The following is a 56,471-nucleotide window of genomic DNA, read 5'->3' as shown; positions in this document are numbered from 1 at the left end:
CGCCCGCGAACGGACCGGCCGCGGACAGGACGTGTACGTGTCGATCCTCGACTCCATGGTGTCGCTCCTGACGTGGAGCGCCGGCATGTACTTCGAGACCGGCACGCCGCCCGGCGTCGCCGGCAACCACCATCCGCTCGCCTCTCCCTTCGGCGTGTACCAGGCTAAAGACGGGCCCTTCAATCTGTGCGCCGGGAACGAGGTCATCTGGCGGCGGCTGTGCGAGGCGATCGGCCGGCCCGATCTCCCGGACGACCCGCGCTTTGCGACCGGCAACGACCGCGTGGCGAACCGTCCCGCCCTCAACGACATCCTGACCGAGGTGTTCCGGGCCCGGACGAGCGCCGACTGGGTGCGCTACCTCAATGAGCGGGACGTGGCGTGCGGACCGATCTACAACCTCGCGGAGGTCTTCTCCGATCCCCAAGTCTTGCACAACGGCATGCTGCAGGAGCGGCCGCACCCCGTGCACGGAACCGTCAAACTGCTCGGCATCCCGATCAAACTCTCCGAGACACCCGGCGAGATTCGCCGCGTGCCGCCGTTGCTCGGCGAGCACACCGATGACGTTCTGCGGCAGGCGGGGTACGCCCCGGCCGAGATCGCGGGGCTCCGGGAGGCCGGGGTCGTCGGGCACCGCCCCGCCGCCGGGTGACCGCCGCCGGATGAGCATCACCCCCGAGGCCCCGCCCGGCACGGGCACCGGTCCTCTGCGGGGCCTGCGGGTCCTCGATTTCGGCAACATGATCGCCGGTCCGTTCTGCGCGCGGATCCTCGCGGACTTCGGCGCCGACGTCATCAAGGTCGAACAGCCGGGCCGAGGGGATCCGGTTCGGGGGTGGCGGAGTCAGTACCGCGGGCACTCACTTCTATGGAAGACCATGAACCGCAACAAGCGTGCCGTGACCCTCGATCTCCACGCGCCGGACGGGCAGGCGATCGCGCGGCGCCTGTACGCCGTCGCGGACATCGTCGTGGAGAACTTTCGTCCCGGCGTGCTCGAGCGATGGGGGCTGGGATACGCGCAGGCCCAGGCTCTGAATTCCGGCCTCATCATGGTGCGCATCAGCGGGTACGGGCAGACCGGTCCGTATCGCGATCGGGCGGGATTCGGCGGGGTGGCCGAAGCGCTCTCCGGTGTTCGCTTCCTGACCGGCTATCCCGACCGGCCGCCGACGCGCGTGGGCTTTGCCCTTGCCGACACGGTCGCCGGTCTGTACGGCGCATTCGCGGCGATGGCGGCGGTGCGCGAACGGACCGTGAGCGGGCGGGGTCAGGAGATCGATGTCGCCCTGACCGAAGCCACGTTCAGCCTGCTCGACGACCTCGTCGCCGCGTATCAAAAACTGGGGCAGGTCGCCGGGCGGCACGGGACGGGGTTGCCCGGCGTGGCGCCGAGCAGCATCTATCCGACACGCGACGGACAGTACATCGTGATCGGGGCCAACAACGACAACGTTTTTCGCCGGCTCGCCGCGTTGATGCACCGCGAGGAATGGCTCGCCGATCCGGACCTCGCCCACGACCAGGGCCGCGGGCGACGGCAGGCCGAGCTTGACGCAGCGGTGGGGGCGTGGACGGCGCAGCACGATCTCGGACCCCTGAACGACCTCCTCGCCGCGCACGGCGTGCCGGCCGGCCCGGTGTATGACATCGCGGGCGTCGCTGCGGACCCGCAGTTCCGCGCGCGAGGCGCCGTGGTGGAGATCGACGATCCCGACGTGGGGCCGCTCGCCCAGCCGGGCGTGGTGCCCGTCTTCAGCCGGACTCCGGGCCGGATCGTCTGGACCGGTCCGCGTCAAGGCGAGCACAACGCCGAGGTGTACGGCGGCCTGCTCGGCCTGAGCGGGGCGGACCTCGAGGGCCTCCGGGCCCGCGGAGTGATTTGATGCGTGTTCCGCCGGCCGCCACGATCGTCGAAGTCGGGCCCCGCGACGGCTTCCAGCTCGTCGGCCGGGTGATCCCAACCGAGACAAAACTCCGCGTCATCCGGGCCCTCTACGACGCCGGACTCCGGGAGATCGAAGTCACGTCGTTTGTCTCGCCGACGGCCGTCCCGCAGTTCGCCGATGCCGACGAGGTCGCCCGTGCGGCCCTCGAGTTGCCCGCCCTGCGCGCGTCCGCCCTTGTGCCCAACCTGCGGGGGCTGGAACGCGCGCTCGCCGCCGGCATCCGGCACGTGACCGTCGTGATCGGGGCGACCGACGCGTTCAATACGGCGAACGTGCGGATGACGGTGGAACAGTCGCTCGAGCAGTTGTCCGCCATCGCGCGCACCGCCGGGACCGTTCCGGGCGCGTCGGTCGAGGCCGGGATCGCCGTGGCGTTCGGCTGCCCCTACAGCGGCGAGGTACCCTGGGCCGCGGTGGAACGGATCGTCGCGCACGCGATCGGCCTCGGGATCATCGCCATCAGCCTGGGCGACACGATCGGTGTTGCGACACCCGTGCAGGTCTCGGAAGCCGTGACGCGCCTTGCGGGCCGCCATCCCGGCGCGCGCCTCACGCTGCACCTTCACGACACACGCGGCATGGGTCTCGCCAACGTGCTGGCAGGGCTGGACGCCGGCGTCACGACGTTCGACGCCGCCATCGGCGGCCTCGGCGGCTGTCCGTTCGCCCCGGGGGCCACGGGCAACATCGCCACGGACGATACCAACCACATGCTGCTCGGGATGGGAATTCACACCGGGATCGATCAGGAGGCCCTGCTCGCCTGCGGGCGGCTGGTGGCCGAGACGGTGACCCGCGACCTGGCGAGTCACGCGCTGCGGGTCCACCTCGGCCGCGGTCACGACTAAGGTGCCCTTGGCGAGATCCCGAGCTCCGGTTTGGCAGGATTTCCCTCGCCTCTCTCGAATGGGCGGGGGATATTTAACGCCGGATAACTTACGCAGCATTCATCGGAGCAGCCAATGGCGCAAACGTTGCGGGACTGGTACCGTTACCTCGAGCGGCAGATGCACGTTTCCCTCCCGACGGCACCCTCCGACACTCCGGGTTCGCTTGGTCCGGGGCGGCTGAGGGGTGCTGTGAAAGGACACCGCGAGGCCGTGCCGCCCGGCGCCCCCGAGCCGGCCGACGTTCTGGTCGGCGCGGCGGTGGCCGCGGGGCGGGTTGACCGCCGGCAGCCCTCCAGGGCGGCCCTAGACGCGGAAGCGCATGCGGAGGCGGTGCGGCGGAGGCTCAGGGCAGGGCTCGACCAGGGCGCCCTGCCGATGGAGCTCGGTCCCCGCGCGCGCGGGCGCGGCGGCCGCCGGCCGATCACAGAGAGCCGGGAAGAAATTATCCGGCGGCTGCTCGATCCCGAACTTACGCTTCACGAGGCGGCTGCCGTGCTGAACTTGAGCAAGGCGACGATCCGGCGGTACACCGACCAGGGCAAGGTGCCCTGTCTTCGGACCGAAGGAGGACAGCGGCGCTTTCGGCTGTCGGCGCTGCTGGCCTTCCTCGACGAGCAGGCGCGGGCGCGCGGCGAGGCGGACGGCGCGTAGGTGCACGTCGGGCTCTTTACCGACTCGTATCTCCCTCGCACCAGCGGCGTGGTGCGGGCCGTGGCGGAATCGGCGCAGCAACTCCGCGCGCGCGGCCACCGCGTGTCCATCATCGCGCCGGCGTACCCGGGATATCAGGACCGTGACCCGGAGGTCGTGCGGGTGCCGTCCGTCACGCCCCCGGGCCACCCGGATTTTCCGCTGGCCGTCCCGTACCCAAGCCGGTCGCTGCGCACGGTGCGGAGCCTCGGGCTCGACCTCGTCCACAGCCAGTCGCCGTTTCTGGTCGGCGGGATGGGATGGTGGGTGGCGCGGGGGCTCGGCCGGCCCGTCCTGTTCACCTACCATACGCGATACGCGGACTACGCGCACTACACCCCCGTGCTCGGCGATCTCGCGCGGCCGTTGGTGAGCGCCTACACCATCGCGTACTGCAACCGGTGCGACTGCGTGCTGGCGCCCGTGCCGTCGATCGCCGCGTTGCTGCGCGAGTCGGGGGTGCGGACGCGCATTGCGGTCGTGCCGAGCATGGGCATCGACGTCGCGGCGTTCACGCCGGGCGCGGCGTCCGACGGGCGGTCCTCCGCCGCCGACACGCGGTCCGCCTCGGCGATCCGCGCGCGGTTCGGCCTGCCCCCCGGGGCGTCGCTCCTCGTCTTCGTCGGCCGGCTCGCCCGGGAAAAGAACGTTCCGCTGCTGCTCGCCGCGCTCGAGACGCTGCCCGCGGACGTCTGGCTGCTGCTCGTCGGCGACGGTCCGGAGCGTGCGCTCCTCGATGCCGAGGCGCGGCGTCGCGGCATCGGCGCGCGGACCGTCTTCGCCGGTACGCAGACGCCAGCCGCGGTGGCGGACGTCCTCGCGGCCGCCGACCTCTTCGTCTTTCCGTCGATGACCGAGACGCTGGGGCTCGCGGTGCTGGAGGCAATGGCGGCGGGGTGCGCGATCGTGGCGGTGCAGGCGCCCGCGTCGTCGGATCTGCTGCGCGACGGGGTGACCGGCCGCCTCGTGCCGCCGGACGCGCGCGCGTTCGCGGATGCCGTCCGGGACCTGCTGGCCGCGCCCGCCCGGCGGGGCGCCATCGGCCGGGCGGCCCGTGAGGGGGCCGCCGACTACGACCGCGGCCGCGTGACCGATCGGCTCGTGGCCGTGTACCAGGATCTGCTCGCGCATCCGGGCACGCCTGACCCGGTGCCCACGGGAGGACGCACGTGCGGCTGAAGCGCCTCGAACTCGCAGGGTTCAAGACGTTCGCCGATCGGACCGCGCTCGAGTTCTCGCCGCGCCTGACGGCGGTCGTCGGGCCGAACGGCAGCGGCAAGAGCAACATCTTCGACGCGATCCGCTGGGCGCTCGGGGAGGGGAGCCTGCGCGCCCTCCGCGGCATCCGCAACGAAGACGTCATCTTCGCCGGCAGCGAGCGCCGCCGGCCCCTCTCCATGGCGGACGTGACGCTCGTGCTCGACAACGGCGACGGGACGCTCATGATGCCGCTCGACGATGGGGACGACGGGACGCCGACGCCGCTGGCGTTCGCCGAGGTGACGGTGGCGCGCCGGGCGATGCGCGCGGCGGACAGCCGCTATTTCATCAATACGCTTCCGTGCCGGCTGCGGGATATTCAGACAATGTTTCTCGGAACCGGGCTCGGCGGGCACACCTACGCGCTGGTCACGCAGGGCGAGGTCGACCGGATGCTCGATGCGACGCCGGAAGAGCGGCGGATGATCCTCGAGGAGGCCGCGGGACTCGCCAAGTTCAAGCGCCGGCGCCACGACGCGGAGCGGCGGATGGCCGCCGCCGAGCAGTTGCTGCTGCGCGTCGCGGACATTCTGGCCGAGCAGGACGCGCGGGTCGACCACCTGGCGGCGCAGGCCGAAGCCGCGCGGCAGTACCAGGCCTATACGCGCGAACTGCGCGGACTGGAGCTTGCGATTCAGGTCGAGGAGGTTCGGCGGCTCGCACGCGCCCAGAAGCGCGTACGGGACCAGCTCGAGCAGCTGGCGGGCCGACGGCGGGAGCTTGACCAGGCGCTCGCGGCCTTCGCCGCCGAACGGACGGCGCTGGACCGGCGCGCGGTGGACGCCGGTCGCGAGTGGGACGACGCGCAGCGGTCGCTCGTGCGGCTGACCGAGCGGCGGGCCGCGGAGGACGCGGCGGTCGGGCTGCTCGTCGAGCGCGGCCGCGGCGTGGCGGCGCAACGGGCCCGGGCTGAGGCAGAGATCGCCCGCCATCGCGCCGAGGCGGACGGCCTCGCCGGCGAACGCGCCGGCCTGGATCTGCAGACCCAGGCGCTGGCCGTAGAGGAAGAACGGCGCCGCGCGGACGTGGCGGCGGCGCACGCGGCGCTGCGCAGCCTGGAGGACGACGCGGCCCGAGACGAGGCGCGCGTCGCCCAGGCCCGGGAGGAGGCGCGGGTGCTTGGGGATGCACGCGCCCGTGTCCAGACCGATCTGGCCGCCGCCGAGGCGCGGGTGGCCGCGTATCTCGACCGCGCCGCGGCGATCGCGGCCCGGCTCGGCCACCTTCACCGGCAGGCGGCCGAGGTCGCCGCCCGCCGGGACACGCTCGGGGCCGAGCTCGAGCAGATCGCGGGCGCCCTCGAGGCCCGGCGGCGCGCGCTCCGCGCGCTGCGCGACGAGCACGAGCAGGGCGAGGCCCATCGCGACGCGCTCGCGGCCGAGCTCCGCCGCGTGGAGATCGAGCGGGAAACGGTGCGCTCCCGGCTCGGATTTCTCGAGGAAGCGCACGCGCAGTTCCGGGGGTACGATGCGGGGGCGCGGGATCTTCTGCTGGCGCACCATCGGAACCCCGCGGCGTTCCCGGCGTTGCGCGGTACCGTCGCCGAGCGCCTGCACGCGTCCCGCGAGCTTCGTCCGGCCGTGGAGGCCGCGTTGGGACCGACGCTTTCGGCGCTGATCGTCGAGACCGTCGCAGGCGCGCGCGCGCTGCGCCGGGCGCTCGGCGAGGACGCCGGAGAGATCGCGTTTCTCCCGACAGCACTCCTCCGGCCGGGGACTCCGCCGCCGCTGCCGGATCCGGCGCAGGCGGATCCCGGGTTTCGGGGCCGTCTGCTGGACCAGGTGGACGTGACGGGCGAGGACGCCGAGGCCATCCGGACGCTGATGGCGGACGTCGTCGTGGCGGCCGACCTGGACGCCGCCGTGCGAATCCGGGACGCCGGGTTCGCCGGCCGGATCGTGACCGTGACCGGCGACGCCGTCTTGCCGGCGGGAGTCGTGACGACCGGCCGTCGCGCACTGGGACACACGGGTGCCGTGGGGCGGGCGGACGAGATCGCCGACGGCCGTGCCGCCGTCGAGCGGCTCGAGGCCGCCGTGCGCGAGTGCGCCGAACGGATCGACACGGCCGCAACACGGCTGCGTGCCACGGCCTCCGCCGTCGCCGGCGCCGGTGATGCGATCGAGCAGGAGACCGGCCGGCGCGGCGAGGCCGAGCGCCGGCTGACGCTGCTCGACGCGGAGCGCGGCCGGATCGACGAAGAGCTGGCCGCGCTCGTCGCGGAAGCGCGCGCGGCCGAAGACGCCGTCCGGGATCAGGAACACGGGCGCGATCGGTTCGCGGCGGAGGCGGCGGCGCTCGAGCAGCGCATCGCGGGATTGGACGGTGAAGCCGCCGGCCTCGCGGCCCGGCTGCACGACCACACCCTCGCGGTCCGCGCGGCCCGCGACGCCCTTGCCGACGGGCGCGTTGCCATCACCGAGCTGGAGGGCCGCCGCGCCGGCGTGCAGGCGCGCATCGCCGAGGTGGATCGAAGCGTCGCGGCGCTCGACGTCCGCCGCCGCGCTCTGGAGGGGGAAGTGAGCGGGCTCGACGCCGAGGCCGCCGCGCTGGCGGCCGAGGAAGCCGCCGCCCGCGACCGGTGCGCGGCCCTCGCCGAGGACGGCGCCCGGCTCGAAGGCGCGCTGGCAGCTCTCGACGGGGAGCGCGCCGCGGTGGCCGCCCGGCGCGCCGAGGTGGAGCACGAGCACGCCGCGGCCGCGGGGCGTGCGGAGGGGCTGGCCGAGGACGCCCACCGCGTCGAGCTTCGGCAGGCGCAGGTGGACGCGGAGATCGGCAGTGCACGCCGCCGGATCGAAGAAGAGTTCGGCCTGCCGTTCGACCGCGCGGCGGCCGCCGTGCCGGAGACGGTCGAGCGCGACGAGACGCTCGGGCGCATCGACGCGCTGCGCGGCCTGATCGCCGCCCTCGGGCCGGTCAACCTCATCGCGATCGACGAGCACCGCGCGGCGGCGGCCCGGGCTGAGGCGCTGCGCGGGCAGCAGCAGGACGTCGTGGGGGCGCTGGCGGCGCTGCGCGGCCTGATCGGCGACCTCGAAGCGGTCATCCGGGAGCGGTTCGACGAGACGTTCCGCGCGGTGAACGAGGAGTTCGGCGGGCTGTTCGTGCGTCTGTTCGGCGGCGGCCGCGGGGGGCTCGACCTGGTCGCAGTCGAGGGCAGCGACGAGCCGGGCATCGACGTCGTCGTGCAGCCCCCGGGAAAGAATCTGCGGAGCCTGGGCGCGCTCAGCGGCGGAGAGCGCGTCCTGGTGGCGCTCGCGCTCATCTTCGCGATGCTGCGGATCCGGCCCAGCCCGTTCTGCGTCTTCGACGAAGTCGAGGCGGCGCTCGACGAGGCCAACACGCGCAAGGTGGCCGAGATCCTCCAGGAACTGGCGGCACAGACCCAGATCATCATCATCACGCACAACAAGGCGACCATGGAAGCGTGCGACGTGCTGTTCGGCGTGACGATGGAAGAGCCGGGCGTCTCCCGCATCGTCTCGGTGCGGCTGGAGGAGGGAGCGGCGCGCGAGCAGCAGCCGGTAGGGTAGCAGATCGTGCAGTTGGTCCGGACGGCACTGGAGCATGGTGGGGCTGACCGACGCGCCCAGATGAGGAGCAGATCGTGCAGTTGATCTCGGCGGCACTGGAGCACGGCGGGGCTGCCCGACGCGTTCTGACCTGATGGCACGCGGCGGGTGGTTCGGCCGGTTCCGCGAGGGCTTGGCGAAGACGCGCCAGGCCCTCGCGGCGCAGCTCGACGGCCTGCTCGGCCGCGAAGTGGACGAGTCGTTCTATGCGGATCTCGAGGAAGCCCTGCTCGGGGCCGACCTCGGCGTCCACACGACCGAGACCGTCGTCGCGCGGCTCCGGGATCGTGCCCGCTCCGGCGAGCTCGGCGCGGCCGCACGGACCGCGGAGGGGCTCAGGCAGGCGCTCGTCGACGTCGTGCTCGCGACGCTCGGAGACCCGGCGCCGCTGCGTCTCGACCCGCCGCCGGCCGGCATCGTGGTGCTCGGGGTGAACGGGGCCGGCAAAACGACGACGATCGGCAAGCTGGCCCACCGGCTGCGCGCGGACGGCCGCCGCGTGCTCGTCGCCGCCGCCGACACGTTCCGGGCGGCCGCGATCGATCAGTTGGAGGTGTGGACGGAGCGCGCCGGCGTGGACCTGGTGCGGCACGCCGAGGGCTCCGATCCGGCCGCCGTGGTGTACGACGCGGCGCAGGCCGCCCGGGCGCGCCACACCGACGTGCTGATCGTGGACACGGCGGGCCGGCTCCACACCAAGACGAACCTCATGGACGAGCTCAAGAAGCTCGACCGCGTGCTGCGGCGTGAGCTGCCGGGGGCCTCCGTCGAGTCGCTTCTCGTGCTGGATGCCACGACCGGCCAGAACGGCATCGCGCAGGCGCGGCAGTTCGCCGCGGCGCTGCCGGTGACGGGCGTGGTGCTGACCAAGCTCGACGGCACGGCCCGCGGCGGGATCGCCGTGGCGATCGCCGACGAGCTGCGGCTGCCGGTCAAGCTGGTCGGGTTCGGGGAAGGCATGGACGACCTCCAGCCGTTCGATCCCCGCGCGTTCGTCGAGGCGTTGCTCGAAGCTTAAGCTCCGGCGCTTCCGTCCCGCGCCCGCGGGATGTGCTATAATGGCGTCAAGGACTATGCCTTTACACAAGATACCTCCCCGCGTCCGCACCCTCGATGATCGGACCGCCGTGATCGGGCTGTTCGACGCGTACGCCGGTCTGCTCACGGCGCGGCAGCAGTTGCTGGTGCGGATGTACTATCACGAGGACCTCTCGCTCGGGGAGATCGCCGGGCGCCTGCGGGTCAGCCGGCAGGCGGTGTTCGACGGCCTCCGGCGCGCGACAACCGAGATGCGGCACCTCGAAGCGCGGCTGCGGGTGCTCGCCGGTCACCGGCGGAACGGCCGCAGCCGCACCACGGCGGCGGTCCGGCTGGACGCGGTCGAGCACGAAGCCGCCCGCCTCGCCGCCGCGGGCGCCGACACCGCCCCGTTGCTGCGGGCGTTGCGGGCGCTGCGGGAGATCGTGTGACCGCGGCGGCGTCGCCCCGCTTGCGCGGGACTAGCCGGCGGGATGCGCCGACGTCGCCCCGCTTGCGCGGGACTAGCCGGCGGGATGCGCCGGCGTCGCCCCGCTTGCGCGGGACTAGCCGGCGGGATGCGCCGGCGTCGCACTACTTCTCCCCGGCGCCGCCGGACCCCCCGGGACGGCCGCGCGTGGTCCGGTTTCAGGACCGCGGACGCGAATACCGGTTTCATACCGCCGCCGGGGTGTTCTCGCGCGGCGGCGTCGATCGCGGGACGCGCCTGATGCTCGAGGCCGTGGATCCGGGCGACGCCGCGACGGTGCTGGATCTCGGCTGCGGCTACGGCCCGGTCGGCGTGGTCATCGCCGCCCGCGCGCCGCGGGCGCGCGTCGTGCTCGTGGACATCAACCCGCGCGCCGCGGCGCTCGCCGCCGCGAACGTGCGCGAGAACGGCGTGCGGAACGCCGAGGTGCGGACGGGGGACGGGTGCGCCCCGGTCGATGCGATGCGCTTCGATCTCGTCCTCCTCAACCCGCCGATCCGGGCCGGCCGGAGCGCCGTCGTGCGGCTTGTGCGGGATGCGCGCGCGCATCTGGCGCCCGCCGGCCGCTTCTATCTGGTCGCCCGCACGAGCCAGGGGGCGCGGAGTCTCGCGCGGTGCATGAACGAGGTCTTCGAACGCGTGAGCGAGATCGAGCGCGGCGGGGGATTTCGGGTCTACGAGGGCCGCGATGTTTGAACAGCTGCAGACGCGGCTCGGCGGCATTCTCAATCGCCTGCGCGGACGGGGGGCGCTCTCGGAGGCGGACGTCGATCAGGCGCTTCGGGAGATCCGGCTCGTGCTGCTCGAGGCGGACGTCAACGTGAAGCTCGCGCGTGACTTCATCGGTCGCGTGCGCGAGGCGGCGGTGGGGCAGGAGGTCTGGAAGAGCCTCACGCCGGGACAGCAGGTCGTGCAGATCGTCCACGACGAGCTCGTGCGGCTCCTCGGCGAGACGCACCGCCCGCTCGCCCCGGCGCCGCACCCTCCGACCGTGATTCTCCTCGCCGGCCTGCACGGTACCGGCAAGACCACGACGGCCGGCAAGCTGGCCGTGCACCTGGCGAAGCGGGGGCGGCACCCGGTCCTGGCCGCGGCGGATCTCTCGCGGCCGGCCGCCGTGCGCCAGCTCGAGATCGTCGGCGAGCGCGCCGGCGTGCCGGTCGTGGCCCCCCAGCCCGGGGAGGACGCCGTCGCGGTCGCGCGCCGGGCACTCGCCGTGTGCCGGGACCGGGTGGCCGACACGCTCATCGTCGACAGCGCCGGCCGGCTGCACGTCGACGGCGACCTGGTGGCCGAACTCGCGCGCATCCGCGAGGCGGTGTCCCCCCACTACACGCTCCTCGTGCTCGACGCCATGGCCGGCCAGGACGCCGTCCGGATGGCGGAGGGGTTTCACCGGGCGGTGCCGCTCGACGGCGTGATTCTGACGAAGCTCGACGGCGACGCGCGCGGCGGCGCCGCGCTGTCCGTGGTGGCGACGCTCGGCGTCCCCATTCTCTACGTCGGGACCGGCGAGCGGCTCGAGGCGCTCGAGGCGTTCCATCCGGACCGGATGGCCTCCCGGATTCTCGGCATGGGCGACGTCCTCACCCTGATCGAGAAGGCGCAGGAACAGGTGACGGTGGACGAGGCGCGGGAGATGGAGCGCAAGCTGCGCCGCGCCGACTTCACGCTCGAGGATTTCACCAAGCAGCTCCGTCAGGTGCGGGCTATGGGGCCGCTGGATCAGGTGCTGGGCATGATCCCGGGGCTGAACGCCCGCCGGGCGGGGGATGCGGCCGGCGAGGTTGACGAGCGCCAGCTGACGCGGATCGAGGCGATGATCAACTCGATGACCCCGGGCGAACGCCGGCACCCGGAGGTGATCGACGGCAGCCGCCGGCGGCGCATCGCGCGGGGCAGCGGCACCTCCGTTCAGGAGGTCAACCGGTTGCTGCGGCAGTTCACGGAGGCGAAGAAGATGTTGAAACAGCTCGAGAGCATGGGCCGGCGCGCCGGAAGGCTCGGCAGGCTGCCGACGCCGCCGGCCCCGTAACCCGAGGAGAGGGAGGGAGCCATGAGCGTCAAGATCCGGTTAACCCGCCGTGGAGCGAAGGGGCAGCCGTTCTACCGGCTGGTGGTCGCCGATTCCCGCAGCCCGCGCGGCGGCAAATATCTCGACAGCGTCGGGTTCTACAATCCGCGGACCGAGCCGTCGACGATGCAGGTGAACACCGAGAAGGTCCTGGCGTGGCTGCGCAAGGGGGCCCGGCCGTCGGACGCCGCCCGCGTCATTCTCGAGCGGACCGGCGTGCTCCGCCAGTGGGAAGAGAGCCGGGCCAAGGCGCCGCGGTGAAGGCGCTCGTCGAACTCGTGGCGCGGTCCCTCGTCGATCATCCCGACGCGGTCGACGTGCAGGTCGTCGACGGTCCGCAGACGGCCACGATCGAGGTCCGGGTGGCCGCGGACGACGTCGGCAAGCTGATCGGGCGGGGCGGCCGGATCATCAAGGCGATTCGCACATTGGCGCGCGCGTCCGCGACGGGAAGCGGCAAGCGTGTGAACGTGGAGATTCTGCGCCCCTAACGAAGAGGAGGACAGTGATGCCGTCGATTACGGTGCAGCGGCCGATCCTCATCAAGACGATCGTGACCGACGCCTTCAAACGGTTGTACGTCGCCGATCTCGAAGACGCCATCAAGCGCGTCGACGCGGTGGTCCAGCAGATCGACGTGCAGGCCCGGCGCTTCGAACTCGAGCGGCAGGTCTCGCCGCAGTCGCGCGCCGTCCGGCAGCAGCTCGACCTCGAGCGGGCGCGGCAGGACGCGGCGCGCGCGGAGCTGACCGCCCGGCTGCGCGAAGCGCAGGACCTCAAGCTCAACGAAGAGTTCACGCAGGGCACGATCGAAGGGGTCGCCGAGGTCAACGTCGGCGACAACCTGTTCGACAAGATCTCGCGCGCGGAGATCATCGTGAAAGACGGAATCGTGATGGAGATCCGGGAGGGCGCGCCGGCCACGTCGGCCGCGTCGACGTTGATCACGCCCGGCGGCGGGTGATCCCGCCGCGCGACCTCATCGTGGTCGGCGAGGTCACGCGGCCGCACGGCCTGCACGGAGCGATCCGGGTACTGCCGGTCACGGACTTCCCCGAGCGCCTGCCGCGCCTCCGGCGCGTCGCGGTCGTGCAGGGGGGCGCCGCGCGGATGCTCGCGGTGGAGTCCGCTGAGCCGGCCGGCCGCTTCGTGGCCATGAAGCTGGCCGGGATCGACACGGTCGAGGAGGCCGCCGCCCTGCGCGGCGCGACGATCGAGATCCCGGCCGCGGAGGCGGCGCCGCTGCCGCCCGGCGAATTCTATGTCTTTCAGATTGTGGGCCTGCGGGCCCGCACCCCCGGCGGCGAGGTGCTGGGGGAGGTCGTCGACGTCCTCCGGACCGGCAGCAACGACGTCTACGTCATCCGGACGTCCGGCGGGGGCGAGGTCCTCGTGCCGGCAGTGGAAGGCGTGATCGAGGCCGTCGACCTCGCGGCCGGTGAGCTCGTGGTGCGGCCGCCGGAGTGGCTGTGATGCGCATCGACGTGGTCACGATCTTTCCGGACGTGTTTCCGGGGCCGCTCGACGTCGGGGTGATCGGCCGCGGCCGGCAGCGCGGCCTCCTGGACCTCGTCGTCTGGGACCTTCGCCGGTTTGCGGACGACCGGCACCGGACCGTGGACGAGCCGCCGTACGGCGGCGGCGCGGGCATGGTGATGAAGGCCGAGCCGTTTTTGCGGGCCGCGGACGCGATTCGCGCCGCCTCGCCCTCGGCGCGGGGGCCGGTGCTGCTCACGAGCCCGCAGGGGCGGCGGTTCACCCAGGCTCGGGCCCGGGCGCTCGCCTCGTCCCCCCAGCTCACGATCCTGTGCGGGCGCTACGAGGGGGTGGACGAACGCGTGGCCGCGATCCTCGGCGCGGAGGAAATCAGCATCGGCGACTACGTCCTGAGCGGCGGCGAACTGCCGGCGATGGTGATCGTCGAGGCCGTGGGCCGGTTGGTCCCGGGCGTCGTCGGCGAGGAGGCGTCGGTCCGCGAGGACTCGTTCTCCGCGGGCCTGCTGGACCATCCTCACTACACCCGTCCGGCCGACCTTGCCGGGCACCCCGTCCCGCAGGTCCTGTTGAGCGGACACCACGAGGAAATTCGCCGGTGGCGGCGCCGCGAGGCGCTGCGCCGCACCTTCGCCCGCCGCCCGGATCTGGTCGACGAGGCGGCACTGGACGACGAGGCGCGCGCGTGGCTCGTGGAGTTGCGGGCGGAGCGATCGCAAGGTACCGGCGACGGCGCGGGTGACGAGGGGTGACGGTACGAACGCACGCGTGCTATAATGCGCTGTCACTTCGTCTGGGGGTCGTGGGATGGAGAGGCTCGACGCGATCGAACGGCAGCAACTGAAGCCGGGGTTGCCGCCGTTCGGCGCCGGCGACACCGTGCGGGTCCACATGAAGGTCGCGGAGGGCGGGCGGGACCGCCTCCAGGCCTTTGAGGGCACCGTGATCGGGCGCCGCGGCGGCGGGCTGCGGGCCGCGTTCACGGTCCGCCGCGTTTCCCACGGCGTCGGCGTCGAGCGAACCTTTCCGCTGCATTCTCCCCGCATCGAGAAGATCGAGATCCTCCGCAAAGGGCGCGTACGCCGCGCCAAGCTCTACTACCTGCGGGAGAAGATCGGCCGGGAGAGCCGGATCAAGGAGAAGCGCTAGGCGTGGCGTCCCTCAGCATCCCCTCGATGATTCTGGGGGTGTCGGCGTTATTGGTGGCCTCCCGGGTGATCGTCAAGCGCACGTACCGGATTCCGCCGGTCGTCCGCACCTCGATTGTCGAAACTCTCGATGCCTGCATCTTCGCCGCCGTGCTCAGCTTGGTCATCATCACCTTTGTCGTCCAGGCCTTCTACATTCCGTCGGGCTCCATGGAGCCGACGCTCATGATCAACGACCGGATCCTGGTCGCCAAGTTCCTGTACCGCTTGGAGCCCGTCGCCCGCGGGGACGTGATCGTCTTCCGCTACCCGCTCAACCCGCAGCGCGACTTCGTCAAGCGGATCATCGGATTGCCGGGCGATCGGGCGCTGCTCAAAGAAGGCGTCGTCTACATCAATGGTGAACGCATTTCGGAGAAGAGCTACACCATCAAGCCGGATTTCGGCAACTACGGGCCGGTGATCGTCCCGCGCGGTGAGTACTTTGTTCTCGGCGACAACCGGAACAACAGCGAAGACAGCCGGTTCTTCGGCTACGTGCCGCGTGCCAATATCATCGGCAAAGCGATTTTCATCTACTGGCCGCCGCAGCGCATCGGCTTCGTCCACTGAGCCGGTAGGTACGTCCGCGCGGCCGTCGGGACGCGGCGCGTGCGGCTGATCGACCTCCGGCAGCTCACGGTGGCCGACGTCGTCCGGCGTCTCGACGAGTACCGCGTTCCTCCCGAATCCCTGCTCCGTAGCCTGGCCCGCGACCGGCGCGCCCTCGTGCGCCGTCTGGCCGTGCGGGCCCGGGAGGCGGCCGCCGCGGCCCGGGCCGAGGCGGCGCGGCTGCGCGGCCTCTACCGCGAGGAGCGTCGGCGCGTCCGCGCCGGCTACGTGGTGGCCGGCATCGACGAGGTGGGGTGCGGCCCCCTGGCCGGGCCGGTCTTGGCCGCTGCGGTTGTGCTGCGGCCGGCGCCGCCGATCCGCGGCCTCGACGACAGCAAGCGGCTGCGCGCCGGGGAACGCGAGGCCCTCGCCGCGGAGATTCGCGCGCACGCGACGGCGTTCGCCGTGGCCGAGGCGTCGGTCGCCGAGATCGACCGGTTCAACATCATCGGCGCGACGCGGCTCGCGATGCAGCGGGCGGTCGCCCAACTGGCGGCGCCTCCGAGTTTTCTCCTCATCGACGGCCGGCACGTCCTGCCGGGCGGAGTCCCGCAGTCCGCGATCGTCAAAGGCGACGGGTCGTGCGCCTGCATCGCCGCCGCGTCGATCGTGGCCAAGGTGGCGCGCGATCGGCTCATGCTGGAGCTGGACCGGCAGTATCCCGAATACGGCTTCGCCCGGCACAAGGGCTATGCGACGGCCGAGCATCTCGCCGCGCTGGATCGCCACGGCCCGTCGCCGGTTCACCGGCGTGCGTTCCTTCCCGAGCGCCAGCTCCCGTTGTTCGAGCCCGTACTCCTCGGAGGGCCCTGACGGCCGGCCACGCGTTGGAGCCGCATTCAGGTGCCGGTCTCCCCGCGCGACCGGGAATCCGCCCGCTGCGCGGCCGCATCGGCGAGGACGCCGCCGCGGCCGCGCTGGCCGCGCGCGGCTACCGCGTCCTGGCGCGGAATGTCCGGATGGGGCGCGGGGAGATCGATCTCGTGTGCGAGCACGACGGCGACGTCGTCTTCGTCGAGGTCAAGGCCCGGCGCGGCGCCGCTTTCGGGACACCGGCGGAAGCGGTCACCGCGCGGAAACAGCGCGCGCTCGTCGCGCTGGCCTCGCGGTACTTGGTCCGCACGGGGCGGGGGGACCGCCCGTGCCGGTTCGACGTAGTCGAGGTGTGGCTGGACGCCGGCAACCGGCCGATCCGCGCCGACGTCCTGCGGGACGCGTTTCAGGGCTAAGCAGGACTTCCGAAAACCGGCCGAGAAGTGCCACGCCGCAAGCGGAGTACCGAGCTCGTTATCGCCGGTCCGAAATCGCACCTTTCGTCGTCGCACCGGACGCACCAGTGGAGGCAGCCGTCATGAGCCGCGATGAGCTCTTCTGCGCCCTTCAAGCCCACGGAGCATTCTCCCTGATTCAGGCCATTCAGGACGTCGCCGCCGGGCGGCGGCGACGCGTCCACGTCGATCCGGTCGCCGGCGAGCCCGCGCTTACCCGCGAGGCGGTGGAATTGCTGCGGAGCCTCGGCGCCGACGTGGAGATTCCCGTGCCCGCGCTGCACTCCCGGTTGCGCCGCGCGGGTTGACGCCGGGCCCGGCGATGAGAGACGAATTGATCCGGCGTGAGACGCCGAGCGGCACGGTCCGCGTCGTGGTCGCGTACGCGCGCGTCCGTGGGGGCGGGTGGCTGTGGATCGCGCGGCGCACGCCCTCCGGCCCGATCGTCGGTCAGGGCCGCGGGACGAGCTACGAGATCGTGCGGGCGGCGGTCGAGGAGTGGCTGGAGCAGGAGGCCGAGGCGCTGACCCGATAGCCATCTCGCCTCGTGTCCACTCACTTCCGCGGGATCGGGCCACGTAACGCTCCAATCGGGAATCGGGGTTTTGCGCGGTCCGCAGGAGACCGTTCGGAGACCACCCTTTCGGCCGCTTAGATGCGTCGACAGTGCTTCGGTTGAGGTCTAGTACGAGTTGTCCTCTGCTGCCGTCAGAGGCCGTTCACCCTGATGTCTCTGCCTCCAGGGTCTTCACACAACGTCGCATCTTCGTATACAGTTCGGGGCCAAACGCCATCATATTGTGCTCCTTGATAGCGTGCTCAGCACAGAGTTGGATGACCTCTTCCAAGCTTGAACCCCGGGCCTGAAAGTTGCAATCAACGCCGGCGTCACGGCAATTGATGAGATACACCTTCGCCATATCGATCCTCCCCCCAGGGCAGACTCACCCACGTTCGACTCACCCAAACGACGGCCGCGAACGCCCGAACTCGTCTTAATGATAATGTCCGATTCGAGGCCACTTCAGTCGAGCGCGCCCCGTCAGACGGGGCGGGCCCGGGAGCCCGCCCCCGTCGGCGCGCCGCCAGGCCGCCGTGTCTTATGCGGCCGCGGGCTTGATGTTCTGGTTCACGCGGAACACGTTCTCGGGATCGTACTGCCGCTTCACAGCCGCCAAGCGCGCATAATTGCCACGGTAGGTCGCCTGGATGCGGTCCTCGCCCTCGTCCATCATGAAGTTGACGTAGGCGCCGCCGGCCGAGTACGGATGGATGGCGTTCCAGTAGTCTCGGCTCCACCGGGTGATGATGTCCTTCTTCGCCGGATCCGGATCGACGCCGATGATGACCATCGCGAACTTCGCGTCGCGGTACGCCCACGCGGTGTCGTGCGCGCCGACCCGCGCCGCCGCGCCGTCGATCGGGTACATGTGCATGCTCGACAACATCGTCGGCATCGCCGCCCCGTGCTCGACGTGCTTCGGGATCGACGCCGTGGCGATCTCGTTGAGGAAGTCCGCCTTCCAATACCATTGCAGCCCGGGCGGGTACAGCGGGTCGAAGAGCGTCTGGAGCGCCGGGAGCGGCACCGGGCCGACGTGCTCGAGGGCCGGCGTCTTGAACCGCCGCACGGGCGCGAGCAGCGCCGACTCCAGCCGCTCCGCCGGGCCCGTATAGCACCACAGCACGCCGCACATCTTCTTGAGGTGCAGTGCCTCGGGAAAGAGCGGCACGGGCGGGATCGTGAGGAAGGCGAAGAATCCCGCCACGTCGTCGGGGGCCCCCGCCATGAACTCCCGGTACCACGCGAGCACCTCGGACGCATCCTCGACCGGCCAGAGTGTCGGCCCGGCGCAGACGGTGCTGATCGGCTGCAAGCGGAACAGAAACGACGTGACGATGCCGAAGTTCCCGCCGCCGCCGCGGATTGCCCAGAAGAGGTCCGGATGGGACTCCGGCCCCACAGTCACCGACCGCCCGTCGGCCAGCACCATGTCGGCCTCGAGCAGGTTGTCGATCGAGAGCCCGCACTTGCGCGTCAGGTGGCCGAGCCCGCCGCCGAGCGTCAGCCCGCCGACACCGGTGGTCGAGATGATTCCGGCCGGCACCGCCATCCCGTAGGCGTGGGTCGCATGGTCGACGTCCCCAAGCGTCGTCCCGCCGCCGACGCGCACCGTGCGGGCCGCCGGGTCGACCCGAGCATATCGGATCGGGGCGAGGTCGATCACGAGTCCGTCGTCCACGACGCCGAGGCCCGCGGCGCTGTGCCCGCCGCAGCGCACGGAAATCGGCAGGCCCTGCTCCCGCCCAAAACGCAGGGCCGTGATCACGTCGCCGGCGTCTGTGCACCGGGCGACTAACACGGGATGCCGGTCGATCATACCATTGTGTACCTTCCGAGCCGCCTCGTAGGCCGCGTCATCGCGACCGATTAGTTCACCCCGCAAGCTGGCCTTGAGCGTTGCCACCGCTGCCCGCTCTGGCATGATGCCCTCCCCTACGGCGTAATGAGATTTGGCCGCGCCCGCTCCGCGGCCTGCCTTGAGACCCACAACACGACGAGTCCGTAGTCGCCCGTTTCGTTGTCGGCGAAGAATTCGCATCGGTCGCAGCCCTGTTGTGCTCGGATCGCGGGTACGACTTTATCGACGATTGCCTTTGCCGCAGTGCGTTGTCCAGCGCCCAAGCTGAACTGGACGAGCCTGAGGTTCATGATGATCACCTCCTAATGTCGGGTGTGCATGCTGCGTGACCACCAATTCGTTCTACGTGCGGACGGGCAGGCGGCATTACCCGCCCGTCGCATGCCAGATCATCCGTCGTTGTCACTTCGCCTTCGGCAGGGGCAGAATGGTCACGCTCGGCTGCCCGGTTGGCATGCTTTGGCGGGACGGATCCCAAAGCAGGTAGATCTTTCCGTAGGTGTCCACGATTGAGTTGACGACCTTCTCCGCCTGGTCCGGAGACATGTCGAGGACCGCCGCCGAGACGAGGGGAATTTCGACTCGGTGGTAGTGCCACTGCGCCTTTTCCGCCGCGGAGAACTTCGCGTAGGTCGCGGAAGGGACGATCGTCTCGACCCCGACGAGCCGGGCGTCCGGCGCCCCGCTGTCGTAGAGCTGGCACTCGATCAGGCCGCCGGCGACCTGCTTGCAGAAGTGGTGCGCCAGCATATCAGGTTTTCCTGGGAAGTGCATCTTCGCGGTGATGTGCAGGGTCCAACCGTCGCTGGGTCGCGGGCCGCCTCCCCCGGCCGCGGCCTCCGGGCCGAGACGGCCCGAGCTGAGGGTCGCCACCGTCGCGGCGGTGGTAAACGCGAGCACGACCGGAACGGTGCGCCATCCGATGTGCTTCATCCGTTCTCCCCCTCTCGTTTTGGCTACGCGGTCCGCTCGACCGGCGCGCCGACTAGACTCCCCCACTCCGTCCACGAGCCGTCGTAGTTACGGACGCGGGGGTACCCGAGTAGGTACGTGAGCGTGAACCAGGTCAACGACGAGCGCTCGCCGATCCGGCAGTACGCGATGATCTCGTTGTCCGGGTGGACGCCGCGGCTTTCGTACAGGCGGCGAAGGTCCTCCGCCTCCTTGAAGGTGCCGTCCTCGCGCACGTTTTGGCCCCAGGGAATGTTGTGCGCGCCCGGGATGTGGCCGCCGCGCTGCGCCCCCTCCTGCGGGTACGCCGGCATCGCGATGAGTTCTCCGGTGAACTCTTGGGGCGACCGCACGTCGACGAGCGCAACGCCGTCCACGCCGATGCGTGCCTGCACCTGATCTCGAAATGCCCGGATGTTGAGGTCGGGCTCCTTAGCGCGGAAGGTCGCCCGCGGGTGGGCGGGCGGGTCGGTGCTCAGGGGCCGGCCCTCCGCGATCCACTTCGCACGGCCGCCGTTGAGAATGCGGACCCGATCGACCCCGAACATCTTGCACAGCCAGAACGTGTACGCGGCGAACCAGTTGTTCTTGTCGCCGTAGAGCACCAGCGTGCTGTTGTTGTCGATCCCAAAGGTCCCGAGCAACTGCTCGAATTGCTCTTTGGAGATCCAGTCCCGGCGGACTCGGTCTTGCAGCTGCGTCTGCCAGTTAAAGTGAACGGCGCCCGGGATGTGACCCTGATCGTACAGCGTGACGTTCTCGGAGATTTCGACCACCCGCACTGCGGGATCGCGTAGGTGGTCGCCGAGCCAACTTGTCTCGACCAACACTTCCGGTTGCGCGTAGCCCCTCGGCATGAGCCGCTGCCCTCCTTCCGTCCGGCGAAGTGCCTGCGCGATTCGCCGTTAGGCTATAGGAGAACAGGGTCCGGCGTCACCGTGAGAAGTACGCGTTTTCGAGGTTGTCGGTACGTGTTTTCCGGCGTAGGTACCGTGGCGCGCTGGAGCCCCGCTCCGAGCGGTCAGGCGGAAGGCGGGCGAAAGCCGTGGTCAACCGCCCAGACGGCCACCTGCGCGCGCGTGCTGAGGCCGAGCTTGTTGAGGATGCTCTGCACGTGGCCCTCGGCCGTCCGCCCCGAGATCACGAGGGTCGTGGCAATCTCCCGGTTCGTCGAGCCACGAGCCAGGAGCCGGACTACCTCACGTTCGCGGGTCGTCAAAGGGTCGTCGCTTGGTCCGTTCGGGCGCCGCGGCCGGCCGACCGCCATCTCCGACCCTGCCGGTCCCACCGCGAACTCGACGGCCTGGTCGAGCGTCATCGCCTGTCCCGAATTCCGCGCGGCCTCAAACGCTTGGTCGCTCAAGGAAGCACGAGTGCGGGCCAGGTAGTGTTCAACCTGTAACCAGAAGTCTCGGTCCCGACGGGACCGGAGATATTCTTGGATGGGCAGCGCGGCGGCGAACAGGATGGCGGCTCGTTCGTGGGCACCCTGCGCACAGGCGACGCACGCCAACCCCTCAAGGCACTGAAAGGCGACCCATCCATTCTGGGCCGGCGTGCGCAGGCGGATGGCTCTGCCGAAGGCCGCCGCGGCGCCGTCGAACGCGCCGTTGCACAGCAAGGTGATGCCCATGTTGCGAAGCGCCACGGACACGCGCCACCGATCGCCGAGTTGCTCAAAGAGCCGCGTGCTTTCGGCGCAGAGATCGGCCGCCCGCGCGTAGTAGCCTCGCTTCCGCACATTTGCCGACAGTTGCGTGAGGGCGAATGCCAGCAGCCATTGATCGCCAAGTTCTTGCGCACGAGCGACGGCCTCTTCGAGCAAGGCGATCGCCCGGTCCGGTTTCCCGATCTCGGGCGCCAAAATGCCTTCCGCGATATGTGCGATCATCGAACACTCCCTGTCACGCATGAGCTCGGCACTGACGCTCAGGCCCTCGGTCAACTCGCAGGCCCGGCTGAGGTCTCCTTGGGCCAGCGAAAACAGAATGACGCCCCACTTCGCCCTGAACACCTGGAGCGGCGTCGCCGCCCCACCGGCCGCGAGGGCATCCTCGACCCATTGCCGGCCCTCACTCCAGTGTTCGCTCATGAACCAGAACCAGGTGAGGGCGCCGGCCAACCGCAGTACTGCGGCCGCATCTCTAACCGCCTTGCTCCATCCGAGCGCCGCCCGGAGGTTGTCGTGCTCGATCTCGAGGCGGCTGAGCCACATGTCCTGCTCGGGGCCGCGCAACTTCGTGGTCGCGCGCTCGGCGAAGTCGAGATACCAGTCTCGATGCTGACGCTGAATAACCTCAGCGTCTCCGGACTCGTCGAGCCGCTCGCGGCCGTACTGGCGCACACTCTCCAGCAGGCGATACCGCGCGTGCCGGTCCCGTTCATCCACAATGACGAGTGACTTATCGACCAGGCGACCCACGAGGTTCAGAACGTCTGGGCCTGCGATGCCGGCCGCCGCGCAGACCTGTTCGGCCGCTTCCAACGTGAACCCGCCCGTGAAGACAGAGAGCCGCCTGAACAGCGTCCGTTCATGTTCCGTCAGCAGATCGTGGCTCCAGTCCAGGGTCGCCCGGAGGGTTTGGTGACGCGGGAGGGTCTTCTTCGACCGGGCCGTCAACAGCCGGAACCGATCGTCGAGCCGCGCCGCGATCTGCTCGACCGACAATACCACTACACGGGCGGCGGCAAACTCGATGGCCAGGGGCATACCATCCAGCCGCTGGCAGATCTGCACGATCGCCGCGGCGTTGTCGCTCGTGAGCGCGAAGCCCGGCTGATTGAGGGCCGCCCGTTCGGTGAACAGACGGACCGCGTCGTACTGCGCAAGGTCTGTCACGGGCGGCGCTTCGTGCACCTCCGGCACCCGCAGCGGCGGGACTCGGTACGTCGCCTCGCCATCGACGCCCAGCACCTCACGGCTGGTTGCCAAGATGCGAAGGCCAGGGCTGTGGCGCAGCAGGCGATTCGCCAGCATCTGACACCCATCGCCGAGATGCTCACAGTTGTCCAGCACGAGCAGCAGCGTCTTTGTTCGCAAGTACTCCGCCAGCGTGTCGGCCAGCGGTTGGGTGGGCTGTTCCGGGGCGTCGAGGGCCAGCGCGACGCTGTTCGGAACGAGCGCCCCATCGGTCACCGAGGCCAAATCGACGAACCACACGCCGTCAGGGTACCCGCCGAGGACACCGGCGGCTAGCCGGAGGGCGAGTCTCGTCTTACCCGAACCGCCCGCGCCGGTGAGGGTCAGAAGTCGGGTGGACGCGAGCAAACGTGCGATCTCCGCGATCTCGCGCTCTCGTCCGATAAACGTGGTGAGTTCGGCCGGGAGGTTGTGGAGGCGCCGGGACGGGGCTTGGGCCGCCTGACGCGCCGGCCGGGAGGATCGCCCCGGCCGCCTAGCCCTCCGCCGCTTAGTGCCCTGTCTCCGCGAGCGAGGCGCCACTCCATCCCCCCGATGGCACCGGCTCGTACCGATTGAAGGCGCCTTCGGTGGGCTCCCGATGCCAACCTTCGAGCGGCTTACCAGGAACATGTGCTCTTCGGTACGGCTACTATCCGCTGCGCGCGGTAGCGGCTTCCCGAACCGGCGTGCCCGATGTCTGCGATATTGACCGGGATTTCCGTTTTTGGCCCTCGACTCCTTCCATTTGCGGAGCCCGGCCAGGTTCTTCGTCCGGACTCTATCACGTGGCCCATGCGAAGGCCTGTTCGGGTCCCCCTGAACCCCCCAAAGCTCAGCGCGGTCGCGCTGACAGCCGATTTCTCGGACACCATGCTCCTCGGCCTCCTTGCCGCTGACGGTGGTTGCAACGATGGCGTCTGCTACCCTGCGGGCCCCGGTAGCGTGGCCAGCCGCTGCACGATCGTCCCGAGCAGCCGCCGCGTCAGGTGCCCTTCCGCCAGCAGCAACCTATCCGCGCTGTCCCTGGACTTCCTCCGGCGGTCGGTCCCACATGAGTCGGCAGGTTCGCGATATCGGCGGCCCGAACTTCTCGGGACCGTCCGCGGAGGTGCGTCATGGGTTATCTCAGCCGCCGTGTCTACGAGGATCGTCTCGCCCGCATTCGTCGCGACCTTGAGGAAGCCGATCTCGCGGCGCTCGCGGTCCTGACGCCGGAGAACTTCCTCTATGTTTCCGGCCACTTTCTCGACGTGCAGCCATGGGAGCGGCCGGTGGCCGCGATCGTGCCGCGCGACGGCGGGCCGTTCCTCGTGATGCACGAGCTGTCGACGAATCACGTCCGCTACGCCGACGAGCACCGCTCGATATGGATTCCGGAGGTGCACTTCTACGCGGAGCACTATCGCCTCCAGCATCGGACGCATGTCACGCCGCAGTGGCCGCAGATGGTGGCGGATCTGCTGCGGCGGAAGGGGATCCGGCGCGGCCGGCTCGGCGTCGACAGTACGGCCGGACCGATTGTGCGCGTCCCGGATCTCCTGCCGGGCCTGACGCTCGCCGACGCCGGGCGGATTCTCCGCGAGATGCGGCTTGTGAAGTGCGAGGAAGAACTGGCGTTGATTCGCCAGGGCGCCGAACTGAGCGACTGGGGGCAGGCGCGATATCGCGAGCACCTGGCGCCCGGCCGGCCGCTCGCGGAGATCGACACGCTCGTCCTTCACGAGCTCGCGCAGGAGGCGGTCCGCCGGTTCCCCGACTACAAAGTCGAACTCCGCGTCGCCGGACTCACCGGACCCAACGCCGCGTGTCCGCACGGCGTCAGCGGTGACTACGGCCAGATGGTCGAGCGCGGGCACGGGATCGTGAACATCATCATTCCCCGGCTCAATGGCTACGTTTGCGAAAACGAGCGAACATTCTTCGTTGGCTCACCGACTCCCGAGCAGGCCGCGGCGTTCGACGCGGCGGTCGAGGCCCAGGACGCGGCGGCGACCGCGTTCGTCGAGGGCGCGACGGCGGCCGACGTGGACGCCGCCGCCCAAGGCGTCTTCGAGCGGCGCGGGTTCGGCGACCGGGTCATCCACCGTACCGGGCACGGGATCGGCCTCGCCGGCCACGAGTATCCCGACGACATCGCCTTCAGCTACCGTCCGCTTACGGAGAACGAGGTGTGGAGCTGCGAGCCCGGCATCTACCTCTACGGTGTCGGCGGCTTCCGGCACGACGACACGGTCATCGTGAAACGCGGCCGGCCGGAGATCACGACGAAGTTCCCGCGTGACCTCGAGTCTCAGACGGTGCCGGTGAGGGGAGGGCGATAGGATATGCGGCGGTTCGTTGCGCTCGCGCTCGGCCTGGCGATGCTGGCCGGTCCCTGGTTGGGGGCACCCTCCGGCGCCGGCGCGCAGCCCAAGACGCAGATCACGATCGGCATCGGCGCGGAGCCGTTGACGCTCATGGGCGCCACGGTGGTGGACTGGACCACCAACGCGCAGATCGAGAACGTGTACGACCTCTTGTTCACGCGTGATCCCAAGACGGAGAAGATCCTGCCGTGGCTGGCGACGGGGTATCGGGTGATCGACGACCGGACGTGGGAGTTCATGCTGCGGCAGGGTGTGCGCTTCCACGACGGCGAGCCGTTCACGGCCGACGCCGTGAAGTTCACGCTCGAGTACATCCTCGACCCCAAGAACAAGACACATTACCTGCCGCGCTTCAAACCGGTCGATCGTGTGGACGTCGTCAACGACCACACCGTCCGAATCCATACCTCGGAGCCCATGCCGGTGCTGCTGAGTTACCTCTCGCTGCCCGGACTGTTCATCCTGGCGCCGGAGTATGTGCGCAAGGTCGGCGTCGACTACGCGTCGGCACACCCGGCCGGCACCGGGCCGTACAGGTTCAAGGAATGGGTCCGGGGCGAGCGGCTGGTCCTTGAACGGAATCCGAATTACTGGGCCGGGACGCCCAAGATCCAGACGGTCGTCTTCCAGGTGATCCCGGAGTTCAGCGCGCGACTCGCGGCGCTCCTGTCGGGTCAGATCGACGTGATGAAGGACGTGCCCCCGCAGGCCGTCGACACCGTCAACCGAAGCGGACGGGCGCAGGTGCGCTCGACGGTGAGCTCCCGGATCAACTACCTCGCGCTGGAAACGCTGCACCCGGGTCCGATGCAGAATCCGAAGGTGCGGCAGGCAATGATCTACGCCGTGAATGTCGATGAGCTTATCAAGACCGTGCTGGGAGGCCAGGCCACCCGGATCTGCGGGTACGTCAGCCGCTTTGATTCGGGATACGATCCGGCGATCAGGTGCACCGGCTACGACCCCAACAAGGCGGCGCAGATGCTTCAGGAGGCGGGGTACGATCCGAAGAAACTCGCCCTGACGCTCGATACACCGAGCGGGCGGTACCCGCTCGACAAGGAAGTGTCCGAGGCGATCGCGGCGCAGCTCGGCAAGTTGGGGATCACCGTGCACGTGCAGGTGAACGAGTGGCGCAGCCACCTCGACAAGATCATCAACCGCAAGGCGGGGGACATGTTCTTCCTCGGCTGGGGACCGGACCTCGAGCCGAGCGGAACGGTCGGGCAGCTCTTCGTTGGGAGTCTCACCTACAGCAGTTTCGGCGATCCGCGGATCGAGGACATGATCCACAAGGCCGAGGTCACGGTCGAGCCTAAGGCCAACGCGGCCGCGTTCCGCAAAGTCCAGGAAGCCCTGGTGCCGCTCGCGCCGTGGGTGCCGTTGTGGCAGCAGCACGACCTCTACGGCGTCGCCAACTGGATCGCGTGGCGGCCGCGGCCGGACGAGAAGGTCTGGATGTGGGAGGCCGCGCCAAAGTAGCGCGGACCGTGGGCCCGCGAGGCGCCTCCCCGTTCGGGGCTCGGCTTACGGCGTGACCCGGGACGCCCCGCCGTAGGCGGCGATGTCGCGCTATCTGCTTGGCCGGATTGGTCAGGCGGTTGTGGCGGTGTTTCTGGCCCTGACGGCCGTGTTCTTTCTCGTTCGCATCACCGGGGACCCGGTGATTCTATTCCTGCCGCTCGACGTGCAGCCCAAAGACATCGCACAGTTCCGCCATCTCCTGGGCTTCGACCGCCCGCTGGGGGCGCAGTACGTGGAGTTTCTCGGCCGGGCGATGCACGGGGACTTCGGCGCGTCGCTCCGGTATCGGGCGCCGGCCTTGAGCCTCGTCCTCGAGCGGCTGCCCGCGACAGCCGAACTCGCCCTGGTGTCGCTCGCGGTCGTCGCGTCCGTGGCCGTGCCCGTCGGTATCGTCTCCGCCAGGTACCGAGGGACCGCGGTGGACCACCTCGGGATCGCCCTGACCGCCGCCGGGCAGGCGATTCCGGGATTTTGGCTGGGGTTGATGCTGATCTGGGTCTTCGGCGTCTGGCTTCGCTGGCTGCCCGTCAGCGGGTTCGGAGGATGGCCGCATTTTGTGCTGCCGACGCTCACGCTGACGGCGTTCTACGCCGCCCAGATCGCGCGCATCACGCGCTCGTCGGTTCTGGACGCGCTGGGGCAGGACTACGTCCGTACCGCCCGAGCCAAGGGCCTGCAGGAGCCGGGCGTGATGCTCCGCCACGTGATCAAGAATGCGGCAATCCCGATCGTGACGGTCTTCGGCCTCAACGCCGGTCAGCTGCTGGGCGGCGCGGTGGTCACCGAGACGATCTTCGCGTGGCCGGGGATGGGCGCCTACATCTTAAACGCGCTGCTCGGCCGTGACTTCCCGGTGGTCATGGTGGGGGTCTTCTGCACGTCGGTGATCTACGTGACGATGAACCTGGCCGTGGACCTCGCCTACCTCTGGATCGACCCGCGCGTCCGATATCAATGATGCACGTCAAGCGGGCGCCGGCGTTCGGGCATGCGTGAGGCCGCCACGGCGATGCTGGTCCGGTCCGCCGCGGTGGTCACGCCGCGGTCGTCCTCCGTCCGCGCCCTCCTGCGCAGCCGAACGGGTCTCGCCGGTGTGCTCATCGTGGCCGCGATCATCCTCGCGGCCGCCTCGGCACCGTGGCTGGCGCCGTCCAGCCCGACCGCGCCCGTGTTCGGCGCGATCCTGCGCCCGCCGGGACCGGCGCATCCGTTCGGTACAGACCAACTGGGGCGCGACGTGCTGTCGAGGGTCATCTACGGAGCGCGCGTCGCGCTGGCCGTGGGCCTCGTGACCGTCCTGGCTGCCGGCCTGATCGGATGTACCCTCGGCCTCGTCTCCGGCTACGCCGGCGGCTGGGCCGACGCGACGATTACACGGATCGCGGACGTCCAGTTGAGTTTTCCCTTCATTCTGCTCGCGCTGGTGGTCAACGCGGTCATCGGCGCCGGCCTGCGCAACATCATCGTGAGCCTCGTGATCGCCGGCTGGCCGCTCTACGTCCGCGTCGTGCGCGGCGAGGTGCTCGCATTGCGCCACCGCGAGTACGTGCAGGCCGCGGTGGCGGTCGGCGCGCGGCCCGTCCGCCTGCTGTGGCGCCACGTCCTGCCGAACGTGCTGACGCCGATCGTCGTGATCAGCACGCTGCAGGTCTCTCAGTTCATCATCGCGGAAGCGACGATCAGTTTTCTCGGCTTCGGGGTCCAGCCGCCCACCCCGGCCTGGGGCAGCATGATCAGCGACGGGCGCAACTACATTTTCTTTGCGTGGTGGCTCACGGCGTTTCCGGGAGCGGCGCTCGCCGTGACCGCGCTCGGCGTGAACCTCACCGGCGACTGGCTGCGGGACGTGCTGGATCCGCGGCTGCGAAGCTGACCCGAAGGAATTCCCCGCGGCGGCCGGAAAGGTACCTGGAGCCGCGCCTGCGTCCGGCCCACACGTCTTCGAGGGTCCGTACCGCGTGTTGTGAAGATGCCCGCCGATGGCGCCGTGCGCCGGAATCCGCCCAGGAGGGAGTGCCGGGATGGACCCGTGGAAGAACGATAATCAGTGGTTTGTCAGCCCGTACAATTACGCGCCCGCCGTCACCTCGTCGGTGAAGTTTGCCGACCGCATCGAGTTGCACGACATCACGCTGCGGGACGGTGAGCAGCAGGCGGGCGTGGTCTTCACGCGAGACGACAAGATCCGGATCGCCGAGGCGCTCGCGGACGTCGGGGTCCACCGGATCGAGGCCGGCATGCCCTCGGTCAGCAAGGACGATGCCGCGGCGATCAAGGACATCGTCCGGCGCAGGCTCGGGCCGAAGATCTTCGCGTTCTGCCGTTGCATGGTGAGCGACGTCAAACAGGCCGTGGACTGCGGCGTCGACGGCATCGTCATCGAGATCCCGTCGTCGCAGCACATCATCACCTACGCGTACGGCTGGCCGCTCGAACGGGCGATCGACCTCAGCATCGAGGCGACCCAGTACGCCAAGTCCCAGGGGTTGTACACCGTGTTCTTTCCGATCGACGGAACCCGGGCCGAAGCCGACTGGTTTCTGAACCTGATCGAGCGGGTGGCGCGCGAAGGACACATGGACGCGCTCGGTCTCGTGGACACGTTCGGCGGGTGCTCGCCGCACGCGATCGCGGAGTTCACGCGCCGGGTCCAATCGCGCATCACAAAGCCTCTGGAAACGCATTTTCACGACGATTTCGGGATGGCGGCCGCCAACACGATCACGTCGCTGGCCATGGGCGTGCCGGTCGCCCACGTCACCGTGTCGTCGCTCGGCGAGCGGGCGGGCAACGCGGCGCTCGAAGACGTCGCGATGGCGCTGCGCGTCCTGTACGGCGTCGACCTCGGCATCCGGTACGACAAGCTGTACGGCCTCAGCCGGCTCGTGCAGAAACTCGCGCGGTTTCAGCTGCCGAGCAACCGGCCGATCGTCGGGGACATGCTCTTCAAGGTGGAATCCGGGATCATCAGCTCCTGGCTGTCGCGGTGCAAGGCGGAGCAGCCGGTCGAGCTGTTCCCGTTCCACTGGAGCATGGTGGGGCAGGCGGAAGCCGACGTCGTCACCGGCAAAGGGAACGGCCGCGACTCGATCGCCTATCGTCTCCGGGCGTGGGGACGCGACATCGCAAGCGACGACCCGCGCATCGATGCGATCCTGGCCGGCGTGAAAGACGCCTCGCTCCGGAAGCACGCGCTGCTGGACGATCGCGAGTTTCGGGCCATCGTGTCCAAGGTCCTCAAGCTGGGGAACGGGCGCCGGCCCCCGAGAGGGAGGAAGGCCCCGGCCCGGCGGGCGGGCGCCGCGGCCGGCCGGCGCGCCGGTGCGGTCCGCCGCCACCGATCGGGCGGGCGCAGAGTGCGCACCGCGACACGCTAGGGACGCGGAGCATCGAGGCGAAGTCCGAGGGCGGGAAGCCCGGCTTCCCGCCCTCGACCGCACTGGGAACCTCGGCGTCCCGTCGCTCGCGATCCAACTCCTCGTCCCCTTCAGGGTCTGCGCGTCGTCGCCCATCATCGCGTCCCCCTCCGGAGGATGCCGGCGCGGCGGGCCGTCTCCTTCGGCGGCTTTCACGTTGACCGCGCCTTCCGCGATCTCGGTCAGCACCCGGCCATCTCGTAGTGCTCGACGCGCTGCGCCGCGGAGATGATGCCGGCGTCCTTGACCGATTCATCCGCCGGCCCGCGCAGCATCTGCGAACCTTCCTCGAGGATGCCCGCCATGCCCCTGCACTTGGCACCGCCGGCCGCCTCGCCGATGTCCGCGAAGACCTGATCGAGCCGTTCGACGTGCCCCTTCGTCTGATCGAAGTGCTGCCGGAGCGCCTGCTGCAATTCCTCAGACGATACCTCGCGGATCATCTTGGGCAGTGCCTTGAGGATTTGCTGCTCGGCGTTGTAGAGGTCTTTGATCTCTTTGACAAAGAGGTCCTCGAGCGATTGCATGTGCATCTCGTCGTGTTGGTGCGGCGCTGATCTGGCGGACGTCGACTGACGCCTCGTCCTCGCCGGCATGGCGAAGCCTCCTTCGGTGGCCCGTGGTGTGAGGTGCGACGACGCCCCGCCTGCGCGGCGTCCATCGCACGCCCAGTAGAGGCATACCGCGGGGGCCGCCGCGCTACACCCCGGGTTGCGGTGTTTTGGACTGGGCACCCCATGGCCGGGCCCGCGGATCGGCGGGGACGGCCGGGTCGGAAAAGGGGGGAGAATCATGGTATGGATTCATCGCGAGGAAATGAGCGGCATGATCGAGGAAGCCAACCGCGACGCCGAGCGGCTCGTAGATGAGATCAAGGCGGAGCGCGTGATCGCGTCCTCGCGGTAGCCGAGGGGGCAGGCCGCCCGTGGCCCGGGTGCTGCGTACCGTTCACATCGACGCGCCGACCCGCGAGGTATTCGCGCTGGCCGCGGATCCGGCGCGGATCGCCGACCTCGATCCTCGGATCGGGCTGGTGCAGGTCGAGCGCGACGCCTTTGGACCCCGGCGCGTCCGGCTCGAGTTCGGGCCCGGCGGCACGGCGTCGCCGGCCGAGATCGTCGCCGACGTGACGCTCTACGTGGCCGGCCGCGACTTCGCCGTCGAGTCGCCGGCCGGGGCGGGCGGACCGAAGTTTCGACTGCACCTCTCGTGCCGTGATGCGGACGGGGGGACCGACCTGACCTATGAAGCGGAGGTCCGGCTCCCCGGGCTGGGCGGCCGTCTGGCCGACCCGCTGCTCGGCGCCGCCCTGGCCCAGCAGATCGGCGGAATGCTTGCGCGGGTCGAGCGGGAGGTGACCCTGGGCCGCGGCGCGTGAGCGCAGCCGCGCCGCCGATCGATCGGACTTCGTGCGTTCGGAGGGCGGCTGGCGCGCCGCCCGCCGGCGCGGTGGAAAGACGGCTGCCGCCGACGTCGAGTGTCTTCGACCCGCAGAGGGTTTTCCAGTCCGTATATCGAACCGTATTGTAGGAATCGTGACGAAATTCGTCGAGAAACACCCATGGAGCGCCAGCCGTGCCTCGCCGGAGTCGTAACCTCGACGACACCGACCGGCAGATCGTTACTCTGTTGCAGGATCAGGCGCGGGCATCCAATCTGTCCATCGCCCGGCGGCTCGGAGTCTCCGAAGCCACCGTCAGGAAGCGCGTGGCGCGTCTCCTCCGCGGCCGGCAAATCGACTTTGTCCTCGCGGTGAACCCGGGACTCTTCGGATATGAACGGATCGCGTTCATCGGAGTCCAGGTCGACATCGACAAGGCTGTCGGCGCGGCAGAAGCCCTTTGTCGTCTGGACGCAGTCAACTTTCTGGCCTATACAAGCGGCACCTACGATTTTCTGATTATCGGCCAGTTTCGCTCCGACGAGGAACTCGTCGATTTCCTGACACAGCAGGTCGGCAAGATCCCCGGCGTGCGGCGGACGGAAACGACCTTCATCCTCAAAGTTACGAAACGGTCGGCCTTGTGGGGACTTCCAGGACCCGCAACGCGCGATCTCCCCGGGGGGCGTGTGCCGGAGCGTTCCGAGTCGCACCGCGTGAAAAGTTCGCGATGAGCGGGCCGCTTCGCATTTTCATCACCGAGCCGAGAGACCACCCGGCGATCGCGAAACTTCGCGAGATTGGCGAAGTCCGGCAAGGACCATCGAATCGGCGGATGGACGATACCGAACTTGCGCAGGAGTTGCGCGATACCCATGCGGTGCTGATCACGTCCCGAGACCGGGTCACAGGGCCCATGATCGAGCAGGCCGGCGCGCTGCGCGTGGTCGCCAAGTTCGGCGCTCGGCCGGAGAACGTTGATTGGGATACGGCGCGCCGCCGCGGAGTCCGCATTCTCTGGGCGCCGGAAGCCAACTCCGACAGCGTCGCCGAGTATACGGTGCTGCTGATCCTCGCGCACCTTCGCCAGCTCGTGCCGGCCGTGCGGCATGTCCGTGAGGGGGGCTGGCGCGACACATTGGCTTTCGGCCGCGAGTTGCGCGGCCGGACGGTCGGACTGATCGGACTCGGTAATGTCGGCGCCCGGGTGGCGCGGTGTCTCGGCGGTTTCGGCGTCACGCTTCTCGGAAGCGATCCCGTAGTGCCGGCCGACCGCGCCGCGGCGGCGGGCGTGCGGCTCGTGGCCCTATCGGAGTTGTTGGCACAGTCGGATATCGTGTGCCTCCACGCCATGGTCACGCCGGAAACACGTCGTATGATCGACGCGGCGGCGTTGCGGCGCATGAAGCCGCACGCGCTACTTGTGAATACGGCGCGCGGCGCGCTCGTCGATGAGGATGCCCTCCTCGAGGCGCTGGCCGGGGGACGCATCGGGGGCGCCTGCGTCGATGTCTTCGCCGGCGAACCCGTCACCGAGGGGAATCCGCTGCTGGCGGCGCCGCGGACGATCGTCTCGCCGCACATCGCGGCGCATACGGTAGAAGCCCAGGACCGCGAGGTGACACAGACGATCGAGGATGTCGTCCGCGTCCTCACAGGACGCGAACCGGTCCACTCGCCGGGCGCCTAGCGCGTCCGGACGGGCGCTGCCGGCACGTGCACCATTCATAGACCGTCACACGGAGGAGGAACCGCCATGTACCGTCCCACCGGGATCGTCGCATCGCTGGTCACCAACTTTACGCCGTCGGGGACCTTGGATCCCAAAGGCATCGCGACGACAGTGGACTTTTTGGCGCGGCAGGGCGTCCATGCCGTTTGCGTCTGCGGCGGCACCGGTGAAGCGCTCTCCTTGACCGATGCGGAACACGCCGCGGCCGTCGAGGCGGCGGTGGAAGGCGCCGCGGGGCGCTGCCGTGTTGTTGCCGGCGCGCTGTACATCGATCCGGCACGAATCGCCGCCGCCGGGCGGGCCGCGGCCCGCGCGGGAGCGGACGCGGTGATGATCATCGCGCCGTATTTCGTCCGGCCGTCCTCAGACGACATCTACGCGCACGTTGCGGACCTCGCCGATCGCGTCGAGCTGCCGTTGATTGTGTTCAATTCGCCGGGCCGGGCCGGACTCGACATGGACGTCCGCCTCCTGATCCGCATCGCCGCGCGGATTCCCAAGGTGGTGGGCTTCAAAGAAGCGAGCGGCGATCTCGCCAAATTCGCCCGCGTCGTACGCGAAGTCCCGTCCGATTTCTGCGTCTTGCAGGGGTTGGACGACCTGGTGCTGCCGTCCCTCGCCTTGGGCGGCGCCGGCGCGCTCATCACGCTGGGCGCGGTCATCCCAAGGGTCTTCGTCAAGCTGTACGATGCCGTCCGGCGTAACGATCTCGCGGCCGCTCGGGCGCTGCAGCTGGCGGCGTTGCCGATCGCCGACGCCGTGTACGAGACCCCGAACCCGAGCGGCACCAAGCGGCTGCTCGACTTGCTGGGACGGCCCGGCGGTCCCGTCCGGCCTCCGCTGCGGACGGCGCAGCCCGGTGAGGACGTGCATCTCGCGCGCCTGCTGCCGATGATCGAGCAGCTCGAACCTGAAGCCGTTGCAGGCGCCGTCGGGCAGCCCCGGAGGTAACGCATGAGCAGCCTCTCTCAACACGACCGGCCGCAGAGCGCGCACATGGTCGTACCGCTGGCCGATCGCGTGCGCTCGCTCGAGGCCGGTCGAGCCGGAGTCCTCATGGACATGCTGCGGGGGCGGCCCGACGGCATCGGCCTCGGACGGGGTGATCCGGATCTCCCGACGCCGGCGCACGTCGTCGCCGCGGGGCGGGAGGCGCTGGAAAAGGGCCTGACCAAGTACACCGCGCTTCGCGGGATCCCCGAGCTCCGGCGTGCGGTTGCCGACAAACTGCGACGCGACAACGGCATCGACGTCGATCCCGACACCGAGGTCGTCATCACCACGGGGACGCAGGAGGCGGTGTTCGTCACCCTGTGCGCGCTGCTAAACCCCGGCGACGAGATCGTGATGGCGGACCCCTACTACAACTCGTATGCGACGATGCTCCACTACCTCGGCGCGCGGCTTGTCGGGGTTCCCACGTCGCCGGTGGACGGATTCCAGATTGATCCTGCGGAGTTCGAGAAGCGCATCACGCCGCGGACCAAGGCGATCGTGCTGCTGACGCCCAACAACCCGACCGGGACCGTCTACCCGCGTGACCGGCTCGAGGGGCTCGCGCGCGTGGCCGCGCGGCATGGCCTCTACCTGGTTTCCGACGAGCTGTACGAGACGCTCGTCTTTGACGGCCAGCCGTTCAGCATCGCCTCGATGCCCGAAATGCGCGGCCGCACAATCACCATCAACGGCTTCTCCAAAGCGTACTCGATGACCGGCTGGCGCGTCGGGTACATCGCCGGTCCGCGCGAAGTGGTCGACGCGTTGGTGACCGTCCGGCATACGCTGACGATCTGCGCCCCCAGCATCTCGCAATACGCGGCGGTCGCCGCGCTGACGGGGCCGCAGGACCTTCTCGCGGAGCGGCGCGAGATTTTCCAGCGACGGCGGGACTTCGCGATGGCCCGGCTCGCGGAGGCGGGGATCCCGTGCGTGCGGCCCGGCGGCACGTTCTACGTCTTCGTCGACATTCGCCCCTCGGGGCTGTCCTCTGAGGACTACGCCTTCGCGGTGATGGAGCGGGAAGGCGTGTTCGTGTATCCGGGCGGCTACTTCGGCGCCGAGGGTGAGGGGTTCGAGCGCATCTCGATGGTGGTGCCCGAGCCGGTACTTCGCGACGCCGTGCATCGCATGGCCCGCGTTTTCCGGAGGTCCCGCTAGCGGCCATGCAGTTCGCGCGCTTGCCACGGTATCGCCTGGCGTCGCTGCCGACGCCGCTCGAGGAAGCGCCCGGACTGCGGCGGGCGCTCGGGACGGCCTGTCCCAGAATCTTCATCAAGCGTGATGACCTCACCGGCCTCGGCATGGGCGGGAACAAGGTCCGTAAGCTCGAGTACCATCTCGGCGAGGCGCTGGCCCAGGGGTGCGACGTGCTCGTCACATCCGGCGCGATCCAGTCCAACCATTGCCGGATTACGGCCGCGGCCGCCCGCCGTGCCGGACTCGACGCCGTCTTGGTCCTGCGGCCGGGTGAATCCGAAGCGGTGCAGGGAAACCTGCTCCTGGACCGCGTGCTCGGGGCCCGAGTGCACATTGCCCGGGCTCCCACGGCCGCGGCGGTCGACGGCATGCTCGCCGAGCAGGTGGATGCGCTGCGCGGCGAAGGCCGGCGTCCCTACCTCGTGCCGAAAGGCGCATCGACGCCGCTGGGGGCGGCGGCGTACGCCGAGGCGTTCATGGAACTTCTGACGCAGACGACCGCGCTTGGGGTCGCCGTGGACGCGATCGTCTTTTGCACGGGATCCGGCGGCACCCACGCCGGGCTGCTGGGCGGGGCGCGGCTCTTCCAGAGCGGCGTCGACATCGTGGGGGTCGCGGATGGGGCCACCCGCCAAGAGTTGCTCCCCGTCGTCTTGCGGTTGATCACAGGCATGGCGGAGCGCTGCCAGTTCGCGGTCTCCGTCGAGCCGGACGCCGTCGTCGTGCTTGAGGAATACGGCGGCACGTATGGGGTGCCCACCCCGGCATGCGTCGAGGCGATCCGGCTGGCCGCGCGGACCGAAGGCCTCATTCTCGATCCTGTCTATACCGGAAAAGCGATGGCCGGTTTGAGCGATCTCGTCCGGCGCGGCCGGTGGACGGCCGACCAGACCATCGTATTCTGGCACACCGGTGGACAGCCGGCGCTCTTTGCTTTCGCGGATGTCGTGGGGGCCGCCGGATGAATCTGCCGTCCATGGCTGCGGGCGCCCTCACGATCGTCCGGACGTGTGCAGCGGTCGCGCCCGGTGAAGACGTGCTGATCGTGACCGACGTCGCGGTTCCGCCCGAGGTGGCCGAGGCGTTGGCGTTTGCCGCCGCGGCGGCCGGCGGGACCCCGAGCACGCTGACCATGCCCCGCCCGGACCGCCCGGGGGCGGAACCGCCGCGGCTCGTCGCCGAGGCGATGAAGCACGCCGACGTCGTGTTGGCGCCGACGAGTCTCAGCATCTTTCACACCGAAGCGGCCCGAAACGCGTGCGCGGCCGGAGCGCGGATGCTGGCGATCAGCGAGTGCCGGGCCGAGACGCTCGCCGGCGGCGGGATCACGGCCGACTTCGCGGTGCAGGCCGGTGTGGCCGAGCGCCTCGCCCGCCGGCTCGTGGGCAAGGACTTGGTGCTGTGCACGCCGGCCGGCACACGGTTGCGGACGAAGCTCGACGACCGCGCGGCCGTCGCCAACACCGGACTCGTCACCCGGCCCGGCGCGCGGTCCGGGGTGCCGACGATCGAGGCGTACGTCGCGCCGCTTGAGGGCACCGCCGAGGGCGTGGCGGTCATCGACGCGAGCATCGGTATCCTCGGGCTGGTCTCGGCGCCGGTGACGATCACGTTCCGCGCCGGGCGCGCCGTCGCGTTCGACGGCCGCTCGCAGGCGCACGCGCTGCGCGACTTGGTGGAGCGGGTCGGCAGCGCGGACGCGTTCATGCTGAGCGAAGTGGGCATCGGCCTCAACCCCCAGGCACGCGTCGTCGGCCGCATCATCGAAGATGAAGGGACGTACGGCACATGCCACATCGCCCTCGGCAGCAACGTCCACTTCGGCGGACGCCTCGACGTGCCGTTTCATCTGGACATGGTGATGTGGACCCCGGATATTCTTGTCGACGGCCGCGCGCTCATGGAGGGGGGACGGTTGGTGGAGGAGGCAACGAGATGAGACGGACGATCAATACGCCGGAGGCGTACCGGTCGAAATCCCCGTTGGCCCAGGCGATCGTGGACGAGGGCCTTGTCTTCGTCTCCGGGATGCCCCCGGTCGACCGTGAGGGGCAAACTGTCGGCGCCGACATTACGACGCAGACCCACCAGGTGATGCAGAATCTGAAGACGATCCTTGAAGCGGCGGGCGTGTCGATGAGCGAGGTCGTCCGGACCACGGTGTTTTTCACGCACCGGGAAGATTATGCCGCGTTGGACGCGGCATACCACGAGTACTTCCCGGCCGGATTCCCGTCCCGCTCGGCGCTCATTGTCGCGGGGCTCGTACGCCCGGAGTGGCGCATCGAAATCGATGCGATCGCCACGGTGACGGCCGCCGGAAGGAGTCGCCCCGATGCGTGATCGGCTTGCCGCCGGGCTGGCCCGCCGCCCGCACGCTCCGGTCGGAATCTTCCCGACGCCGCTGCAGCACATGGCGCAACTCTCCGGCCGTCTCAGCCGGCCCGTCTATTTTAAGCGCGAGGATCTCGCGGGGCTCGCGATCGGGGGAAGCAAGATTCGCATTTTGCGCCACACCGCGGGCGACGCGCTGAACCGCGGGGCGAACCTCTTTGTCGCGGGTGGCTACGTGCAGTCCAATCATCCGACGCAGGTGGCGTCGGTCGGATGCGCCCTCGGCATAGCCACTGAGCTCGTCCTCGACACGACGAAGGGCTGGGAAATGGAAGGCAACATGCTCCTCGCGACGCTCATGGGAGTCAGGGTGCACTACGTCCGCGAGGGCAGTTATGAGGCGGTTCGCGATGCCTGCCGGCGCCACGTCGCCCGCCTGAACAGCCGCGGGCGCCGCGCGCATCTGCTGACGCTGACCCCGGAGATCCACGCGCTGAGCGCGCTCGCCTACGCGGAAGGCTTCCTCGAGCTTGCCGGGCAACTCGAGACGGCCGGCGTCCGCGAGGCGGACGTATTTGTCGGTTCCGGCGGTCCGACGTACGCCGGGTTGCTGCTGGGCGCGTGCGCGCACGGCGGCCGCATTCGGGTGCACGGCGCGCCGCCGCACGGCCTTGGCGCCGGGGCGGAAGAGAAGGTGCTCGGCGTCGCGCGCGCCGCGATGCAGCTCCTGGACCTCGAGGTGCCGGTTGGTCCCGCCGACGTATCGCTCTTGGGTCGGGGAGAGGGTGTCTACGGCTATACATATCCGCCATCCGTCAAAGCGATCTGGACGATCGCGCAGGCCGAAGGCGTCTTTCTCGACCCCGTGTACACGGGCACGGGCATGGCGGAGATGCTCCGGTGGGCGAAGGACCGCGGAGGCGAGACACCGCTGGTGTTTCTCCACACCGGGGGCGTGACGACCCTCTTTGCGTATGAGCGTGAGTTGCTGGGCGGACGTCATCTCGCACGCGTTCCCGCGCGGCGCATTTCCCGTCTCGGGATGCCCAACGGGCGCCGGGCGCGGCCGGTGCGGACCTAGGACGGAGCACACCGCAGGCCGGCGCGTCAGCCGGCTCAAGGGGAGGGGGAGACGGATGGACGAACGGGTGCAACAACTGGTTATCGAGTTCAAGGCCGGGCGCTACACGCGCCGGCAGTTCGTACAAAAGGTCCTGGGGCTTGGGGTCGCAACCGCGGCCCTCCCGGCCCTCTTCGAGATGGCCGGGGAGACGTTCGGGCAGCCGTCGACGCTGCCCGCCGCCGAGGCCGCGGGCCAGCGGGCCCTCGTCGTCGGCATCCCTGAGAACATCACGAACCCCGATCCGGTGATCCTCGGCAGCGCCGGATACGGCGACATCAAAGTCGTGAACAACAACATCAACGAGCCGATCGTCCGCTTCAAGACCGGGACGGTCCAGCTGGAGCCTTGTCTGGCGACGTCGTGGGACATCTCCCCCGATGGCCTCGTCTACACGTTCCACCTGCGGCCCGCCACGTTCCATGACGGCACACCGGTGACGGCCGCGGCCGTCAAGCTCAACTACGATCGCCAGATCGACGAGAAAAACCCCTATCACTTCCAGGGGATCACCTACACCGAGATCGTCTTCACCGACGTCGGCAAGATCGAGGCGCTCAACGACCGCACACTGCAGATCACGCAGAAGCGTCCCTCGGTCACGCTGCTCTCCGACTTGGCGCTCTTCGCCGAGGGGATCGTTAGCCCGGCGGCCCTGCAGAAGTACGGCAAGGACTACGCGATGCACCCCATGGGGAGCGGGCCGTACAAGTTCGAGCGGTGGACGAAGGGCGTGCAGTTCGTGCAGACGGCCTACGACCGCTACTGGGGCGGCCGGCCCTCGATCGACCGTGTCATTTGGAAGACGGTCGCGGACAACACCGTCAGGTTGGAGCAGCTCCGCACGGGCGAGCTCGACGTCTCGACGGAGCTGGACTTCAAGGACGTCGCGAGTTTGCGGAGCGACAAGCGGCTCAAGGTCATCAACGGCAACTTTCTCGACACGCAGTACCTGATCCTGAACCAGCACAAGCCGCCGTTCGACAAGAAGGAAGCGCGGCAGGCGGTCCAATTGGCGGTCAACAAAGCCAACATCGCCAAGGTCGTCTTCTACGGCAACTATACGGTCGGCGCCGGACCGGTGCCCCCCGGACTGCTCGCGTACGACGCCGGCCTCGCGAAGGTCTACCCGCATGACACGGCCCGCGCCAAAGCGCTGTTGGAGAAGGCGGGGGCAAACAACATGGCGATTACGCTGCTGCACAAGACCGAAGGCTTCTGGCCGGAAGAGGCGCAGCTGATTCAAGCGGACCTTCAGGCGGCGGGGTTGAAGGTGACCCTGCAAGGAGTCGAGGAAGCGAGTTTCTACTCGAAGATCAACGCCAGCGAGCATCAGCTCGCGTTGAACGACTGGGTCATGGACACGAGCGATCCGGACGACATCATGTGGTCCATCTTCAGCACCAAGCGGGCGCGGCAGCGCATGGGCTATGAGAACCCGGAGGTCGACAAGCTGAACAAGGACGCCCAGGTGGAACGGAACGTCGACAAGCGCCGGGAGATGTATCTCCGGGCGCAGCGGATGATCTTGGACGATGGGCCGTTCGTCACACTTGGCTATGCGCAGCGCGCCATGGGCGCCAAGGCCAACGTCACCGGCCTTCTCGTCGGGCCGCTCGGCGATGTCGTCATCCGGGGCGTGAAGATCGGCTGACGCGAGATATGGCGGCTCCCGGGCCGGTCGCCCGGGAGCCGCCGGTGCGATCGGTGCTGTCTCGACGGGAGGGGATGACCGTCGGTGGTTCGCTATCTGGCGCGGCGGGTCTTGGTCTTTGTGCCGAGCCTTCTGCTTGTCTCGATCATCACGTTCGTCATGGTGAGAACGGCCGGGGGCGACCCGGCGTCGCTCAAACTGGGTTTGCATGCCTCCCCCGAATCGCTGGCGCGCATGCGGCGCGAGATGGGACTTGCCGACCCGTGGCCGGTGCAGTACGGGCACTGGCTCGCCGACGCCGTGCGCGGCAACCTGGGCCGATCGTACCTGACCGGTTCGAACGTCACATACGAGCTGCTGAACCGCTTCCCGGCCACCCTCGAGCTCACGCTCGCATCCATGATCGTCGCCGTGCCGGTCGGCGTGGCCATCGGCACGGTGTCGGCGGTACGGTCCCACACGGTCGTGGACAACCTCAGCATGATGGGCGGCCTCGTTGGGATTTCGATCCCGACGTTTTGGCTCGGGGTGATGCTCATCGTGATCTTCGCGGTCTGGCTCGGGCTGGTGCCCGTGGCGGGCAGCGTCGACGTCCATATGGGCGTCTACCCGATCACCGGGTTCTCGCTGATCGACGGCTTCGTCGAAGAAGGATGGCCCGGACTCTGGGACGCGGCGCGGCATCTCATCCTGCCCGCCGTGACGCTGGCCGGCTGGCCCACGGCCATTCTCGCCCGGCACATGCGGAGCAGTCTGCTCGAGGTGCTGCACCAAGACTACACTCGCACCGCGCGCGCCAAAGGACTGCGATTTCTCCGCCTGGTATGGCGGCACGCGTTTCCGAACGCGCTCATTCCGGTCGTGACGATCGCCGCGCTGGAAACCGGGTATCTGCTCGGGGGCGCCGTGATCACGGAGACGGTATTTGCCTGGCCCGGCATCGGCAACTTGACGATCCAGGCCCTCGCCGCGCGCGACTACATGCTCGTGCAGGGCACCGTCCTGCTGTTCGCGGTAGTGTTCGCCGCGCTCAACATTCTTGCCGACGTGACGTATGCTTTCCTCGACCCGCGGATTCGATACTAGCGCGCCGGGCGCCGCGCTCCGGGGCACGGGCCGGTCCCGACGGTTGTCCCGCCGGATCGCGCGCTGGGGCGTGAGCGGCGCCGTCGGCGTGCTCTTGCTCATGCTCCTCGTGCTCGTCGCGGCGATCGGCCCCCTGCTGGTCGGAAACCCGATGCAGATGGACGTGCCGAGTCGCCTGCTACCGCCGTCGGCCGCGCACGCGATGGGGACCGACGAGTTCGGCCGGGACATCCTCACCCGCGTGGTGCACGGCGCGCGGATCTCACTCGGTGCGGGGGTCGGCGTGGTGTTCGTTGGCCTGGGCATCGGTCTGACGATGGGCGTGGTCGCGGCGTACCGCGGCGGGACGCTCGGGCTCGCGGTGATGAGTTTGGTCGATATCATGCTGGCCCTGCCGGGCGTGCTGCTCGCGATCGTGATCGCCGCGCTCCTGTCACCGCGCCTCGGGACGGCGATTGTCGCCGTCGGGCTGGTCACGATCCCTTACTACGCTCGGCTGGTGTGGAGCGTCACGCAGACGGTCCGGCTCCGGGAGTACGTCGAGGCCGCGCGTGCGGCGGGGGCCTCGGATGGCCGCATCATCGTACGGCATGTGCTCCCGGGCGTCCTGCCGCCCGCGCTGGTGCAGGCGACGTTGGGCGTGGGGAACGGCATTCTGTCGGTGTCGGCGCTCAGCTTCCTGGGGGTCGGTGCGCAGCCGCCGACCCCGGAATGGGGGCTGATGCTAAGCGAGGCGCAGCGGTTCATCCTGCTCGCGCCCTACATGGGCATCTTCCCCGGTCTCGGGATCATGGTGGCCGTCCTCAGCTTCAATCTGATCGGCGATGCCCTGCGGGACCTGCTCGATCCCGTGCTGGCGCAGGCCGTGCGGCGATAAGGGCCTCACGGACACCCGAATCAACATGGTGGTGACCAAGCGAAGCGAAAGTGCCGCCGGGTGGGCGGTCGTAGGCCTCGGAATTCATGCGGTTGAACGCATGCTGCCGGCCTTCCGGCGGGCGCATCTGGCCCGGCTGGTGGGCGTGCATTCGCGCCGGCCGGACGTTACGCGGGAGGTCGCCCGAACGTACGGAGTGCGTGGGTACTCTACCCTCGACGGCGTGCTCGAAGATCCGGACGTTCAGGCCGTGTATCTGGCGACACCGAACGACCTGCACAGGGACCAGACCGTCCGCGCCGCCGCCGCCCGGAAGCACGTACTGGTCGAGAAGCCGATGGCGCTGTCGGTCGAGGACGCGACGGCGATGGTTCGGGCGTGTGCCGGCGCCGACGTGAAGTTATACGTCGGGTTTCACCTGCGGTTTCATCCGGCGCACCAACGCACCCGGGCGCTCGTCGCCGGAGGCGAGATCGGCGACGTAGTATGGGCCGGCGCCCGATGGGTCAGTCAGCGGGCGCCCGATCGGGGGTGGCGTCTCGAGCCCGGCCGCTCGGGCGGCACGCTCCTGACGGCGCGGGGTGTGCACCTGCTCGACCTCGTCCGTTTCGTGTGTGCGACGGAGTTCGTGTCGGTCAGCGGGTGCAGCGACGGGTTTCGGCCGGAGAAACCGCCGGATGATACGACCGCGGGGATGGGCAGGCTTGCCTCGGGCGGCCTGGCCCACGTCGTGTGTTCGCGGCTCGTGCCCGGCGGCGGAAATGACCTCGAGATCTACGGGACCCGCGGGACCATCGTCTGCCGCTCCACCATCGCGGCCGAGCCGGCGGGCACATTGCTCGTGGCGACAGGGGGGGCGGAGCAGACCCACACATACGAACGATGTGACGTGCTCGTCGATGAGCTTGACGGGGTGAGTGCCGCCGTCGCCGGCGCCGGAGCCGACGAGGTCGGCGCGAGCGGGGAAGACGGTGCGCGCGTCGCGGCGGTAACGAGCGGGCTGATCGAGTCGGTGCAGTCGGGAAGGACGGTCACACTACGCTATCCTGTGTGAAGCGAGGACAACCGTGCCGGAGATTATCGCGGACAGTATCGATCGGTTGACGTGCGTGGAGATGCGAAGTCCCGGGATCGATCGGGGCATCATCGAGCCCCTCTACCGGGCGGCCCGCGAGGCTCAGGGAGGAGCGCCGCTGAGCCTTCGGGCGGCGCGTCTGCTTCAGGAGCGGGTGACGGCAAAGGATGCCGTCGTGATCATCACCGGCGCCGGCGCGCCGCCGTATCTCCCGTACGGTGAAACCGACGGACCGCCGGGTGCCGCGGCGCTGGCCCGCGCGATCGGGCGCGGATTCGGAGCCCGGACGGTGGTGCTGACCGAGCCGCAGTACATGCCGGGGGTCCGTGCGGCCGCCGCGGCGGCGGGACTGCCGGTGTTGGACGACGCCTGGGCGATGCAGCGGCCCGGCGCCGTAGTGCTGCGACCGTACCCTGTGGGGGACGAAGAGGGACGGCGCGAGGCGGATGCCGTGCTCTCGCAATACACACCTGCGGTGGTCATCGCCATCGAAAAGCTGGGACCGAACGCGAAGGGCGTCATTCACAGTCTTCGCGGCATCGATGGGACCGCGCACACAGGCAAAGCACACCATCTCATTCAGGCGGCGCGGTCTCGAGAGATCGCGACGATGGGCTTCGGCGACGGGGGAAACGAACTTGGCTGCGGCCTCATTTACGAGACGGTCCGGCGCGTCCTCGAATACGGGGCTAAGTGCCAGTGCCCCTGCGGCGGGGGTATGGCCACGGTCGTAAAGACCGATGTGTTGGTGATTTCGAATACCAGCAATTGGGGGGCGTACGGCACCGCGGCGTGCCTGGCGCTGCTGCTGGGCGATCCCACGCTGCTCCCGGGGCCGGACGAAGAACGCCGGGTGGTCGAGCAATGTGCCCTGCGCGGCGCCGGAGACGGGATGGCTGGATTGCCCATTCCCTGGGTGGACGGCACCTCGACGGAGGTGCAACAGGCTGTGCTCGTAATGCTTCATATGATCGTAGCGAACGGACTCAAAAAGTTGCGGAGGCCGTTCTAAGGTCGGCCGAGCAAGAGTTTCGGGACTGGATCGCCGGCACGACGAAGTGCCAAACGTACCTGCTCGCCGTTGAAGGGTATCGACCCCGCAGTTGAGGCCATGCCTTCCGATATGGCTGATGGCAATTCCCACATAGATGGTGAAAGCGAAGGTCTCCGCGTCCCGCTGAACCTGGGCAACGTTATCAAAGCTTTATCTCTCCTCTATATGGTGAACGGCATGACGGTGTCGAGAGGGGGGTTTCATCGCGCACGGTCGGTTTCGGTACGTCCACGGTCGGCGGCCTGATCGGGTGAAGGTGTAGGGATTCGATGCCAAACTTCCGCACGCGCGGGAGATCATACGGAGGTGGACGATGACGCGACGCTGGCAGAAGGCGACCATCGTGGTGCTCGTGCTGATCGGCCTGCTCATGGGCGGCTCGATCGCATCCTATCGGGCGTTCGCCGCGAACGAGCCCGGGGGCCTCAATATGGCTCAAGACGCTCAGAATGCGGCGACCCAGAGCTACAACCAGATGATGACGCAAATGCACTCGATGCAACAGATGCCCATGACCGCCAACGAGAAGGCAATGATGACGATGATGGCGACGATGGCTGATACCATCAAGCATCTCCTCGATGAGAACAAGCAGCTTATCCAGATTCTCCGTGAACAGAACAGGAAATGAACCATTGATCCCCTGATCGTGATCGCCGGGGCCGGCCGCGTTCGTTGCGGCCGGCCTGCTTTGGCGTCCCTCGCCCGTCGCGGTTACCCGGGATCCGAACGCAGGTCTTCGGGCACGGGCGGCACCGAGATCCGCCGGCCGCTCTCCGCCGCGGTCAGCAGCGCGTCGCAGACGAGCGCGCACGCGAGGCCGTCCGCGAACGTGGCGCCGGCCACCGGCCCGCCGGTCCCCGCGACGCGGCGGACCAGCTCCTCGATCTGGTGGACGAAGCCGCTCTCCCAGCCGAGCGTGTGCCCGGGCGGCCACCAGCGGCCGCCGTAGGGATGATGTCGCTCGGTGACGAGCACGTCGGCGAGGCCGCGCGCGTCCCCGTCGCCGTGATACACCCGCAGTTCGTTCAAACGCTCGAGATCCCAGACCACGGTGCCGCGCGCGCCGTTGAGCTCGAACGTGAACAGGTTCTTGCGGCCGGGGCACATCCCGCTCGCCTCCAGCGTGCCGACGGCCCCGCTCTGGAACTCGAGCGTGGCGGCGACGGCGTCCTCGACCGTCACCGGCGCGATCCCCGCGCCGTGCGGCCGTTCGGCGATGAACGTCCGCGTTGCCGCCGTGACCGCGGTGATCGGCCCGGCCAGGGCGAGGGCGAGGTCGAGCGGATGGGCGGCGAGGTCTCCGATCACGCCGCTCCCGGCCCGTTCGCGGTCGTGGCGCCATCCCCAGGGCGAGCGCGGATCGACCAGCGAGTCGTCGCTGTAGCGGCAGCGGAAGTGGTAGAGGCGCCCCAACTCGCCCGACTCGGCCATGCGGCGCGCGAGCAGCACCGCCGGCATGAACCGGTAGTTGAACCCGGTCATCGCGACGCGCCGGCTCTCGCGGCCGGCCCGCGCCATCTCCGCCGCCTCACGGGCCGTCCGGCCGAGCGGTTTTTCGCACAGCACCGCCTTGCCGGCGCGCAGCGCGGCGATGCTCGGTGCCGCGTGGAGGTCGTTCGGGGCCGCGTTGATGAGCACATCGACGGCCGGATCGTCGACGAGGGCCTGCCACTCCGTCGCGGACCGCTCGGCGCCGTACCGCCGGGCCGCCTCCTCGACCGCCTCCCGCGTCCGCCCGCACAGCGCGACGAGCCGCGGCTGCGCCGGGGCGTCCGGAAAGAGTTCGGCGTGACGGCGCAGGGCGGTGAGGTGCGCCCGCGCGACGCCCGTGTAGCCGAGGACCGCGACGCCGAGCGGGCGCGCCACGTCAACTAAGCGCATGCGAGACTTTTCGGATCGCGCGCACGATGTCCGCCTCATCCCGCTCGGTCATGAGCGGATGCAGATCGACATGGATTGCGCGCGTGAGCAGATCGTCGCTCCGCGGAAACATGCCCTTCTCGAGGCGGGCGCGGCCCCGGTAGTGGGGGCACTCCCACGCGCAGTGCCGCTCCGCGAACAGGCGGCGCTCGATGATCTGGTCGAAGTGATAGTACACGTGCTGGCCGCTGTCCCAGGCCACGGTGTTGCGGATTCCCTCCGCGTTGAGGGCGGCGCTGAAGGCGCGCGTCTGCTCCGCCGACGGCTGGAAGAACATCAGCGTGGCGCCCGTGTCGCCGCCGGGATCGGGGAGCGGACGGGGGGTCAGGCCGGGAACACCTGTCAGTCCGTCGAGGATCGCCCGCTTGTGCGCGCGCATGCGCTCGATGATGCCCTCCATCCGTCCGAGCTGCACGAGCCCGATCGCGCCCGTGATCTCGCCCATCCGGAAGTTGAGGCCGATCATGAGCGGGTTGCCGCCCGGCAGCGTCTCGTCGAGCTCCTGCATGCGCGCCGAGCCTTGATCGTGGTAGCGGACCGCGCGGTCGTAGAGCGCGGCGTCTTGCGTCACGACCACGCCGCCTTCGCCCGTGGTGATCACCTTGTGATACTGCAGGCTGAACGCCCCCAGATCGCCGAACGTGCCGAGCCGCGTGCCTCGATACCGGCCTCCCACCGCCTGCGCGGCGTCTTCCACAACGCGGAGCCGGTGCCGGCGCGCGGTCTCGAGAATCGGCGCCATGTCGGCGCCCGCACCCCGCATGTGCACCGGCAGAATCGCCTTGGTGGCGGAGGTCACCGCGGCCTCCACCGCGCGCGGGTCCATGTTCAGGCTCTCGTCGATGTCCACGAACACGGGCACCGCGCCGAGCACCACGACGGCGTTGATCGTGGCGATCCATGTGTAGGTCGGGACGATCACCTCGTCGCCGGGCCCCACGCCGAGGGCGGCGAGCGCGGTCATGAGCGCGGCGGTGCCCGACGTGACGCCGACGGCGTGGCGCGTGCCCATCGCGCGCGCAAACGCGCGCTCGAACTCGGCGGCCTTCCCGAGGGGCTTGGGGCCGTAGTGGCGGAAGAGGCTCTGGCTGTCCAGGACCTCGAGCACCGCGGCCTTTTCCTCCGCGCCGATCAGAAGACCGCCGGGATAACCGGGCAGGAGCGGTTCGGTGCGAACCGGTGTCCCGCCATGCAGTGCGAGCCGCTCGCTGGCGGTCCTGCCCATCAATCGCCTCCCCACCGCCTCGAATGCCAGGGTCGTTCGTGAAGGCGGTGGCGGGCTCCCGCTGGAATTCACAAAAGTGGTGATCGATCCGTGGGCGTGAAGGTCGGGCTGATCGGCGCGGGGGCGATGGGCCGGCGTCATCTGGAGGCGCTGGCGCGGGACGAGCGCGCGCGGGTGGTCGGCGTCGCCGACGCGGTGGAAGCGGCCGCCCGTTCCGCGGCGGCGGTGGCCGGGGCGCGGCCGTGCCGGGACCTCGCGGATCTCGCGGACGCCGGCGCGGAAGCGGTCTTCGTCACGCTGCCCAACGCCTTCCACGCCGGGGTCGTGCTCGAGGCGCTCGACCGCGGACTGCACGTGTTTTGCGAGAAGCCGATGGCGACCACGCTTGCGGACGGGCGCGCGGTCGCATCAGGCGTGAAGCGCGCCGGCCGCGTCTATCAGATGGGCTTCAATAGGCGTTGGGCGCCGGCGTACCGATATTTGAAAGAGCGAATCGACGCCGGCTTCGTACCGTACTCCGCGAACGTGAAGATGAACGACGGCGACATGCTGACGCCGGGCTGGTATACGAACGTGGAGATTTGCGGGGGGTTCATGTACGATACCGCCGTGCACCTCGTCGACATGGTGGCGTGGCTCGTCGGGCCCGTCGAGCGGGTCACGGCCCTTGGGCGGCGGAGCTGTTACCCCGACTACGACGATATCGCGATGCTGCTGCAGTGCGGCGACCGGCCCGTCGCCTTCACCACGTGCGGCCACGCCTCGTGGGCGCTTCCACAAGAACGCGTGGAACTGTACGGCGACCACGCACTCCTCGCTTCGGAGGATCTCGACCGCGTGCGGCACACGACGCGCGAGACGCCCGAGGCGCCGTGGGAACACCTGCCCTCGCCGGACCGGGTCACCCTGTGGGGCTACGTGGACGAGGACCGCGAGTTCGTCGACGCCTGCCTGGGCCAGGCACCGCCGCCGGTCGGCGTGCGCGAGGCTTTGCACAGCATTGCCGTACTCGAGGCCGCCTACGCCAGCATCCGGAGCGGGGGCGCGCCGACGCCGGTCCCCCAGGAGTAGCCCGTGTATCTCTCGTGCAGCTCACAATCCTATGCCGACGAGATCGACGCCGGGCGTCTCGGGCTCGGGGAGTGGTTCCGGCTGTGCGCCGAGGATTTGGGGCTGCGGACGGTGGAGCTCGAGGACAAGCACGTCGGGGAGCCGACGGCCGCGCGCGTCGGCGAGCTGACCGGCGCCGCGTCCCGGCACGGCCTCGAGATCGTGAACATCGCGCTCATGAACAACTTCGGGCTGGCCGACGACGGCCGGCGTCGCGCCGAAGAGGAGCGCACCATCGCCTGGATGCGGGCGTCCCGTGATCTCGGCTCGCGGTTCCTGCGAACGTTCGCCGGCTGGCCGGAGGGGGACCGCGCCGCGCGGTGGCCCGCGATGGTCGCGTCGCTGCGCTCAGTATGCGCCCGCGCTGAAGGCGCCCGGGTGTCGCTCGTGCTGGAGAACCACAACCACGGCGGGTTTGTCCAGACGGCCGACGACGTGGCGGCCGTCCTGGACGCCGTCGCGAGCCCGGCGCTCGGCCTGCTCCTGGACACCGGAAACTATCTGGACGGCCGGCCGTCGATCGTCCGCACGGCGCCGCTCGCCCGCCACGTGCACGCAAAGTTCACGCGCGTCGGGCCGGACGGGCGCGACGCCGGGATCGACAACGCCGGGGCGATCGACCTGCTGGGCGGCGCCGGGTACCGCGGCGCCGTCTCCATCGAGTACGAGGGCGAGGAGGCCGGACGGACCGCGGTCCCGCGCGCGATCGCGTTCCTGCGAAGCCTCGGCCTCGCGTAGGCCCGATCGCACGGGCGGACACAAGCATCCGGAGCTGCGCGGGTGGACCGTGACTACGGCCCGAGCCACACGCTCCGGAACCGCATCATCCCGTCTGGCTGATCGACGAAACCCCCCACCCGAGTTGAGACCAGCTTGTACTCCTTCGGAAAGTAGAGCCAGACGTACGGCATGTCGTCGGCGAGGATCTTGGTCGCTTCGCCGTACGCCCGCCGGCGCTGGCTCATGTTGCTCAGGTATCGCGCCGCGTCGAGGGCCGTCTCGAGCTTCGGGTTGACGTAGCCGGCGTAGTTGAACGATCCGATCCCCGACTTCGTGGTAAACGGGTAGATGTCGAAATCCGGGTCGGGGCGCCCGCTCCATTCACTTAGCGCGGCCTGATGCGTCAGGTGGCTGATCGCGTCGATGATCGCGCCCTCCTCGACGACCTGGAGTTTCACACGAATCCCCGCCTCCGCCGCCATCGCCTGGATCGCCTGACCGACCGCCTGGCGTTGCCCGCCCGGCAGAATCAGCAGCGTGAACTCGAACCCGTCCGGGCGGCCGGCCTCCTTGAGCTTCGCCCGGGCAAGCCCGACATTGGCCGGCGGCAGCTTCCATGTCGGATCGTAGGCGGGCGTGCCGTTCGGGAAGAACGAGTACGCCGGGTAGACCGCTTTTTGAAGGACGACGTTGGCGATCGCCTCGCGGTTGATCGTGGCGTTGAAGGCCTGCCGGAGCAGCTTGTTGTCGAACGGCGGCTTGGTCGTATTGAGCGGGAGTGCCGTCCACGCCATCGCGCCGGCCTCGATCAGCCGGAAGCGCGAGCCGGGCTGGGCGGCTTCCTTCGCGAGCGCCTGCACCTGCGCCGCCGGGACGATGTTGATGATCTGCGCATCGCCGGATTTCAGGTTTGCCACGCGGGCGTTGTCGTCGGTGATCTCGCGGAAGACGACCCGCTCGAGATAGGGCAACCCCTTCCCCCAGTAATCCGGGTTCCGCTGCAGCGTGATGTGATCTTGAGGGACCTTCTCCACGAATGAGAACGGCCCGGTGCCCACCGGATGCAGCGCGTAGTTGAGGCCCTCCTTTTGTGCCGCCGCGGGTGACACCATCATCCCGGCCCGGTCCGTCAGGACGTACAGTAATGGGCTGTACGGCTGCTCCAGGATGATCCGAACCGTCGAGGGATCGACGACCGTGACCCCGGCCATCGGTCCAAGCTCGCTGCGCCGGTTCGACGGGAACGTGGAGTCGAATTTCATCCGGTCGAAGTTGTACTTTACCGCGTCCGCGTTGAACGGAGTCCCGTCCTGAAACTTGACGCTGGGGCGGAGCTTGAACGTGACCGCCTTCCCGTCCGGCGAGATCGCCCAGGAGGTTGCGAGCATCGGAACGATGGCCAGCCTGGCGTCGGTGTCCACGAGTTTGTCGTACAGGTTCTGGTACACTTGGCGGTCCACGGCGGAGCCGGAGCGGTGGGGGTCCATCGTGGGCGGGTCCCGGTCGATCGCGGCGGTCAAGGTTCCGCCCCGCCGGCCGCCCTGGGCGGATGCGGCGGCGATGAGACCGGCCACCATCAGGCCTGCAAGCGTCGGGGCAATCCAGCTCCGCATCGGGCACCTCCTCGGGATCGCGGCCTCCACAGCCGGCCGGCGGACCAGTCTCCATACGGCGAGCTCGATCGGCCACACTTGGCCCCACGATGTCCTGGGGCCGGGTCGCGCTGACCGGGGATTCCGTTCCGGGACCTTCGCTCCTCTTTCGGCGGGTGGACATGTCGCACATCATGTTTCTCGCTTCCGTCCGGGGGGGCGCGCAGGAGGTACAAGTCCAAAACGAGTCTGGGCTTGATTGTCGGTATTCCCATTTGGCGCGTTCAACGGATCGTCGGCTGTCTCACATCCGGACAGATGCGGCCGGTGTGCGACGTAAGGGCATCCTATCGTTTGGCCGAAGTGCCACTGCCATCCGCTGAACGCCATCGATGATCGCGCGTTCGTCGTAGGCGGCGTAACCTAGTAACAGCGCGCGCTTGCGGACCTTCTCTACGCAGCACACTGAGAGCGGCACGACGTCGATGCCCTGGGAAGCGCAGCGTTCTGCCGCCGCGGTATCACTTGCCCATCCGACCAGCCGACCAACCAGGTGCATCCCCGCTGTCGCGGCGGCGACTTCGAGAAGGCCTGTCAACCGCCGCTTTGCGGCCTCTACTAGACACCCCTGACGCTCCTCGTACAGGGAACGCATGCGCCTGATATGGCGGCCGAAGTGCCCCTCGGCGATGAAGTCGGCGAGCACGGCCTGGCTCAGGATCGGAGGATAGTATCCTGCCAAAAAACTCGCTGCGGAAAACGCATCGATCAAGTCTGGCGGCACGACGAGGTACCCCAGACGTAGTCCGGGAAACAGTACCTTGCTCAACGTCCCGAGGTAGATCACCCGTCCGTTGGGGTCCAGGCCCTGTAACGCGGGTAGGGGTTGGCCATGATACCGGTACTCACTGTTGTAGTCGTCTTCCAAGATCCACGCATTGTGGTGGCTGGCCCACTGCAGCAGTAACAATCGTCTGGCGACACTCATGGTAGCGCCGAGAGGAAACTGATGGCTCGGAGTGACGAACGCCAATCGCGCGTGCCGGTATTTTGTGACAGCGGCGGTGACATCGAGCCCTTCAGCATCCACCGGCACGGGGATCAACCGCGCACCGGCCGCACGGAGAAGGCCGTGCGCCCATGGATACCCGGGATTCTCCACCCAGACGGCGGCCCTCGGTTCAAGGAGGACGCGAGCCGCGAGGTCGAAGCCCTGTTGCGAGCCGCCGACGAGAATCACCTGATCGGGCGTGCAGACGAGCCCTCGAGCGTCTCTCAGATAGGCTGCGACGAGCTCTCGTAACGGCCGGTATCCCGACGGATGCTTGCCGCCCACGAGGGACGGGGAGAGGGAGCGCCACCTCCGGGCCAGCAACCGTCCCCACAGCTTCCATGGAAAGACGTCCAACGCAGGGAGGCCGATGCGAAACGGCCGAGGCGGCTGGGCCAGCAACCGTACCCACAGCTTCCACGGAAAGACGTCCAACGCAGGGACGCCGGTCCGGAACCGCCGAGACTCGCTCGCATTCGACATTATTGCTCGTCGCTGCCCCGGCCGCCGTAAGATGCCGCCGCGTCGCGAAGGCGCGCGGCCGGGGCCGCTCGGCGCCGGGCTCAGGTGCGGACGGAGAAAGCCGTCAGGAAGGCAGTTCGCGACATACGTCCCCGCCCCGACCTTTCCACGGACATAACCCTCGATCAGGAGTTGATCGTACGCTAAGAGGACGGTGTTTCGGGAAATTTCCAGTGTCTCCGCGAGCGATCGCGTGGAGGGTAGACGTGCGCCAGACACGAGTCGGCCTGCGAGGATGGTTTGCCGCAGGCCGTCGTACACTTGTCGGTGCAGCGGGGTAGCGGAATCGCGGTGCAGCTGAAAGCCCACCAGGTTGACAGGTGCCGAGAACTTCACGTGCCCCTCCAAGTCAATCGCGTGGCGTCGAATTGGTACCATGAATTTAGCACGATCATGTTCAATTAGCCATACCGATTACGTCGATTGCACATAGGGGGAGGCAGTCGCCTGTATCGACGAGGCGACCTGTCTCCGAAGGCTCGGTCTGATGGCCGATGGATATTGAGACGATCGGCGGGACTGCGTTGCGGACGCCGACGCCCGTCAACGCAAGGCACGTGGAGCGTCCAAAAATGGCACCATGGATCGGCTGCGGAATGGCTCTTCCGATCCCCCGGGTCTCACATTACTATTGGGTCGATCGGGTAGCGCTCCTGCCGGTACGGCTGGCGACGCAGGACACGCGACCGATCTCGGGGGTACCGTGATGGCGATTTTGACGCCGGAGATGAAGCGGGTCGTGCGTGAGCAGCGGCTAGGCTACGTTGCTACAGTATGTCCCGATCACACGCCGAACGTGTCGCCGAAAGGGACGACCACGGTGTGGGATGACGATCACCTGATTTTTGCCGACATCTGCTCCCCGAGAACAGTCGAGAATCTCCGACACAATCCCGCGATCGAGATCAACGTGGTCGATCCCATACTGCGCAAAGGGTACCGCTTCCGGGGATCGGCAATCGTACTGCAGCGGGGTGCGCAATTTGAGGAGGCAATGGAGTTCTATCGAGACATATATGGGATGCACCCAAAGACCGCGGATAGCGTCCGTCACGTGGTGCTGGTGAAAGTTGAACGCGCCCTGCCGCTGATCTCCCCTATCTATGATCTTGGGGCAACAGAAGACGAGGTCGTCGCCCGCTACACGAAGTACTACGGCGATCTGCGACCGAACAAGCCAAGCGGCGTGGCCAGCTCTGCACGGCCCCGCCATGAGCGTGACGAAAAGGACGGTGCGGCGGACTGTGAACCCGCATCGAGAGAGGCTGCCTATGGCAACGAAAAAGCCCGTCCCTAAAGAGCACCCTACGAGCCGGTTGGCATCGCCAGACGCCTCGGGTCTGCCTGCCTCGGTACACGAGATTCTCAGCGAAGAAACGGAGCGATTCGGCGCGCCCCTGAACACCACGATGGTCTGGACGCATCACCCCGTTTTGCTGGCTGCTTACCGAGCCTGGCGCAAAGCGATGAACGAGGCGACCCTGATCCCCGAGAGCCGCAAGTACCTGGTGTACGTCCGGGTGGCGTCTCTGAACGGGTGCCCTTTTTGAGTGGACATCAACACCGCCTCGGGACAGGCGGCCGGAATCGACGAGGAAAAGTTTGCGCACCTCGCCGAGTACGCGACCAACCCGCTCTTCACGCCGCTCGAGCGGCAGGTGCTCGCGTACGCTGACGGGATGACGATCTCGGGTCGGGACACGAGCGACGAGCTGTTTGCGGCCTTGCGCGAACACTTCTCACCCCAAGAGATGGTGGAACTCACGGCACATGTGTCGTTCGAGAACTTCCGGAGCCGGTTCAACCATGCGTTCCGGATCGAAGCGCAGGGCTTCTGCAGACTGCCGCGACCGGCGGCGGGGTGATCTCGCCACCGCCACAGATCTTGGGGAGCGCGTCGCCGCCACCACCCGCTATCTCTGGCTGGGCCGCCGCGCGCTCGAAGCGCCGGGATGCAACATGGGGGCGATCGAGGAATGCAAAGGAGAAAGCCAGATTGTCCATGACCATTCTCGTGACGGGTTCGACGGGGACGATTGGCACGGGGCTCGTCACGTCCCTGGGAGTCAAGCCAGACGTCACGATCCGTGACGCGGTGCACTCGGCGGCCGCGACCCAGGCGATGCGACTGAGGAACGTCGTCCCAGCTCCTTTCGACTACGATAGCGCGGCGACGATGCGTCGCTCGTCCCCCATCAGGTTGAGTTTGCGACGCGTCTCGTAGATGCCGCGAAAGTCGCGCGCGTCAAACACCTCGTGAAGCTGTCCCTGCTCGGCGCGATCAGGAACCGGGCATCCAAGTCGCGCGGTGGCACCGCGAGGCGGAACGGTACGTGGAGGGGTCGGGTATCGCGTACACGTTCCTACGGCCCAACTATTTCATGGACAACTTCATCCACTACCATCCACCCGACAAAACGGGGAACATCTACCTTCCCTGGGGCCAGGGAGCATGCAGCTGCATCGACGCGCGGGACATCGCGGCGGTTGCCTCGCTGGTGTTGACGACGGCGCGTCATGCCGGGAAAGAGTATGCGCTTTCCGGGCCCGAGCCACTCACGGTTGCGCAAGCGGCTGCCGCGATCGGCGAGGTGAGCGGGCGGACTATTCGCTACGTGGACGTGTCCGACCGCCCGTCAGACGATGCTCGACATTCAGCTCCCAGCATGGATGGTCGAGGCGACGATGCAGCTCTACGCGATCAATAAGGCGAGCGCCGCCGCGGGTGTCACGCAGGTCGTGCCGCAGCTGCTCGGGCGCCCTGCCCGCCGGTTTCACGAATTCGCGCGCGACCATGCGGCTGCGTGGAGAGTCTGAGGTACAGTCGACTCGGAGTGGCTGCTTGTACCTGTTGACGCGCGGGGGCCCGGCCCCTTTGCCCGCCGAGACGAAGAAGGAGGCGCCGATCATGGGCGTTGGCGAGAACATCGAAGTGATGCTTGAGATCTTCCGCAGGATCGAGGGACGGAGTCCGCAGCGACCTGATCCGCAGCGGCTGCTGGCACTCTGTCAGCCTGACGTCGAATTCCATTGGCCCCCGTCGCTCCCGTACGGTGGAACTGCGCGCGGGTTGAGGGCGCAGGGTCGCACCTGGGCCGAGACCTGGGATCCTCTACAATCGACGGAAGCCGAACGACGGCTTGATCCCCGCGTCGTGGCCGCCAGCGAGGACGAGGTCGTCGTACTCTGGCGGCAGAGGGGGCTGAGTCCGGCAGGAGACCGATTCGACGGTGAGGTGTTGGGCCTCTACAGGCTCAGCAAAGGGAAACTCGCCCGCGCGCAGATGTTCTACTTCGATACCGCAGCGGTAGTGAGTTTTCTGGCGAAGGCCGGGGGGCCAAATACCGGTGCGGACGACGGGAGTGCATCACCTGTGCTTGGTTCGTAACCGCATCCTAGCAAGACCAGCAAGCATGGTTGGCAGCTCGGGTCTCGGGTCACACGATGTTGCGGCGTCGAAACAAGATGTACATGGGTTTCGTCAGGGTGACGTTTCGACATGAGGTGGTGCTAGAATGGGCGCTACCGGCGACTCCTGTCGACGCCCGAGGCGGAAAGGATCGCATTAACGTCGTTTATCAAAGCGAGGGTGAGCACACTATTGGGCGCAGGCGCGCAAGCGAGGTCGGGCGACCTCCAGCCGTGCCATTGGACGTACGTCGTCGTTGCATTCCCGGCGTACGTCCCGCAAAACTCTCCCGCCACCGCCAACCCGTCGCGCGCCGCTTTGA

At 68.8% G+C, this 56,471-nt stretch carries 58 protein-coding genes and 1 pseudogene (1 of these 59 running past the window's edge); 47 read left to right on the top strand and 12 right to left on the bottom strand.

Annotated elements, in window-relative coordinates; genetic code table 11:
• From VGZ23_12770 to VGZ23_12670, 21 genes are all read left to right on the top strand, one after another.
• Positions 1-655 carry the 3' portion of a CoA transferase gene (locus VGZ23_12770; GenBank protein HEV2358462.1) on the top strand. It extends 551 nt beyond the left edge of the window, so the window shows 655 of its 1,206 coding nt (coding positions 552-1,206); its start codon lies beyond the left edge, outside the window; it ends in the stop codon at positions 653-655.
• Positions 656-665: 10 nt separating this feature from the next.
• Positions 666-1,889 carry a CoA transferase gene (locus VGZ23_12765; protein ID HEV2358461.1) on the top strand — a complete coding sequence of 408 codons (1,224 nt, stop codon included), beginning with the start codon at positions 666-668 and terminating at the stop codon, positions 1,887-1,889.
• Positions 1,889-2,800 (top strand): hydroxymethylglutaryl-CoA lyase, encoded by a 912-nt coding sequence (locus VGZ23_12760; protein ID HEV2358460.1) that lies wholly within the window; start codon positions 1,889-1,891, stop codon positions 2,798-2,800. Before VGZ23_12765 ends, VGZ23_12760 begins: the two co-directional genes overlap by 1 nt.
• A gap of 231 nt (positions 2,801-3,031) precedes the next feature.
• A complete protein-coding gene (locus VGZ23_12755) occupies positions 3,032-3,493 on the top strand; it encodes a helix-turn-helix domain-containing protein (GenBank protein ID HEV2358459.1) in 462 nt (153 codons plus the stop codon).
• On the top strand, positions 3,494-4,711 hold the full coding sequence (locus VGZ23_12750) for a glycosyltransferase (protein ID HEV2358458.1): 1,218 nt from the start codon (positions 3,494-3,496) through the stop codon (positions 4,709-4,711).
• Positions 4,702-8,325: a chromosome segregation protein SMC gene (gene smc, locus VGZ23_12745; protein HEV2358457.1), complete on the top strand. Its 3,624-nt coding sequence runs from the start codon at positions 4,702-4,704 to the stop codon at positions 8,323-8,325. Before VGZ23_12750 ends, smc begins: the two co-directional genes overlap by 10 nt.
• 133 nt (positions 8,326-8,458) lie before the next feature.
• Positions 8,459-9,382 carry a signal recognition particle-docking protein FtsY gene (gene ftsY / locus VGZ23_12740; GenBank protein HEV2358456.1) on the top strand — a complete coding sequence of 308 codons (924 nt, stop codon included), beginning with the start codon at positions 8,459-8,461 and terminating at the stop codon, positions 9,380-9,382.
• 55 nt (positions 9,383-9,437) lie between these two features.
• Positions 9,438-9,833 carry a sigma factor-like helix-turn-helix DNA-binding protein gene (locus VGZ23_12735; GenBank protein ID HEV2358455.1) on the top strand — a complete coding sequence of 132 codons (396 nt, stop codon included), beginning with the start codon at positions 9,438-9,440 and terminating at the stop codon, positions 9,831-9,833.
• Between the two features lie 185 nt (positions 9,834-10,018).
• The gene (locus VGZ23_12730; GenBank protein ID HEV2358454.1) at positions 10,019-10,567 is read left to right on the top strand and encodes a class I SAM-dependent methyltransferase; all 549 of its coding nucleotides are present in this window, start codon (positions 10,019-10,021) and stop codon (positions 10,565-10,567) included.
• Positions 10,560-11,906 carry a signal recognition particle protein gene (ffh, locus tag VGZ23_12725; GenBank protein HEV2358453.1) on the top strand — a complete coding sequence of 449 codons (1,347 nt, stop codon included), beginning with the start codon at positions 10,560-10,562 and terminating at the stop codon, positions 11,904-11,906. Before VGZ23_12730 ends, ffh begins: the two co-directional genes overlap by 8 nt.
• A 21-nt stretch (positions 11,907-11,927) precedes the next feature.
• Positions 11,928-12,206, top strand: a complete 279-nt coding sequence (gene rpsP / locus VGZ23_12720; GenBank protein HEV2358452.1) for a 30S ribosomal protein S16 — start codon at positions 11,928-11,930, stop codon at positions 12,204-12,206.
• Positions 12,203-12,436 (top strand): KH domain-containing protein, encoded by a 234-nt coding sequence (locus VGZ23_12715; GenBank protein ID HEV2358451.1) that lies wholly within the window; start codon positions 12,203-12,205, stop codon positions 12,434-12,436. The genes rpsP and VGZ23_12715 overlap by 4 nt, the downstream gene beginning before the upstream one ends.
• Before the next feature lie 17 nt (positions 12,437-12,453).
• Positions 12,454-12,909, top strand: a complete 456-nt coding sequence (locus VGZ23_12710) for a YlqD family protein (GenBank protein ID HEV2358450.1) — start codon at positions 12,454-12,456, stop codon at positions 12,907-12,909.
• Positions 12,906-13,418, top strand: a complete 513-nt coding sequence (rimM, locus tag VGZ23_12705) for a ribosome maturation factor RimM (GenBank protein HEV2358449.1) — start codon at positions 12,906-12,908, stop codon at positions 13,416-13,418. Before VGZ23_12710 ends, rimM begins: the two co-directional genes overlap by 4 nt.
• Complete coding sequence (gene trmD, locus VGZ23_12700) at positions 13,418-14,191, top strand: tRNA (guanosine(37)-N1)-methyltransferase TrmD (GenBank protein HEV2358448.1); 774 nt, start codon at positions 13,418-13,420, stop codon at positions 14,189-14,191. The genes rimM and trmD overlap by 1 nt, the downstream gene beginning before the upstream one ends.
• A 55-nt stretch (positions 14,192-14,246) precedes the next feature.
• Positions 14,247-14,588, top strand: a complete 342-nt coding sequence (rplS, locus tag VGZ23_12695; GenBank protein ID HEV2358447.1) for a 50S ribosomal protein L19 — start codon at positions 14,247-14,249, stop codon at positions 14,586-14,588.
• Between the two features lie 2 nt (positions 14,589-14,590).
• Positions 14,591-15,199: a signal peptidase I gene (lepB, locus tag VGZ23_12690; GenBank protein ID HEV2358446.1), complete on the top strand. Its 609-nt coding sequence runs from the start codon at positions 14,591-14,593 to the stop codon at positions 15,197-15,199.
• A gap of 39 nt (positions 15,200-15,238) precedes the next feature.
• Complete coding sequence (locus tag VGZ23_12685; protein HEV2358445.1) at positions 15,239-16,051, top strand: ribonuclease HII; 813 nt, start codon at positions 15,239-15,241, stop codon at positions 16,049-16,051.
• A 14-nt stretch (positions 16,052-16,065) separates the two neighbouring features.
• Positions 16,066-16,467: a YraN family protein gene (locus VGZ23_12680; protein HEV2358444.1), complete on the top strand. Its 402-nt coding sequence runs from the start codon at positions 16,066-16,068 to the stop codon at positions 16,465-16,467.
• Between the two features lie 122 nt (positions 16,468-16,589).
• Entirely contained in the window at positions 16,590-16,814 is a 225-nt protein-coding gene (locus VGZ23_12675) for a hypothetical protein (GenBank protein ID HEV2358443.1), read from the top strand.
• 14 nt (positions 16,815-16,828) lie between these two features.
• Positions 16,829-17,041 (top strand): hypothetical protein, encoded by a 213-nt coding sequence (locus VGZ23_12670; GenBank protein ID HEV2358442.1) that lies wholly within the window; start codon positions 16,829-16,831, stop codon positions 17,039-17,041.
• A 184-nt stretch (positions 17,042-17,225) separates the two neighbouring features.
• Here the strand turns inward: VGZ23_12670 and VGZ23_12665 are convergent, their stop codons facing one another.
• The 6 genes from VGZ23_12665 to VGZ23_12640 form a co-directional block, all read right to left on the bottom strand.
• Positions 17,226-17,426, bottom strand: coding sequence for a DUF1059 domain-containing protein (locus VGZ23_12665; GenBank protein ID HEV2358441.1), 201 nt, complete (start codon positions 17,424-17,426; stop codon positions 17,226-17,228).
• 180 nt (positions 17,427-17,606) lie between these two features.
• Positions 17,607-18,992 (bottom strand): FAD-binding oxidoreductase, encoded by a 1,386-nt coding sequence (locus VGZ23_12660; protein ID HEV2358440.1) that lies wholly within the window; start codon positions 18,990-18,992, stop codon positions 17,607-17,609.
• Positions 18,993-19,003: 11 nt separating this feature from the next.
• Positions 19,004-19,219 (bottom strand): hypothetical protein, encoded by a 216-nt coding sequence (locus tag VGZ23_12655; GenBank protein HEV2358439.1) that lies wholly within the window; start codon positions 19,217-19,219, stop codon positions 19,004-19,006.
• A 112-nt stretch (positions 19,220-19,331) separates the two neighbouring features.
• Positions 19,332-19,862 carry a DUF1264 domain-containing protein gene (locus VGZ23_12650; GenBank protein HEV2358438.1) on the bottom strand — a complete coding sequence of 177 codons (531 nt, stop codon included), beginning with the start codon at positions 19,860-19,862 and terminating at the stop codon, positions 19,332-19,334.
• Between the two features lie 23 nt (positions 19,863-19,885).
• The gene (locus tag VGZ23_12645; protein ID HEV2358437.1) at positions 19,886-20,737 is read right to left on the bottom strand and encodes a sulfurtransferase; all 852 of its coding nucleotides are present in this window, start codon (positions 20,735-20,737) and stop codon (positions 19,886-19,888) included.
• A gap of 164 nt (positions 20,738-20,901) precedes the next feature.
• Positions 20,902-23,148, bottom strand: coding sequence for a LuxR C-terminal-related transcriptional regulator (locus VGZ23_12640; GenBank protein HEV2358436.1), 2,247 nt, complete (start codon positions 23,146-23,148; stop codon positions 20,902-20,904).
• A gap of 749 nt (positions 23,149-23,897) precedes the next feature.
• On the opposite strand from VGZ23_12640, the gene VGZ23_12635 reads away from it, so the two are divergent.
• The 5 genes from VGZ23_12635 to VGZ23_12615 all read left to right on the top strand — a co-directional run bounded on the left by VGZ23_12635 (position 23,898) and on the right by VGZ23_12615 (position 30,049).
• A complete protein-coding gene (locus VGZ23_12635) occupies positions 23,898-25,103 on the top strand; it encodes a Xaa-Pro peptidase family protein (GenBank protein HEV2358435.1) in 1,206 nt (401 codons plus the stop codon).
• 3 nt (positions 25,104-25,106) lie between these two features.
• Positions 25,107-26,630 carry an ABC transporter substrate-binding protein gene (locus VGZ23_12630; GenBank protein HEV2358434.1) on the top strand — a complete coding sequence of 508 codons (1,524 nt, stop codon included), beginning with the start codon at positions 25,107-25,109 and terminating at the stop codon, positions 26,628-26,630.
• Between the two features lie 82 nt (positions 26,631-26,712).
• Positions 26,713-27,630 (top strand): ABC transporter permease, encoded by a 918-nt coding sequence (locus VGZ23_12625; GenBank protein HEV2358433.1) that lies wholly within the window; start codon positions 26,713-26,715, stop codon positions 27,628-27,630.
• Positions 27,631-27,660: 30 nt separating this feature from the next.
• A complete protein-coding gene (locus VGZ23_12620; protein ID HEV2358432.1) occupies positions 27,661-28,545 on the top strand; it encodes an ABC transporter permease in 885 nt (294 codons plus the stop codon).
• Positions 28,546-28,693: 148 nt separating this feature from the next.
• Entirely contained in the window at positions 28,694-30,049 is a 1,356-nt protein-coding gene (locus tag VGZ23_12615) for a pyruvate carboxyltransferase (protein HEV2358431.1), read from the top strand.
• Positions 30,050-30,270: 221 nt separating this feature from the next.
• On the opposite strand, the gene VGZ23_12610 is transcribed toward VGZ23_12615, so the two are convergent.
• Positions 30,271-30,615, bottom strand: coding sequence for a DUF892 family protein (locus tag VGZ23_12610; protein ID HEV2358430.1), 345 nt, complete (start codon positions 30,613-30,615; stop codon positions 30,271-30,273).
• Between the two features lie 398 nt (positions 30,616-31,013).
• Between VGZ23_12610 and VGZ23_12605 the strand changes: the two genes are divergently transcribed.
• From VGZ23_12605 to VGZ23_12535, 15 genes are all read left to right on the top strand, one after another.
• On the top strand, positions 31,014-31,466 hold the full coding sequence (locus VGZ23_12605) for an SRPBCC family protein (protein HEV2358429.1): 453 nt from the start codon (positions 31,014-31,016) through the stop codon (positions 31,464-31,466).
• A 197-nt stretch (positions 31,467-31,663) separates the two neighbouring features.
• Positions 31,664-32,203 carry an Lrp/AsnC family transcriptional regulator gene (locus VGZ23_12600; GenBank protein ID HEV2358428.1) on the top strand — a complete coding sequence of 180 codons (540 nt, stop codon included), beginning with the start codon at positions 31,664-31,666 and terminating at the stop codon, positions 32,201-32,203.
• Positions 32,200-33,159, top strand: a complete 960-nt coding sequence (locus tag VGZ23_12595) for an NAD(P)-dependent oxidoreductase (GenBank protein HEV2358427.1) — start codon at positions 32,200-32,202, stop codon at positions 33,157-33,159. The genes VGZ23_12600 and VGZ23_12595 overlap by 4 nt, the downstream gene beginning before the upstream one ends.
• 66 nt (positions 33,160-33,225) lie before the next feature.
• Positions 33,226-34,152 carry a dihydrodipicolinate synthase family protein gene (locus VGZ23_12590; GenBank protein ID HEV2358426.1) on the top strand — a complete coding sequence of 309 codons (927 nt, stop codon included), beginning with the start codon at positions 33,226-33,228 and terminating at the stop codon, positions 34,150-34,152.
• 3 nt (positions 34,153-34,155) lie between these two features.
• Positions 34,156-35,358, top strand: coding sequence for a pyridoxal phosphate-dependent aminotransferase (locus tag VGZ23_12585; GenBank protein ID HEV2358425.1), 1,203 nt, complete (start codon positions 34,156-34,158; stop codon positions 35,356-35,358).
• A gap of 5 nt (positions 35,359-35,363) precedes the next feature.
• Positions 35,364-36,362, top strand: a complete 999-nt coding sequence (locus VGZ23_12580; protein ID HEV2358424.1) for a D-cysteine desulfhydrase family protein — start codon at positions 35,364-35,366, stop codon at positions 36,360-36,362.
• Complete coding sequence (locus tag VGZ23_12575) at positions 36,359-37,336, top strand: aminopeptidase (protein ID HEV2358423.1); 978 nt, start codon at positions 36,359-36,361, stop codon at positions 37,334-37,336. Before VGZ23_12580 ends, VGZ23_12575 begins: the two co-directional genes overlap by 4 nt.
• Entirely contained in the window at positions 37,333-37,740 is a 408-nt protein-coding gene (locus tag VGZ23_12570) for a RidA family protein (GenBank protein ID HEV2358422.1), read from the top strand. Before VGZ23_12575 ends, VGZ23_12570 begins: the two co-directional genes overlap by 4 nt.
• Entirely contained in the window at positions 37,733-38,812 is a 1,080-nt protein-coding gene (locus VGZ23_12565) for a pyridoxal-phosphate dependent enzyme (GenBank protein HEV2358421.1), read from the top strand. Before VGZ23_12570 ends, VGZ23_12565 begins: the two co-directional genes overlap by 8 nt.
• Positions 38,813-38,867: 55 nt before the next feature.
• The gene (locus VGZ23_12560) at positions 38,868-40,505 is read left to right on the top strand and encodes an ABC transporter substrate-binding protein (protein ID HEV2358420.1); all 1,638 of its coding nucleotides are present in this window, start codon (positions 38,868-38,870) and stop codon (positions 40,503-40,505) included.
• A gap of 84 nt (positions 40,506-40,589) precedes the next feature.
• Positions 40,590-41,591: an ABC transporter permease gene (locus tag VGZ23_12555; protein ID HEV2358419.1), complete on the top strand. Its 1,002-nt coding sequence runs from the start codon at positions 40,590-40,592 to the stop codon at positions 41,589-41,591.
• Positions 41,560-42,468 carry an ABC transporter permease gene (locus VGZ23_12550; GenBank protein HEV2358418.1) on the top strand — a complete coding sequence of 303 codons (909 nt, stop codon included), beginning with the start codon at positions 41,560-41,562 and terminating at the stop codon, positions 42,466-42,468. The genes VGZ23_12555 and VGZ23_12550 overlap by 32 nt, the downstream gene beginning before the upstream one ends.
• Positions 42,416-43,522 carry a Gfo/Idh/MocA family oxidoreductase gene (locus VGZ23_12545; GenBank protein ID HEV2358417.1) on the top strand — a complete coding sequence of 369 codons (1,107 nt, stop codon included), beginning with the start codon at positions 42,416-42,418 and terminating at the stop codon, positions 43,520-43,522. The genes VGZ23_12550 and VGZ23_12545 overlap by 53 nt, the downstream gene beginning before the upstream one ends.
• A gap of 13 nt (positions 43,523-43,535) precedes the next feature.
• Positions 43,536-44,555 carry a glutamate cyclase domain-containing protein gene (locus VGZ23_12540; GenBank protein HEV2358416.1) on the top strand — a complete coding sequence of 340 codons (1,020 nt, stop codon included), beginning with the start codon at positions 43,536-43,538 and terminating at the stop codon, positions 44,553-44,555.
• A 355-nt stretch (positions 44,556-44,910) separates the two neighbouring features.
• Positions 44,911-45,228, top strand: coding sequence for a hypothetical protein (locus VGZ23_12535; GenBank protein HEV2358415.1), 318 nt, complete (start codon positions 44,911-44,913; stop codon positions 45,226-45,228).
• 83 nt (positions 45,229-45,311) lie between these two features.
• Here the strand turns inward: VGZ23_12535 and VGZ23_12530 are convergent, their stop codons facing one another.
• Positions 45,312-46,481 carry a Gfo/Idh/MocA family oxidoreductase gene (locus tag VGZ23_12530; GenBank protein HEV2358414.1) on the bottom strand — a complete coding sequence of 390 codons (1,170 nt, stop codon included), beginning with the start codon at positions 46,479-46,481 and terminating at the stop codon, positions 45,312-45,314.
• A complete protein-coding gene (locus tag VGZ23_12525) occupies positions 46,468-47,745 on the bottom strand; it encodes a DegT/DnrJ/EryC1/StrS family aminotransferase (protein ID HEV2358413.1) in 1,278 nt (425 codons plus the stop codon). The genes VGZ23_12530 and VGZ23_12525 overlap by 14 nt, the downstream gene beginning before the upstream one ends.
• Before the next feature lie 90 nt (positions 47,746-47,835).
• On the opposite strand from VGZ23_12525, the gene VGZ23_12520 reads away from it, so the two are divergent.
• Positions 47,836-48,816 carry a Gfo/Idh/MocA family oxidoreductase gene (locus VGZ23_12520; protein HEV2358412.1) on the top strand — a complete coding sequence of 327 codons (981 nt, stop codon included), beginning with the start codon at positions 47,836-47,838 and terminating at the stop codon, positions 48,814-48,816.
• 3 nt (positions 48,817-48,819) lie between these two features.
• Entirely contained in the window at positions 48,820-49,593 is a 774-nt protein-coding gene (locus VGZ23_12515; GenBank protein ID HEV2358411.1) for a sugar phosphate isomerase/epimerase family protein, read from the top strand.
• A 53-nt stretch (positions 49,594-49,646) separates the two neighbouring features.
• Here VGZ23_12515 and VGZ23_12510 read toward each other — a convergent pair whose 3' ends face one another.
• The 3 genes and pseudogenes from VGZ23_12510 to VGZ23_12500 form a co-directional block, all read right to left on the bottom strand.
• Positions 49,647-51,188: an ABC transporter substrate-binding protein gene (locus VGZ23_12510; protein ID HEV2358410.1), complete on the bottom strand. Its 1,542-nt coding sequence runs from the start codon at positions 51,186-51,188 to the stop codon at positions 49,647-49,649.
• Positions 51,189-51,471: 283 nt separating this feature from the next.
• Entirely contained in the window at positions 51,472-52,653 is a 1,182-nt protein-coding gene (locus VGZ23_12505) for a PLP-dependent aminotransferase family protein (GenBank protein HEV2358409.1), read from the bottom strand.
• 180 nt (positions 52,654-52,833) lie between these two features.
• A pseudogene (locus VGZ23_12500) lies at positions 52,834-53,118 on the bottom strand (GntR family transcriptional regulator).
• Between the two features lie 328 nt (positions 53,119-53,446).
• Between VGZ23_12500 and VGZ23_12495 the strand changes: the two are divergent.
• The 4 genes from VGZ23_12495 to VGZ23_12480 all read left to right on the top strand — a co-directional run bounded on the left by VGZ23_12495 (position 53,447) and on the right by VGZ23_12480 (position 56,128).
• Positions 53,447-54,037, top strand: coding sequence for a pyridoxamine 5'-phosphate oxidase family protein (locus VGZ23_12495; GenBank protein ID HEV2358408.1), 591 nt, complete (start codon positions 53,447-53,449; stop codon positions 54,035-54,037).
• A gap of 253 nt (positions 54,038-54,290) precedes the next feature.
• Complete coding sequence (locus tag VGZ23_12490; GenBank protein ID HEV2358407.1) at positions 54,291-54,605, top strand: hypothetical protein; 315 nt, start codon at positions 54,291-54,293, stop codon at positions 54,603-54,605.
• Positions 54,606-55,383: 778 nt separating this feature from the next.
• Positions 55,384-55,557, top strand: coding sequence for a hypothetical protein (locus VGZ23_12485; protein ID HEV2358406.1), 174 nt, complete (start codon positions 55,384-55,386; stop codon positions 55,555-55,557).
• Between the two features lie 91 nt (positions 55,558-55,648).
• Positions 55,649-56,128 (top strand): nuclear transport factor 2 family protein, encoded by a 480-nt coding sequence (locus VGZ23_12480; protein HEV2358405.1) that lies wholly within the window; start codon positions 55,649-55,651, stop codon positions 56,126-56,128.
• Positions 56,129-56,471 lie beyond the last annotated feature (343 nt).

The sequence above is a fragment of the bacterium genome (assembly GCA_035945995.1).
In the GTDB taxonomy this organism is placed as follows: domain Bacteria; phylum Sysuimicrobiota; class Sysuimicrobiia; order Sysuimicrobiales; family Segetimicrobiaceae; genus DASSJF01.
The sequence above is the reverse complement of the archived record's forward strand: the minus strand, read 5'-3'. Positions and strand labels throughout refer to the sequence as shown.

What these genes read in the sequence shown, in the direction of transcription:
- VGZ23_12585 (HEV2358425.1), top strand. Translation starts at nt 34,156, where the DNA reads ATGAGCAGCCTCTCTCAACACGACCGGCCGCAGAGCGCGCACATGGTC.
- VGZ23_12525 (HEV2358413.1), bottom strand. Translation starts at nt 47,745, where the DNA reads ATGGGCAGGACCGCCAGCGAGCGGCTCGCACTGCATGGCGGGACACCG.
- VGZ23_12655 (HEV2358439.1), bottom strand. Translation starts at nt 19,219, where the DNA reads ATGAACCTCAGGCTCGTCCAGTTCAGCTTGGGCGCTGGACAACGCACT.
- VGZ23_12635 (HEV2358435.1), top strand. Translation starts at nt 23,898, where the DNA reads ATGGGTTATCTCAGCCGCCGTGTCTACGAGGATCGTCTCGCCCGCATT.
- VGZ23_12595 (HEV2358427.1), top strand. Translation starts at nt 32,200, where the DNA reads ATGAGCGGGCCGCTTCGCATTTTCATCACCGAGCCGAGAGACCACCCG.
- VGZ23_12615 (HEV2358431.1), top strand. Translation starts at nt 28,694, where the DNA reads ATGGACCCGTGGAAGAACGATAATCAGTGGTTTGTCAGCCCGTACAAT.
- VGZ23_12670 (HEV2358442.1), top strand. Translation starts at nt 16,829, where the DNA reads ATGAGAGACGAATTGATCCGGCGTGAGACGCCGAGCGGCACGGTCCGC.
- VGZ23_12630 (HEV2358434.1), top strand. Translation starts at nt 25,107, where the DNA reads ATGCGGCGGTTCGTTGCGCTCGCGCTCGGCCTGGCGATGCTGGCCGGT.
- VGZ23_12545 (HEV2358417.1), top strand. Translation starts at nt 42,416, where the DNA reads ATGCCCTGCGGGACCTGCTCGATCCCGTGCTGGCGCAGGCCGTGCGGC.
- VGZ23_12660 (HEV2358440.1), bottom strand. Translation starts at nt 18,992, where the DNA reads ATGCCAGAGCGGGCAGCGGTGGCAACGCTCAAGGCCAGCTTGCGGGGT.
- VGZ23_12735 (HEV2358455.1), top strand. Translation starts at nt 9,438, where the DNA reads ATGCCTTTACACAAGATACCTCCCCGCGTCCGCACCCTCGATGATCGG.
- VGZ23_12480 (HEV2358405.1), top strand. Translation starts at nt 55,649, where the DNA reads ATGGGCGTTGGCGAGAACATCGAAGTGATGCTTGAGATCTTCCGCAGG.
- VGZ23_12620 (HEV2358432.1), top strand. Translation starts at nt 27,661, where the DNA reads ATGCGTGAGGCCGCCACGGCGATGCTGGTCCGGTCCGCCGCGGTGGTC.
- VGZ23_12570 (HEV2358422.1), top strand. Translation starts at nt 37,333, where the DNA reads ATGAGACGGACGATCAATACGCCGGAGGCGTACCGGTCGAAATCCCCG.
- VGZ23_12550 (HEV2358418.1), top strand. Translation starts at nt 41,560, where the DNA reads ATGCTTTCCTCGACCCGCGGATTCGATACTAGCGCGCCGGGCGCCGCG.
- rplS (HEV2358447.1), top strand. Translation starts at nt 14,247, where the DNA reads ATGGAGAGGCTCGACGCGATCGAACGGCAGCAACTGAAGCCGGGGTTG.
- VGZ23_12625 (HEV2358433.1), top strand. Translation starts at nt 26,713, where the DNA reads ATGTCGCGCTATCTGCTTGGCCGGATTGGTCAGGCGGTTGTGGCGGTG.
- VGZ23_12590 (HEV2358426.1), top strand. Translation starts at nt 33,226, where the DNA reads ATGTACCGTCCCACCGGGATCGTCGCATCGCTGGTCACCAACTTTACG.
- VGZ23_12560 (HEV2358420.1), top strand. Translation starts at nt 38,868, where the DNA reads ATGGACGAACGGGTGCAACAACTGGTTATCGAGTTCAAGGCCGGGCGC.
- ffh (HEV2358453.1), top strand. Translation starts at nt 10,560, where the DNA reads ATGTTTGAACAGCTGCAGACGCGGCTCGGCGGCATTCTCAATCGCCTG.
- VGZ23_12535 (HEV2358415.1), top strand. Translation starts at nt 44,911, where the DNA reads ATGACGCGACGCTGGCAGAAGGCGACCATCGTGGTGCTCGTGCTGATC.
- VGZ23_12760 (HEV2358460.1), top strand. Translation starts at nt 1,889, where the DNA reads ATGCGTGTTCCGCCGGCCGCCACGATCGTCGAAGTCGGGCCCCGCGAC.
- VGZ23_12645 (HEV2358437.1), bottom strand. Translation starts at nt 20,737, where the DNA reads ATGCCGAGGGGCTACGCGCAACCGGAAGTGTTGGTCGAGACAAGTTGG.
- VGZ23_12580 (HEV2358424.1), top strand. Translation starts at nt 35,364, where the DNA reads ATGCAGTTCGCGCGCTTGCCACGGTATCGCCTGGCGTCGCTGCCGACG.
- VGZ23_12485 (HEV2358406.1), top strand. Translation starts at nt 55,384, where the DNA reads ATGCTCGACATTCAGCTCCCAGCATGGATGGTCGAGGCGACGATGCAG.
- trmD (HEV2358448.1), top strand. Translation starts at nt 13,418, where the DNA reads ATGCGCATCGACGTGGTCACGATCTTTCCGGACGTGTTTCCGGGGCCG.
- VGZ23_12650 (HEV2358438.1), bottom strand. Translation starts at nt 19,862, where the DNA reads ATGAAGCACATCGGATGGCGCACCGTTCCGGTCGTGCTCGCGTTTACC.
- VGZ23_12675 (HEV2358443.1), top strand. Translation starts at nt 16,590, where the DNA reads ATGAGCCGCGATGAGCTCTTCTGCGCCCTTCAAGCCCACGGAGCATTC.
- VGZ23_12765 (HEV2358461.1), top strand. Translation starts at nt 666, where the DNA reads ATGAGCATCACCCCCGAGGCCCCGCCCGGCACGGGCACCGGTCCTCTG.
- VGZ23_12510 (HEV2358410.1), bottom strand. Translation starts at nt 51,188, where the DNA reads ATGCGGAGCTGGATTGCCCCGACGCTTGCAGGCCTGATGGTGGCCGGT.
- VGZ23_12665 (HEV2358441.1), bottom strand. Translation starts at nt 17,426, where the DNA reads ATGGCGAAGGTGTATCTCATCAATTGCCGTGACGCCGGCGTTGATTGC.
- ftsY (HEV2358456.1), top strand. Translation starts at nt 8,459, where the DNA reads ATGGCACGCGGCGGGTGGTTCGGCCGGTTCCGCGAGGGCTTGGCGAAG.
- VGZ23_12495 (HEV2358408.1), top strand. Translation starts at nt 53,447, where the DNA reads ATGGCGATTTTGACGCCGGAGATGAAGCGGGTCGTGCGTGAGCAGCGG.
- VGZ23_12575 (HEV2358423.1), top strand. Translation starts at nt 36,359, where the DNA reads ATGAATCTGCCGTCCATGGCTGCGGGCGCCCTCACGATCGTCCGGACG.
- rpsP (HEV2358452.1), top strand. Translation starts at nt 11,928, where the DNA reads ATGAGCGTCAAGATCCGGTTAACCCGCCGTGGAGCGAAGGGGCAGCCG.
- VGZ23_12610 (HEV2358430.1), bottom strand. Translation starts at nt 30,615, where the DNA reads ATGCAATCGCTCGAGGACCTCTTTGTCAAAGAGATCAAAGACCTCTAC.
- VGZ23_12710 (HEV2358450.1), top strand. Translation starts at nt 12,454, where the DNA reads ATGCCGTCGATTACGGTGCAGCGGCCGATCCTCATCAAGACGATCGTG.
- VGZ23_12565 (HEV2358421.1), top strand. Translation starts at nt 37,733, where the DNA reads ATGCGTGATCGGCTTGCCGCCGGGCTGGCCCGCCGCCCGCACGCTCCG.
- VGZ23_12530 (HEV2358414.1), bottom strand. Translation starts at nt 46,481, where the DNA reads ATGCGCTTAGTTGACGTGGCGCGCCCGCTCGGCGTCGCGGTCCTCGGC.